Origin of the sequence: Bifidobacterium sp. M0353, assembly GCF_016100645.1 — a bacterium.
GTDB lineage: Bacteria > Actinomycetota > Actinomycetes > Actinomycetales > Bifidobacteriaceae > Bombiscardovia > Bombiscardovia choladohabitans.
On record NZ_JACFSB010000002.1, the window covers coordinates 1 to 56,738 of the forward strand.

General features: G+C 61.1%; 52 protein-coding genes (1 of these 52 running past the window's edge). 22 read left to right on the forward strand and 30 right to left on the reverse strand.

Going from position 1 to position 56,738, the window contains the following annotated elements:
• The 4 genes from H3V04_RS05660 to H3V04_RS05675 form a co-directional block, all read right to left on the reverse strand.
• A partial coding sequence (locus tag H3V04_RS05660) for a hypothetical protein (protein WP_373564689.1) occupies positions 1-2,215 on the reverse strand: 2,215 nt, incomplete at its 3' end.
• 246 nt (positions 2,216-2,461) lie between these two features.
• Entirely contained in the window at positions 2,462-3,148 is a 687-nt protein-coding gene (gene rdgB, locus H3V04_RS05665; protein ID WP_198183725.1) for an RdgB/HAM1 family non-canonical purine NTP pyrophosphatase, read from the reverse strand.
• Positions 3,149-3,183: 35 nt separating this feature from the next.
• A complete protein-coding gene (gene rph / locus H3V04_RS05670) occupies positions 3,184-3,948 on the reverse strand; it encodes a ribonuclease PH (protein WP_045935052.1) in 765 nt (254 codons plus the stop codon).
• A 65-nt stretch (positions 3,949-4,013) separates the two neighbouring features.
• The gene (locus H3V04_RS05675; RefSeq protein ID WP_045935051.1) at positions 4,014-4,652 is read right to left on the reverse strand and encodes a Pr6Pr family membrane protein; all 639 of its coding nucleotides are present in this window, start codon (positions 4,650-4,652) and stop codon (positions 4,014-4,016) included.
• 105 nt (positions 4,653-4,757) lie between these two features.
• Here H3V04_RS05675 and H3V04_RS05680 point away from each other — a divergent pair, with 105 nt between their 5' ends.
• On the forward strand, positions 4,758-6,104 hold the full coding sequence (locus tag H3V04_RS05680; RefSeq protein ID WP_198183723.1) for a nicotinate phosphoribosyltransferase: 1,347 nt from the start codon (positions 4,758-4,760) through the stop codon (positions 6,102-6,104).
• On the forward strand, positions 6,104-7,123 hold the full coding sequence (locus H3V04_RS05685) for an aldo/keto reductase (RefSeq protein WP_198183721.1): 1,020 nt from the start codon (positions 6,104-6,106) through the stop codon (positions 7,121-7,123). The genes H3V04_RS05680 and H3V04_RS05685 overlap by 1 nt, the downstream gene beginning before the upstream one ends.
• A 25-nt stretch (positions 7,124-7,148) precedes the next feature.
• Here the strand turns inward: H3V04_RS05685 and H3V04_RS05690 are convergent, their stop codons facing one another.
• Positions 7,149-7,460, reverse strand: a complete 312-nt coding sequence (locus tag H3V04_RS05690) for a DUF3039 domain-containing protein (protein ID WP_045935048.1) — start codon at positions 7,458-7,460, stop codon at positions 7,149-7,151.
• Positions 7,461-7,522: 62 nt separating this feature from the next.
• Between H3V04_RS05690 and coaD the strand changes: the two genes are divergently transcribed.
• The 8 genes from coaD (at position 7,523) to H3V04_RS05730 (ending at position 15,224) form a co-directional block, all read left to right on the forward strand.
• Positions 7,523-8,035: a pantetheine-phosphate adenylyltransferase gene (gene coaD / locus H3V04_RS05695; protein ID WP_154313169.1), complete on the forward strand. Its 513-nt coding sequence runs from the start codon at positions 7,523-7,525 to the stop codon at positions 8,033-8,035.
• Entirely contained in the window at positions 8,032-8,721 is a 690-nt protein-coding gene (locus tag H3V04_RS05700; protein ID WP_154313170.1) for a cell division protein, read from the forward strand. The genes coaD and H3V04_RS05700 overlap by 4 nt, the downstream gene beginning before the upstream one ends.
• Complete coding sequence (locus tag H3V04_RS05705; protein WP_198183719.1) at positions 8,718-9,341, forward strand: DUF177 domain-containing protein; 624 nt, start codon at positions 8,718-8,720, stop codon at positions 9,339-9,341. The genes H3V04_RS05700 and H3V04_RS05705 overlap by 4 nt, the downstream gene beginning before the upstream one ends.
• A 64-nt stretch (positions 9,342-9,405) precedes the next feature.
• On the forward strand, positions 9,406-9,600 hold the full coding sequence (gene rpmF, locus H3V04_RS05710; RefSeq protein ID WP_015021378.1) for a 50S ribosomal protein L32: 195 nt from the start codon (positions 9,406-9,408) through the stop codon (positions 9,598-9,600).
• A gap of 142 nt (positions 9,601-9,742) precedes the next feature.
• Positions 9,743-10,504: a ribonuclease III gene (gene rnc / locus H3V04_RS05715; RefSeq protein ID WP_045935044.1), complete on the forward strand. Its 762-nt coding sequence runs from the start codon at positions 9,743-9,745 to the stop codon at positions 10,502-10,504.
• A gap of 217 nt (positions 10,505-10,721) precedes the next feature.
• Positions 10,722-12,662, forward strand: coding sequence for an acetolactate synthase large subunit (locus H3V04_RS05720; RefSeq protein ID WP_198187532.1), 1,941 nt, complete (start codon positions 10,722-10,724; stop codon positions 12,660-12,662).
• A gap of 14 nt (positions 12,663-12,676) precedes the next feature.
• Entirely contained in the window at positions 12,677-13,231 is a 555-nt protein-coding gene (gene ilvN, locus H3V04_RS05725) for an acetolactate synthase small subunit (RefSeq protein ID WP_029677724.1), read from the forward strand.
• A gap of 43 nt (positions 13,232-13,274) precedes the next feature.
• Positions 13,275-15,224, forward strand: a complete 1,950-nt coding sequence (locus H3V04_RS05730) for an ABC-F family ATP-binding cassette domain-containing protein (protein ID WP_198187533.1) — start codon at positions 13,275-13,277, stop codon at positions 15,222-15,224.
• Between the two features lie 2 nt (positions 15,225-15,226).
• On the opposite strand, the gene H3V04_RS05735 is transcribed toward H3V04_RS05730, so the two are convergent.
• Positions 15,227-15,952, reverse strand: a complete 726-nt coding sequence (locus tag H3V04_RS05735) for a type 1 glutamine amidotransferase (RefSeq protein WP_198187534.1) — start codon at positions 15,950-15,952, stop codon at positions 15,227-15,229.
• 91 nt (positions 15,953-16,043) lie between these two features.
• Here H3V04_RS05735 and cysS point away from each other — a divergent pair, with 91 nt between their 5' ends.
• Positions 16,044-17,621 (forward strand): cysteine--tRNA ligase, encoded by a 1,578-nt coding sequence (gene cysS / locus H3V04_RS05740; protein WP_198187535.1) that lies wholly within the window; start codon positions 16,044-16,046, stop codon positions 17,619-17,621.
• A 4-nt stretch (positions 17,622-17,625) separates the two neighbouring features.
• Positions 17,626-18,636 (forward strand): LacI family DNA-binding transcriptional regulator, encoded by a 1,011-nt coding sequence (locus H3V04_RS05745; RefSeq protein ID WP_045935039.1) that lies wholly within the window; start codon positions 17,626-17,628, stop codon positions 18,634-18,636.
• Between the two features lie 2 nt (positions 18,637-18,638).
• On the opposite strand, the gene H3V04_RS05750 is transcribed toward H3V04_RS05745, so the two are convergent.
• The 8 genes from H3V04_RS05750 to H3V04_RS05785 form a co-directional block, all read right to left on the reverse strand.
• On the reverse strand, positions 18,639-19,763 hold the full coding sequence (locus H3V04_RS05750; RefSeq protein WP_232339243.1) for a glycoside hydrolase family 172 protein: 1,125 nt from the start codon (positions 19,761-19,763) through the stop codon (positions 18,639-18,641).
• A 99-nt stretch (positions 19,764-19,862) separates the two neighbouring features.
• Complete coding sequence (locus H3V04_RS05755) at positions 19,863-20,744, reverse strand: carbohydrate ABC transporter permease (RefSeq protein WP_198176842.1); 882 nt, start codon at positions 20,742-20,744, stop codon at positions 19,863-19,865.
• A gap of 20 nt (positions 20,745-20,764) precedes the next feature.
• Positions 20,765-21,700, reverse strand: a complete 936-nt coding sequence (locus H3V04_RS05760; protein ID WP_045935036.1) for a carbohydrate ABC transporter permease — start codon at positions 21,698-21,700, stop codon at positions 20,765-20,767.
• A 31-nt stretch (positions 21,701-21,731) separates the two neighbouring features.
• Positions 21,732-23,042 (reverse strand): ABC transporter substrate-binding protein, encoded by a 1,311-nt coding sequence (locus tag H3V04_RS05765; protein ID WP_198187537.1) that lies wholly within the window; start codon positions 23,040-23,042, stop codon positions 21,732-21,734.
• A 289-nt stretch (positions 23,043-23,331) separates the two neighbouring features.
• Positions 23,332-23,787 carry a hypothetical protein gene (locus tag H3V04_RS05770; RefSeq protein ID WP_198187538.1) on the reverse strand — a complete coding sequence of 152 codons (456 nt, stop codon included), beginning with the start codon at positions 23,785-23,787 and terminating at the stop codon, positions 23,332-23,334.
• Between the two features lie 19 nt (positions 23,788-23,806).
• Positions 23,807-24,751, reverse strand: coding sequence for a carbohydrate ABC transporter permease (locus H3V04_RS05775; RefSeq protein ID WP_232339242.1), 945 nt, complete (start codon positions 24,749-24,751; stop codon positions 23,807-23,809).
• 2 nt (positions 24,752-24,753) lie between these two features.
• Entirely contained in the window at positions 24,754-25,680 is a 927-nt protein-coding gene (locus H3V04_RS05780) for a carbohydrate ABC transporter permease (RefSeq protein ID WP_232339241.1), read from the reverse strand.
• Positions 25,677-26,936 (reverse strand): ABC transporter substrate-binding protein, encoded by a 1,260-nt coding sequence (locus H3V04_RS05785; RefSeq protein WP_082069327.1) that lies wholly within the window; start codon positions 26,934-26,936, stop codon positions 25,677-25,679. Before H3V04_RS05785 ends, H3V04_RS05780 begins: the two co-directional genes overlap by 4 nt.
• A 312-nt stretch (positions 26,937-27,248) precedes the next feature.
• On the opposite strand from H3V04_RS05785, the gene ffh reads away from it, so the two are divergent.
• The 5 genes from ffh to rimM all read left to right on the forward strand — a co-directional run bounded on the left by ffh (position 27,249) and on the right by rimM (position 31,359).
• Complete coding sequence (gene ffh / locus H3V04_RS05790; protein WP_198187539.1) at positions 27,249-28,865, forward strand: signal recognition particle protein; 1,617 nt, start codon at positions 27,249-27,251, stop codon at positions 28,863-28,865.
• Positions 28,866-28,894: 29 nt separating this feature from the next.
• On the forward strand, positions 28,895-29,857 hold the full coding sequence (locus tag H3V04_RS05795) for an endonuclease/exonuclease/phosphatase family protein (protein ID WP_198187540.1): 963 nt from the start codon (positions 28,895-28,897) through the stop codon (positions 29,855-29,857).
• A 171-nt stretch (positions 29,858-30,028) separates the two neighbouring features.
• On the forward strand, positions 30,029-30,487 hold the full coding sequence (gene rpsP, locus H3V04_RS05800; RefSeq protein ID WP_198187541.1) for a 30S ribosomal protein S16: 459 nt from the start codon (positions 30,029-30,031) through the stop codon (positions 30,485-30,487).
• A 36-nt stretch (positions 30,488-30,523) separates the two neighbouring features.
• The gene (locus H3V04_RS05805) at positions 30,524-30,757 is read left to right on the forward strand and encodes an RNA-binding protein (protein WP_015021362.1); all 234 of its coding nucleotides are present in this window, start codon (positions 30,524-30,526) and stop codon (positions 30,755-30,757) included.
• Positions 30,754-31,359 carry a ribosome maturation factor RimM gene (gene rimM / locus H3V04_RS05810; protein ID WP_198187542.1) on the forward strand — a complete coding sequence of 202 codons (606 nt, stop codon included), beginning with the start codon at positions 30,754-30,756 and terminating at the stop codon, positions 31,357-31,359. Before H3V04_RS05805 ends, rimM begins: the two co-directional genes overlap by 4 nt.
• 107 nt (positions 31,360-31,466) lie before the next feature.
• Here the strand turns inward: rimM and H3V04_RS05815 are convergent, their stop codons facing one another.
• Genes H3V04_RS05815 through H3V04_RS05825 form a run of 3 tightly spaced genes read right to left on the reverse strand, consistent with a single transcriptional unit; the run spans position 31,467 to position 34,488 of the window.
• Positions 31,467-32,171 (reverse strand): lactate utilization protein C, encoded by a 705-nt coding sequence (locus H3V04_RS05815; protein ID WP_198187543.1) that lies wholly within the window; start codon positions 32,169-32,171, stop codon positions 31,467-31,469.
• A complete protein-coding gene (locus H3V04_RS05820; RefSeq protein ID WP_082069326.1) occupies positions 32,168-33,673 on the reverse strand; it encodes a LutB/LldF family L-lactate oxidation iron-sulfur protein in 1,506 nt (501 codons plus the stop codon). The genes H3V04_RS05815 and H3V04_RS05820 overlap by 4 nt, the downstream gene beginning before the upstream one ends.
• Positions 33,670-34,488, reverse strand: coding sequence for a (Fe-S)-binding protein (locus tag H3V04_RS05825; RefSeq protein WP_198187544.1), 819 nt, complete (start codon positions 34,486-34,488; stop codon positions 33,670-33,672). Before H3V04_RS05825 ends, H3V04_RS05820 begins: the two co-directional genes overlap by 4 nt.
• 359 nt (positions 34,489-34,847) lie before the next feature.
• Between H3V04_RS05825 and H3V04_RS05830 the strand changes: the two genes are divergently transcribed.
• Positions 34,848-35,864 carry a YdcF family protein gene (locus tag H3V04_RS05830; protein WP_045935027.1) on the forward strand — a complete coding sequence of 339 codons (1,017 nt, stop codon included), beginning with the start codon at positions 34,848-34,850 and terminating at the stop codon, positions 35,862-35,864.
• Between the two features lie 29 nt (positions 35,865-35,893).
• Here H3V04_RS05830 and H3V04_RS05835 read toward each other — a convergent pair whose 3' ends face one another.
• Positions 35,894-37,297 carry an MFS transporter gene (locus H3V04_RS05835; RefSeq protein ID WP_198187545.1) on the reverse strand — a complete coding sequence of 468 codons (1,404 nt, stop codon included), beginning with the start codon at positions 37,295-37,297 and terminating at the stop codon, positions 35,894-35,896.
• Between the two features lie 243 nt (positions 37,298-37,540).
• On the opposite strand from H3V04_RS05835, the gene trmD reads away from it, so the two are divergent.
• Entirely contained in the window at positions 37,541-38,533 is a 993-nt protein-coding gene (trmD, locus tag H3V04_RS05840; protein ID WP_198187546.1) for a tRNA (guanosine(37)-N1)-methyltransferase TrmD, read from the forward strand.
• On the opposite strand, the gene rsmD is transcribed toward trmD, so the two are convergent.
• From rsmD to H3V04_RS05860, 4 genes are all read right to left on the reverse strand, one after another.
• Positions 38,515-39,114, reverse strand: a complete 600-nt coding sequence (rsmD, locus tag H3V04_RS05845) for a 16S rRNA (guanine(966)-N(2))-methyltransferase RsmD (RefSeq protein ID WP_198187547.1) — start codon at positions 39,112-39,114, stop codon at positions 38,515-38,517. The two genes, trmD and rsmD, sit on opposite strands and share 19 nt — an antisense overlap.
• A 16-nt stretch (positions 39,115-39,130) precedes the next feature.
• The gene (locus H3V04_RS05850) at positions 39,131-41,608 is read right to left on the reverse strand and encodes an ATP-dependent DNA helicase RecG (RefSeq protein WP_198187548.1); all 2,478 of its coding nucleotides are present in this window, start codon (positions 41,606-41,608) and stop codon (positions 39,131-39,133) included.
• A gap of 101 nt (positions 41,609-41,709) precedes the next feature.
• Positions 41,710-41,904, reverse strand: a complete 195-nt coding sequence (rpmB, locus tag H3V04_RS05855) for a 50S ribosomal protein L28 (RefSeq protein ID WP_015021347.1) — start codon at positions 41,902-41,904, stop codon at positions 41,710-41,712.
• Between the two features lie 124 nt (positions 41,905-42,028).
• The gene (locus tag H3V04_RS05860; protein WP_198187549.1) at positions 42,029-43,057 is read right to left on the reverse strand and encodes a helix-turn-helix transcriptional regulator; all 1,029 of its coding nucleotides are present in this window, start codon (positions 43,055-43,057) and stop codon (positions 42,029-42,031) included.
• 406 nt (positions 43,058-43,463) lie between these two features.
• On the opposite strand from H3V04_RS05860, the gene H3V04_RS05865 reads away from it, so the two are divergent.
• A complete protein-coding gene (locus H3V04_RS05865; RefSeq protein WP_232342593.1) occupies positions 43,464-44,264 on the forward strand; it encodes an ABC transporter ATP-binding protein in 801 nt (266 codons plus the stop codon).
• Here H3V04_RS05865 and H3V04_RS05870 read toward each other — a convergent pair.
• On the reverse strand, positions 44,224-44,895 hold the full coding sequence (locus H3V04_RS05870) for a sugar O-acetyltransferase (protein ID WP_373564710.1): 672 nt from the start codon (positions 44,893-44,895) through the stop codon (positions 44,224-44,226). The genes H3V04_RS05865 and H3V04_RS05870 overlap by 41 nt on opposite strands.
• A gap of 201 nt (positions 44,896-45,096) precedes the next feature.
• On the opposite strand from H3V04_RS05870, the gene H3V04_RS05875 reads away from it, so the two are divergent.
• Complete coding sequence (locus H3V04_RS05875; protein ID WP_198187551.1) at positions 45,097-45,549, forward strand: GNAT family N-acetyltransferase; 453 nt, start codon at positions 45,097-45,099, stop codon at positions 45,547-45,549.
• Positions 45,546-46,430 carry a mechanosensitive ion channel family protein gene (locus H3V04_RS05880; protein ID WP_232342595.1) on the forward strand — a complete coding sequence of 295 codons (885 nt, stop codon included), beginning with the start codon at positions 45,546-45,548 and terminating at the stop codon, positions 46,428-46,430. The genes H3V04_RS05875 and H3V04_RS05880 overlap by 4 nt, the downstream gene beginning before the upstream one ends.
• Before the next feature lie 26 nt (positions 46,431-46,456).
• Here the strand turns inward: H3V04_RS05880 and H3V04_RS05885 are convergent, their stop codons facing one another.
• The 7 genes from H3V04_RS05885 to H3V04_RS05915 form a co-directional block, all read right to left on the reverse strand.
• Complete coding sequence (locus H3V04_RS05885) at positions 46,457-48,985, reverse strand: DUF4268 domain-containing protein (RefSeq protein WP_198187552.1); 2,529 nt, start codon at positions 48,983-48,985, stop codon at positions 46,457-46,459.
• A gap of 69 nt (positions 48,986-49,054) precedes the next feature.
• Positions 49,055-50,203 (reverse strand): D-alanine--D-alanine ligase family protein, encoded by a 1,149-nt coding sequence (locus H3V04_RS05890; RefSeq protein ID WP_198187989.1) that lies wholly within the window; start codon positions 50,201-50,203, stop codon positions 49,055-49,057.
• A 292-nt stretch (positions 50,204-50,495) separates the two neighbouring features.
• Complete coding sequence (locus tag H3V04_RS05895; RefSeq protein ID WP_198187991.1) at positions 50,496-51,494, reverse strand: NAD(P)H-dependent glycerol-3-phosphate dehydrogenase; 999 nt, start codon at positions 51,492-51,494, stop codon at positions 50,496-50,498.
• 116 nt (positions 51,495-51,610) lie between these two features.
• A complete protein-coding gene (locus H3V04_RS05900) occupies positions 51,611-52,504 on the reverse strand; it encodes a 1-acyl-sn-glycerol-3-phosphate acyltransferase (RefSeq protein WP_198187553.1) in 894 nt (297 codons plus the stop codon).
• Between the two features lie 14 nt (positions 52,505-52,518).
• Positions 52,519-53,850 (reverse strand): UDP-N-acetylglucosamine 1-carboxyvinyltransferase, encoded by a 1,332-nt coding sequence (gene murA / locus H3V04_RS05905; RefSeq protein ID WP_029677689.1) that lies wholly within the window; start codon positions 53,848-53,850, stop codon positions 52,519-52,521.
• A 139-nt stretch (positions 53,851-53,989) separates the two neighbouring features.
• Positions 53,990-55,042 carry a CPBP family intramembrane glutamic endopeptidase gene (locus tag H3V04_RS05910; RefSeq protein ID WP_198187554.1) on the reverse strand — a complete coding sequence of 351 codons (1,053 nt, stop codon included), beginning with the start codon at positions 55,040-55,042 and terminating at the stop codon, positions 53,990-53,992.
• 103 nt (positions 55,043-55,145) lie between these two features.
• Positions 55,146-56,738: the 3' portion of a CPBP family intramembrane glutamic endopeptidase gene (locus H3V04_RS05915; protein ID WP_198187555.1), read on the reverse strand. It continues 1,071 nt past the right edge of the window; the window shows 1,593 of its 2,664 coding nt (coding positions 1,072-2,664); the start codon falls outside the window, past its right edge; the stop codon is at positions 55,146-55,148.

The following is a 56,738-nucleotide window of genomic DNA, read 5'->3' on the forward strand; positions in this document are numbered from 1 at the left end:
CATCCCTCTGGAAGGTGTTGGCCGGAGTGGTCAGCAGACTGGTCCAGCCCGAGGCAGCATTCTGCTTCATCGAAACAGCCATCCTCGAATCAGTCATCCCCAACTTCCCCGAGGACCAGGCCGTATACACAGGCGACACCTCACCCTTGAACGTGACCACCGAACCTGTCGGCAGGCTCCCGTTGACCGTATGGGGCACCGTGACCGAGAACTTGCTCGCATCCGGGACGTTCTCGCCCGAGACGAAATAAGCCGTGCCAATATTCGAGAAGTAGGAGGTCAAGCCGAACCCTGACGTGGACTCAACCACCCAGGCATGATAACGCCTGTAGCCGCTGTACTTATTGCCGGGGTCCGGCGACGGATACTGCTTATTGGTGTCCTGTATCCACCAGGACCCTCCCTGCTTGCTGCCAGTGTCGGTCTCGCAAACAACTTCCCCCAGCCTGAACCCCCACGTGTCCGAGCTTTTCACCAAGTCATCGCCATTTGTGCCCTGCCCATCCGCAATCGGATTGGTGGGATCCTCTCCATATAGAACAACCGTATTGGGATGCTTCTCATCCTTGGAAGGCGTGCACTCACCACTGATTATCGGGTCAAGCTTCGACGTATACACGCTCCCAGAAGCATCCAAGCCGGCATCCGCATCATTCTCGATCTTGGTGATTGTCGGATCATCAGGACGGGGCACATCATACTTATAAAAAGCAGTATCAATCGTCCAACCCGCAGAGAGATTCGTATCCTTTTGCGCGGCGGACATACTATCGTCAATCCCCACAAGACCAGCGCTCTTGGGGCTGTACACCTCAGGGCTGACGGCTGTACATTCCGTGCCATCAGAATTTCTGGTGTCAGGCCAGGTCACCAGCTTGAAATAGCCGTCAAGATCCTGCTTCTCCTTGGCCTCCTTGAAATCAATCCCGCCATCAGCCTTCTGAGCAGGCATGGGATTGCCATCCTTATCAGTCGCAAAAAGCACGTTGGTGGTATTCGCATACTTTGGGTCAGTCGGATTGACGTTATAAGCGGCATTGGTATTGACCATGCCCTGCAGTCCGTAGGTGGTAGTCAAAGTGTTGGGACTCGGCTGCTGGCCTGTCACCAGGACCGGCTCAGGAGTCAGCTCCTTAACTGGCACCCACTGGCTGTCCTTAAGAGCCACCCACTGATAGTAATAGGAACTGGTCTCAGAACATATGCCATTGGTTTTGTTGCCTGGACCACGCAAGTTCATCCAATACACGAAGAAAGACCGTGCCGGAGCCGTGCCCGGGGCTGTGGCATTTATTTTTCCAACCTTACCATCGCTATAAGCCGGAAAACCATAATCGGTCACCATACCCCAGTTGGCCTGGTACATGTTATAAAGTTGTGGCCAATAGTCCCATCCAACCCAAGAATATGGGCCACTGCATTTCAGGTCGTCTCCTCCGCTACCCAAGCAGTCACCCATATACACTTTCATCTGTTTATCCTTCGATAAACTCGCGGTGATATTTGAAGATCTATCCTGCAAGTTACTCATGGAGGCTGGATCGAAAGTTGAGCAGGTGGCGGTACCCCATGCCCACGAAGAGCTACCACAGGACAGGGCATCATTCTGTTCACCGACAATAGCAAAGACATTCAAAGGCTCAGGGTGACCACCAGCCACGAACTTTGCAGGATCTGTAGACTTATCCGCAATGTTCATGTCGCCTTCGATGGATACGGCCAAGTAGTCATATAAACCTGAATTGATTATCTTATGAACCGTAAAACGCTCCACATGATTCCCAGCCCATGATACAGCTCCATCATATGTATGCCCGTTTTTGTTATTTTCAAGATAATTATCTGGAGTTATACTATTTATATACCTTATCCGATAGTAATCTGCAGGGTTATCAGAACCTACATACTGATATATAAAAGATAAATTACATTTCGCCTTGCCACCGGTGTCCGACTTGCCGAGGTCGACGCAATCCGGCTTGAACTCGTTATGTTTCACGCGCAGGATGAAGTCCATGCGCAGCTCATCCTGCCAGGAATCAATCTTGTCGTTGAAGGCCAACATCCTATAGAGCAGAGGCTTCCTGCTCGCCGTCTCGTCCTGTCCATCAACGGCATTGGCCTGACTGGCCGACAGAGCGCTCAACCCTAGCGGAACAACCATGGCCAGAGTCGCCAGAAGGGTTATCAGAACAGCGATGATCGAACGGTTCACGTGCAGTGATCCCTTGTTGTTCCGTTCTTGCAATCGCTTCAATACGAAACCCCCAAATCCCGATGGAATCATCTGCTAGAACAGATCGACTTTACTTTTAACTTGTCCCCAATACCGCCGACTGTATCATAGAGATAAAAAAATCGCACCTTCGCGTTTCTTTGCATGATTCAAGTGCGACCGGCACTCAGAGCATGATCGTCGATGTGTCGCGACCGTTCACCTTACGGAATCCATAAGGATTTATCAGCCTCTAATATGGCCGTCCCCCAGCACCCAGCCGATGAGAATCGGCATGATGGCCGCCAAGGCCTTGCCCCTGTGCGAAATGGCGTTCTTTTCATCCGAAGTCATTTCCGCCGAAGTCAGCGGCTGCTGGTCGCTGGCACGCCGAGGCTGATCAAGGGGCACGAAGATCGGGTCGTAGCCGAACCCATTGTCCCCCCGTGCCTGGCGGATGATGCTTCCGGGCATCTCGCCGACTCTGGTCACTTGACGTCCACGGACGGCATACCCTGGCACATCCGGAACGACCAGGGCGGCAGCACAGACAAACCGCCCTCCCCTCTGTTCGTCGGGAATGTCGTTCAGCTGGTTCAGTAAGAGCTCCAAGTTGGCCTGGTCGTCACCGTGGCGGCCGCTCCACCGTGCCGAAAGGATCCCCGGGGCGGCACCCATCACATCAACGACCAGCCCCGAGTCGTCCGCCAGCGCGGGCAGACCTGATTCACGAGCAGCCTGCCCAGCCTTGATAAGGGCGTTCTCCTGAAAGGTGGTGCCGGTCTCTACCGGATCGGACAGCCCCAGTTGCCCCGCCGAAACCAGCTCGATCCTCTGCCCCTCATCGGCCAGGAAACCGTCGAGTATGCGACGAAGCTCACCTAGTTTGCCCTCGTTGTGCGTGGCCACAACCACTTTTCTGGCATACCCCATACCGGTCCTCCTCGCTGAAATGCCTGTTCCGGACGTCAGTCGGATGCCAGAGCCTTGCGCTGAGCGGCCTGAAGCTCCTTGTTCCCCTTGGATGCCAGGTCCAGCAAGAGGCCGAGCTCCTGACGGCTGAAGGGGCGATGCTCCGCCGTCCCCTGTATCTCGATGAAATCGCCGGCTCCGGTCATCGACACGTTCATATCGGTCATGGCCCTGCTGTCCTCCAAATAGGGAAGGTCGAGCATGGGCTTGCCATCGATGATGCCCACCGAGACGGCCGAGACGCAATCCTTGGTCACCTTGTCGGCACTGCGGATGTGATGGTGGTCCTGGGCCCATCGGAGGGCATCGACCATGGCCACATAGGCACCGGTGACCGAAGCTGTACGGGTGCCGCCGTCGGCCTGAAGCACATCGCAGTCAAGCTGGATCTGATTCTCGCCCAGGGCCTTCATATCCACCACACCGCGCAGGCAACGGCCTATCAGCCGGCTGATCTCCTGGGTGCGGCCGCCGACCTTTCCCCGGACAGACTCGCGTGCAGTCCGGTCACTGGTGGCCCTGGGAAGCATGGCATACTCGGCAGTGACCCAACCCAATCCGGAGTCCTTGCGCCAACGGGGCAGCGTCGGCGTGAAGGAGGCCGTGCACATGACCCGGGTCTTGCCGCACTCGATCAGCACCGATCCCTCGGGGGCCTCCGTCCAATGCCTGGTGATGACGACCGGCCGCAACTCATCAGCCGCCCTGCCGTCAGGCCGCAGCACGGCACCCTCCTGGAGCATGTCCTTGATAGCAACCATCAGTGATGATCCTTTCCCGTTCCGCCCAGGCTCCCCTGGTCTGATCCCATTATTCCGTCAGCCGTCTACCGATCAATGGTCAGTGGTGTCTTGGCTGGCAGGATGCGATCTATCAGGAAGATGACCAGCGACAGGGCGAAGAAAACGACCAGGTATTGAGCCAGGTTGACCATCAGCTGGGCCCATCCCAGCTGTCCGAGGTCCAAGAAGGCATAGGGATAGGGGTTACCGTCCTGCTGCGGTCCCGAATGAGGCCAGATGGCGGCCCTGATCAGCACGAAGGCTACATAGAAGGGGAAATAGATCAGCCAGGTCAGCACATTGTGCCAGTGGAAGCGACGATGAGGGTCGAACAAGAGGAAGTCCACCGTTGCCATGATTGGGCTGATGACGTGAATCATCCATGTGGTCCTGATGCCCAGGACCAGCTTGTAGTCCGTGCTGTTCAGCCCCAGAACCAGGATGGCCACCAGCCCGGTGATGACGATGTAGAGCGTCAGGCATCCTTTGAGCCAGGCGGGGGGCTGGATGCCCTTGAGCAGGGTGGCCGCTCCGGCCCATAGCATGACCAGACCCAGGGCGATATTGGTCTGGAAGGTAAAGTAGACCCACTTGTTGCCGATCCCCAGCAGCCAGGCCTCGAAGGTGCCGCCCAGGCAGAAGAAGGCGATCAGCAATCGGTAGATGCCCACGACGAATCTCATGCGGACCAGCTTAGCCCGACCTTGCGAGGACAGGGCGAGCCAGTAGGTCGGCAGAGGATTAGACTGGGGGCCAACCAGGGCTTTTCCACCCACAAAGGGGAAGATATGAACGCCGAAAACAATAGCAAGGACACCGGAACCTCCACGGCTCTGATGACCGACATGTACGAATACACCATGCTGGATGCCGCCCTGCAGGACGGTACGGCCGGGCGACGATCCGTCTTCGAGGTCTACACCCGGCATCTGCCGGCAGGGCGACGTTACGGAGTGGTAGCAGGCACCGGACGGATTCTGGACGCGCTGGCGGATTTCCACCCCAACGAGGATGAACTTCGCTTCCTGTCCGACCGTCACATCGTCAGCCAGACCACCATCGACTGGCTGGAGCACTTCCACTTCACCGGAACCATCCGCGGCTACCGGGAGGGCGAGATATTCTTCCCCGACTCCCCCATTCTGCAGGTCGAAGGCGGCTTCGGCGAGTGCACCCTGCTGGAGACCCTGATCCTGTCCATACTCAACTACGACTCTGCCGTGGCCTCGGCCGCCTCCCGCATGGTCACCGCGGCCAAGGGCCGGCCCTGCATGGACATGGGCGCGCGCCGGGCCAACGAATATGCGGCTGTGGCGGCCGCCAGAGCGGCCATAGTCGGCGGATTCCAGGGGACCTCAAACCTGCTGGCGGCCAAGCGTTACGGCTTTAAGGCCATCGGAACCGCAGCCCACTCATTCACCCTCCTGCATGACAATGAACGCGAGGCCTTCCAGGGTCAGATTCAGGCCCTGGGCAAGGGGACCACCCTGCTGACCGACACCTACTCCATCGAGGAGGCCGTCAGGACAGCCGTCGAGGTGGCCGGACCAGAGCTGGGCGGGGTCCGCATCGACTCCGGAGACCTGGGCTCGCTGGCCCAGCAGGTCCGTGCCCAACTGGACTCCCTGGGAGCCACCAAGGCCACCATCACCGTCACCAATGATCTGGACGAGTACGCCATCGCCTCCCTGCAGGATGCCCCGGTGGACTCCTACGGGGTGGGCACCATGCTGGTCACCGGTTCGGGAGCCCCCACCTGCGCCATGGTCTACAAGCTGACCGAGCGCGAGAACTCCGACGGGATCATGCAGGCCGTCGCCAAGAAGTCGGTGGGCAAGGCCTCGGTGCCGGGACGCAAGCTGGCCTACCGCTCCTATCACAACGGGGTGGCCGATGCCGAGCACGTCATCTCGGGTGCCGAGGGGGCGCTGGCAGCCTATACGCCTGAGCAGGACTGGAGGGATCTGCTGGTCACCTACGTGGACCATGGCCAGAGCATGCCGGAGTTCCAAGGTGGACAGGCGGTCCTGGATGCCCGGGAGCACCGGGCCAAGGCCCTCGAGGAGATGCCCATCAACGCCCTGAGCCTGATGAAGGGTGAGCCGGTCCTGCCCACCCTGGTGAGGAGCATCTGATGAATATGCAAGGCGAAACCTACCAGCCCGACCCGAACCGATATGATTCCACAACCTACCGGCGCTGCGGCGACAGCGGCCTGAAACTGCCGCCAATCTGCCTGGGCTGCTGGCACAATTTCGGCGACACCACGCCACTGGACCGTATGCAGAAACTGTGCACTACGGCCTTCGACCACGGCATCACCCACTTCGACCTGGCCGATAACTACGGCCCCGGACCGGGCGCCGCCGAGCGCAACATGGGGATCATCCTGCGCCGATGCTTCAGCCACCACCGCCAGGAGCTGGTCATCTCCACCAAGGCCGGTTATGAAATGTGGCCCGGCCCTTACGGAAACCTCGGCTCACGCAAGCATCTGCTGTCCGGACTGGACCAGAGCCTGAAACGGCTGGGACTTGACTATGTGGACATCTTCTACCACCACCGCCCCGACCCGGATACGCCTCTTGAAGAGACCATGGGTGCCCTGGCCCAGGCGGTCACCAGCGGCAAGGCCCTCTATCTGGGACTGTCCAACTACGACGGACCCACCATGGCACGGGCTGCGGCCATCCTGACCGAGATGCACGTCCCCTTCGTCATCAACCAGAACCGCTACTCCATCTTCGACAGAACCATCGAGGACAACGGTCTCAAAGATGCGGTGATGAAAGAGAAGAAGGGACTGATCACCTTCAGCCCGCTGGCCCAGGGGCTGTTGACCGACCGCTACCTGCATGGGATTCCCGAAGACAGCCGGATTCGGGCCGACGGCCGCTTCCTCAAGGAGTCCGCCCTGACCCCCCAGCGGCTGAAGCAGATTCAGGATCTGAACGAGCTGGCCCGCCAACGCGGCCAGAGTCTGGCAGAGATGGCCCTGGCCTGGCTGCTCAGGGACCCCGCCGTCACCTCGGTGCTCATCGGCGCCTCCAAGCCCGAGCAGATCCTGGACAATCTCAAGGCCGTCCAGTCGGCCGATTTCAGCCAGGAAGAGCTGGGGATGATCGACCGGATCGCCTTGGGCAAGCAGTCCTGAAACAGCCTGGACCGCTCAGTGACGTTCAGTGGTTGCCGCCGGTCATCTGTTCATAGATACGCTTGCAGTCCGGGCAGACCGGGTACTGGGAGGGGTCGTGCTTAGGCACCCAGACCTTGCCGCAGAGGGCCACGACAGGCCGGCCGGTCAGCTTGGACTCGGCGATGCGCTCACGGGAGACGTAGTGGGCGAACCGGTCGGCATCGCCCTGGTCGTTCAGCCGGGTCTTCTCAGCGGTCTCGGTGTCCGGACGGTCCAGCACGGCCGTGCCAGTGCCCTGGTCGGGGTTTTGCTCCCGCTCCGGATCCTCCATGCGAATGCTCTTGCTTGCAGTCATGACATCCATGGTACGGCGGCGGGCTACACGTTCGCTCCCTATGACGCGCTACGCTGAGAATCATGACTATCGCTGTATGCCCTGGCTCATACGATCCGGTCACCTCCGGCCACATGGATGTGATCGAACGCTGCGCCTGCTTCTTCGAGACGGTCCACGTGGTTGTGGCCGTCAACGCCGCCAAGACCCCCATGTTCAGCGAACAGGAGCGGGTGGCCATGATTCGCCAGGCCCTGGACGAGGACGGGTACCCGAACATAACCGTAGCCTCCACCGATGGCCTGATCACCGACTACTGCCGTAAGGTAGGCGCATCGGTCATCGTCAAGGGACTGAGGCAGAACGGGGACTATGAGGCCGAGCTGGGCATGGCCCTGGTCAATCGCAAGCTGTCCGGGGTGGAGACGCTCTTCCTGCCAGCCGATCCGGTGAGGGAGCACATCTCCAGCACCATCGTCAAGGACGTGGCCAGACATGGCGGGGACATCACCGGCATGGTCCCCGACAGCGTCGTGGACGCACTGATAGGCACATTGCACAGGGACACACCGCACACGGAAAAGAGTCAAAGATGAACGAGCAGACCCAGGAAAGGGACGATGGCGAGCCTATCGACGATTCGACCAGAGCCAGCGCTCCCAAGCCCGCAGTCGACATGAAGGACCTGCCCGACCTGCAGGAGGATCGAAGCGAGAGCGGGAACCCCCGATCGGAATTCACCACCGTCTATGACATCATCGACCGGATCCAGGCCATGCTGGATGAGGCCAAGGCCCCGCTTTTCAGCCCGGGACTGGTCAAGGTGGACAGAGACGAGCTGGCCGACGACCTCAACGAGCTCAAGAAAATGCTGCCGGTGCAACTGGAGCGGGCCTCTGCGCTCATGAGGGAGGCGGAGCGTCGGCTGAACACGGCGCAGACCCAGGCCAACGCCACCGTATCCGACGCCCAGAGCCGGGCTGCAGACATCGTCAAGGAGGCCGGCGAGCAGGCCCGCTTCCTGGCCGGCCAGGAGAATGTGGTGGCCATAGCCCGACAGAAGGCCCAGACCATCATCGACACGGCCCAGGCCCAGGCAGACCGTCTGGTCCAGGGGGCCGATGGGTATGCCGCCCAGGTCATGGGCGAGCTTGACACCCAGCTGGGCAAGATGAGCCAGGATGTGCGTGCCGGCCTGGAGGTTCTCCACCAGCGTGAGCAGGAGGCAGCGCGTAGCATGAACGCGTCAGTCTCGGACCAGGGAAAGGAGACGCAGGGATGAGCAGACCGGAGGATTCCCCCTGGGCAGTGTCAGTGGCCCAGGTGTCGACGCGGGCAGGGCAGAGCACCCGGGTGGACCGCGATTTTCCTGCCCCGGAGGGCATTGGCGACCAGGTAGTGGGCATCCCTGCGGGAACACCCGTGCATGTGAAGGGCGACATTGACTCCCTGGTGGACGGCCTCTTGTTGCAGGCCCACATCAGCGTGCCCCTGAAGACCGAATGCACCCGCTGCCTCAGGCCTGTGGATACCAGCATCCAGGACGATCCGGTGGTCTTCTTCCCCTACAAGGAGCCCGAACCGGAGCCGACCCATGGCAAGGAGGAGATCCTGGCCGAACAGGAGGATGAGGCTGGCGGCCAGACCTATCCTCTGGCCAGCGGGGGCGCCTTCATGGATCTGGAGGCCCTCTTGCGCGACACACTTGTGGAAGCCCTCCCCCTGCAGCCCCTGTGCCGACCCGACTGCCGGGGCCTGTGCCCCCAGTGTGGCATGGATCTGAATGATCATCCCGATCACCACCACGAGATAATGGACGACCGCTGGGCAGCCCTGGAGGGACTCAAGCAGCGTCTGGAGCAGGAGGAGAACCCCGGCAGCGACGGCCGAACTGGCGAATGACCGGAGGTTGCGGTAGACTGCTCTACGCTTAAGCTCGAAGTATTCGATCGAAACAGAGGACAATATGGCACTGCCAAAGTACAAGACCTCGCGCGCCAACACCCATTCCCGGCGCGCCAACTGGAAGACCCAGGCCGCCGCTACGGTGACCTGCCCCAACTGCGGAGCTCCTGCGCTGCCGCACATGGCATGCCCCAGCTGCGGCATGTACCGCGGGCGCGTCTACCGCGACGCCATTCGTTCGCAGTTCAGCAAGTGAGCCGATAAGCGATCGACACGCAATGAGAGAACCCCGGCCATCGACGGGTGGCAGGGGTTTTTCCATATCATCAGGCGGAAGGACCGAGAAAGCGAAAATGGCCATGCAGACAGGGCACTCCAGAAGGAATCAGGAAGACCATATGCAGCAGGAGGAACAGGAGCAGGTAAATCCCGGCAACCAGGCGGCTGAGGAACTTTTCCAGGCCCTGGGCGGCAGAATCAGCCCGGAGCTGCTGGTACACGCCCTGACCCATCGCTCCTTCGCCCATGAGCACCCAGGCATGCCCAACAACGAACGGTTGGAGTTCCTGGGCGATGCGGTTCTGGAACTGGTGGCCACCGAGACCCTATACAAGGTTCATCCGGACATGACCGAGGGCCAGCTGGCCAAGATGCGGGCCAAGGCGGTCTCCGAGGAGGCCCTGTCGGCCATCGCCCGGCAGAAGCTGCATCTGGGGCAGTATATTCTTCTGGGCCGGGGCGAGAGCGAAAACGGCGGGGCCGACAAGGACTCCATACTCTGCGACACCGTCGAGTCACTGATCGGGTCGGTATTCGTGGAGCACGGCATCGAGGGGGCCAGGACCACTGTCCATACCCTTCTTGACGACACCCTGGCCGAGGTGGCCACCGAGGGGCCAGCACTGGATTGGAAGACCTCGATCACCGTCAAGGCCCACAAGCTGGGCTTGGGCGAGCCCCGGTACGCCATGGCGGTCTCCGGGCCGGAATACGCCCAGGTCTTCACCGCCGAACTGCGACTGGAGGACGGCGGGACCGTGATCGGCAAAGGCCGGGCCAGCAGCAAGCGGAAGGCCCAGCTAGCTGCTGCCGCCCAGGGGTGGAAGCGGCTGGACGACCAGGATCTGCTTGCGGCCCTGCGCGCCGAGCAATCAGCCTGAGGTTCCAGCCGGAATTCCGGCATGCGGTACTGCCGCCACGCCCCGACCAGACCCCTGTTTAGACTATGGGCATAACCCGGAGGTACGCCGTCACGAACGGCACAGGTGCCTCCTCCTGATCGGGAATCGTCCGCCCACCCCGCCGACGCTCCGACAGGTTCGTATTTCGACATGCACGGCCGCAGGTCGGCGCGCAGTCTGGAGGTCGAGAGGAAAGATGAGTCTGCCGACACCTCTGCAAGCGTTCAGCTCGGTACCCAGGAACTGGGACCACGACGACAAGGATGTCCCCGTCCAGGGCGAGCCCATGACGGGAGCCCAGGCGCTGATTCGGTCCCTGGAGGATTTGGGGGTCACCCAGGTCTTCGGCGTTCCAGGAGGAGCCATTCTGCCCGCCTACGACGCCATCGACGAGCAGGTGCGTTTCAACTTCACGCTGACCCGCCACGAGCAGGCCGCCGGCCACGCAGCCGAAGGCTACGCCGTCTCCACGGGCAAGGTGGGGGTCTGCCTGGTGACCTCGGGACCTGGGGCCACCAACATGGTCACCCCCATAGCCGATGCCATGATGGACTCGGTTCCCCTGGTGGTGGTGACCGGCCAGGTGGGCGTGGACTCCATCGGCACCGACGCCTTCCAGGAGGCCGACATCGTGGGCATCACCTACCCTGTGGCCAAACACTCCTACCTGGTGACCAAGGCCCAGGACATCCCCCGGGTCATGACCGAGGCCTACCACATCGCCCGCTCGGGAAGGCCGGGCCCGGTAGTGGTGGACCTGAGCAAGACCGCCCAGAATGGCAAAATGCTTTACTCCTGGCCCCAGGAGATGATCCTGCCCGGCTACAACCCGGTGACGCGGGCCCATGGGCACGTCCTGGACGATGCCGCCCGGCTCCTGGTCCAGTCACACAGACCGGTCCTGTATGTGGGCGGCGGCGCAGTCCGGTCAGACGCCCGTCGGCAGGTCCAGGAACTCGTTCGGGCTACCGGTGCCCCCATGGTCACCACCCTGCCTGCGCGAGGCATCGTACCCGACTCCGATCCAGCAGTTCTGGGAATGCCCGGCATGCACGGCACGGTGGCCGCCAACGGGGCCATCCAGCATTCCGACCTGCTGGTGGCCGTGGGCACACGCTTCGACGACCGGGTGACCGGTAGCCTGGAGGACTTCGCACCGGTGGCCCGGGTCATCCACATCGACATCGACCCGGCTGAGATCGGCAAGAACCGGCAGGCGGACGTACCCATCGTCGGGGACGTGGGCCAGGTACTGGACGATCTGATCCCGGCGCTCAAGGCGGCCCAGCGCACCTGGGGCAAGCCCGACCTCAAGCCCTGGTGGCGACTGATCGACGGTTGGCGGCACGACTACCCCACCACCTTTGAGCCCAGCCCGGACGGCACCCTGGCCCCCCAGTGGGTGGTCCAGACCCTGAGCAACAAGGCCGATCCGGATACCATCTGGGTATCCGGCGTGGGTCAGCACCAGATGTGGGCCAGCCAGTTCATCGACTTCGAGCGCACCCGCTCCTGGGTCTCCTCCTGCGGGCTGGGAACCATGGGCTACGGTCTGCCCGCCGCAATAGGTACGGCAATCGGCACCCGGGAAGAGGAAGACCCGCGGCCTGTCTGGCTGATCGACGGGGACGGCTCCTTCCAGATGACCTCCGAGGAGCTGGCCACGGCCGGGCAGGCGGGACTGCCCATCCGCATCGCCATACTCAACAACTCGGTCTACGGCATGGTCCGTCAGTGGCAGACCCTCTTCTACGGCAGCCACTACTCCCAGACCAACCTGGAGGACGGCGGCGCCAAGCCCACAGACGGCAACGGCATCCCCGACTTCGTCAAGCTGGCCGAGGCCTATGGCTGCCTGGGACTGCGGGCCTTTACCCAGGAGCAGGCCCTGGAGGCCATCGATAAGGCCAACGCGGTGACCGACCGACCGGTCCTGATCGACTTCCGCGTCTGGAAGGATGCCATGGTATGGCCCATGGTCCCGGCAGGCGCCTCCAACGACACCATCATCTACAAGCCGGGCGTGCAGCCCCTGGCCGGCATCCGTCCGGAGCAGGAGCAACCCGAGCCGCGCGAGCAGACCGGAGCCGACCGGGCAGCCATGGCCAGCGACGCCGCCGGTCGCATGAACAAGTAGGAAAGGGGCACCACATGGCCAATTATCCAGCATCCAAGCCCGGTTCCGAACGACACACCCTTTCCGTCCTGGTCGAGAACCGCCCCGGCGTCCTGGCCAGGGTGGCCGGCCTGTTCGCCCGGCGCGCCTTCAACATCAACTCCCTGTCCGTTTCGTCCACTGAGCGGGACGACATCTCGCGGATCACGGTCACGGCTGACGTGGAGGCCGTCCCCCTGGAACAGATCATCAAGCAGCTCAACAAACTCCTGCACGTGCTCAAGATCGTCGAGCTCAAGGGCGACGAGGCCGTAGAGCGCGAGTTGGTCATGATCAAGGTCAAGGCCAACGAACGCAACCGCTCCGACGTGCTGGAGATCGTCAAACTCTTCCGCGTGCGCGTGGTCGACGTCCACCCCGAGTCCCTGACCATCGAGGCCACCGGGGCCGAAGGCAAATTGGAGGCCCTGCTGCGGCTGCTGCGGCCCTTCGGCATCATCGAGCTGGTCCGGTCGGGCGCCGTGGCCGTCACCCGGGGTCCACGGGCCCTGAGTGAGAAGGTGCTGGGCTCCCAGATCACCGATCGCTGATCCCCAGGTCTCCCATCCAAGGCTGGCGGTAGATTGGGGAATCATGCCCATCTATGATCTCGGTCTGGAACACGTCGCTCTGTCATTCGCCACCAAAACCATCTTTACGGATGTGACTCAGGGCATCTTCGAGGGTGACCGGATCGGCATCGTGGGCCGGAACGGCGACGGCAAGTCCACTCTGTTGCACCTGCTGAAAGGCACCCAGGAACCCGATCAGGGCCGGGTGACCATGCGCAATGGACTCACTTTCGGCATGCTGGACCAGCGCGATCCCCTGAAGGACGAGGACACGGTCCGCAAGGCAGCCTTGGAGAACCGACAGGACTACGAGTGGGCTGCCGACCCCAGATCCCGCGAAATCGTCGAGTCCCTCCTGGGCGGCATGGAGCTGGAGGCCAAGGTGGGCACCCTGTCGGGCGGTCAGCGCCGCAGGGTGGACCTGGCACGGCTGCTGCTCCGGGACTGGGACATCCTGGCCCTGGATGAGCCTACCAATCACCTGGACCTGCTCACCATCCACTGGCTGGCCGAGCACCTGAAGAACCGCTGGGCCAAGAATTCCGGAGCCCTCCTGCTGGTCACCCACGACCGCTGGTTCCTGGACGAGGTCTGCACCTCCATGTGGGAGGTGCATGATGGAACCATCGACCCCTTCGAGGGCGGCTACAGCGCCTACATGCTCCAGCGGGTGGAGCGCGAGCGCCAGGCGGATCTGGCCGAGACCAAGCGCCGCAACCTGGCCCGCAAGGAACTGGCCTGGCTGACCCGAGGAGCCCGGGCCCGGTCGACCAAGCAGAAGTTCCATGTCAAGGCCGCGCAGGAGCTGATCGCCGACGTGCCGCCCATGCGCAACAGCCTGGAACTCAAGCGGATGGCCACCTCGCGCCTGGGCAAGCAGGTGGTGGACCTGGTCGACGTGACCAAGATCTATCCAGGGGCCGACGACTCCGATGCCGATGGAAACAAGAACGACCGGGTCCCCTCCCCTCATGCCGAGCGCTCTCTGATGGGCTCGGTGACCGTGGCCGCCGATCCCGGCAAGGACCGCCCGGGCACTGCGGCAGCCGACACCCTCACCATCAGCGGACACAAGGTCCTGGACGACGTGACCTGGCTGATCGGCCCCGGCGACCGATTCGGCATCGTAGGCGCCAACGGAGCGGGCAAGTCCACCCTGCTGGGGCTGATTGACGGCAGCGTGGCTCCCACGGCAGGACACGTCAAGGTGGGCAAGACGGTCCGCTTCGCGGTGCTGACCCAGCGTCTGGATGAACTGGAGAAGCTGGGCCGCTATCGGATCAAAGAGGTCCTTAGCCGCTACAAGCCCACCTATCTGGTGGAGGGCAAGGAGGTGTCCCCGAGCCAACTGATGGAGCGCCTGGGCTTTGAAAGCTCCCAGCTGATGACCAGGATCGGCGACCTGTCCGGCGGACAGAAGCGCCGCATGCAGCTCCTGCTCATCCTGCTGGACGAACCCAACGTGCTGATCATGGACGAGCCGGGCAACGACCTGGATACCGACATGCTGGCCGTCATGGAGGACATGCTGGACTCATGGCCGGGCACCCTGATCGTGGTCTCCCACGATCGCTACCTGCTGGAGCGGGTGACCGACCAGCAGTTCGCCCTGATCAACGGCAAGGTGGTTCATCTGCCCGGCGGTGTTCAGGACTACCTGGATATGGTCGATTCGGACGACCGGAAGGCTGCTGATGCACCGGGCCGTACATCAGCCAAGGAGGCCGGGGATCCCGATCAGGCCAAGGCCGAACGAGTTGCCAAACGGAATCTGAACAAGCAGGCCTCCGCCATCGAACGCAAGCTGTCCAAGCTGGCCGATCAGCGCAAGGATCTTGAACGACAGATGGCAGAGCACGATCCCGGCGATTACCAGGGTCTCAACGAGCTCAACAGCAGGCTCAAGGAGCTTACCGGGCAGTCGGACCAGCTGGAGGAGGAGTGGCTGACCATCGGGGAGGAGCTGGAGTAGCCTCAGGCGGCAGCCAGCTGGGCGGCCTGGGTCGAGCACCGGGCTGCAAAAGCAGAGAAGATGGCATCGGCCAGCGGCTGCATCTGCGGCATCCCTTTGATAAATTCGTCGCGCATTTTAGCGATCTTGGACTTCTTCATCGTGCCGACCATGCTCGGCACCTGCATCCACTCCTCGAAGATGGGCGCCGTCACCTCCAGGTGGAATTGCAGGCCCAGGGCCGACCCAAGCCGAAAAGCCTGGACCTTGGTCGCCTGGGAGCGTGCCAGGAGCTTGGCCCCCGGCGGCAGGGTGACCTGGTCGGCATGCCAGTGCAGCACATCCGTGTTCTTGCTCCACATGGCCACGTCGTCGTCCTGCCCCACCCAGCGGATGGGCCCCATGCCGTATTCGGGCTCCTGGTCCCTCATCAGGGTGCCTCCCAGGGCCCGCGCCAGGATCTGATGACCCAGGCAAATACCCAGAATGGGCTTGTTGGCAGCCATCGCCGCCTTGGCCAGCTTGGTCTCCGCCTTGAGTCCGGGGTGCTGGACGTAGTCGTCAGCCGACATGGGCCCGCCCATGATGACCAGCCCAGCCAACTCACGCGAGCGCGGCAGCTTGGGCTTTTTCTCGTCCACGATATTGGTGATCTCGGTGTCCAGCCCGCACTCCTGGAGGTTGTCGAGAATGCGGCCCGGCTTCTCCCAATCCACATGCTGAAGCACCAGCACCCTAGGTTTCGCCATGATTCCATTCTTGCACACATGCCTGCGGACCAGGTCCGCAGGCTCGGCATTTCCCCTGGGACGGTCAGCAAGCCTTGATAGGCTCAGTGATATGGATACGAGTTCGCAACCGCATGATTCCAAGGCTTCAGTCGGCCTGGCCGCAGCTGGTCTGCGTCTGTATGACACGGCTGATCACCAGGTGACCCCCTTCAGACCCATCGAACCGGGCAAGGTCGGCATCTACGTGTGCGGGGCCACGGTGCAGAGCTCACCCCACATTGGCCATATCAGGACCACACTGGCCTTCGACGTGATCCGACGCTGGCTGCTCAGGCTGGGATACCAGGTGACCCTGATCCGGAACGTGACTGACATCGACGACAAGATCCTGACCAAGGCCGCGGCCAACGGCCAGCGCTGGTGGGAGCGGGCCTACATCTACGAGCGCGAATTCACCCATGCCTACGAGACCATGGGGGTTCTGCCGCCAACTTACGAACCCAGGGCCACCGGGCATATCCCCGAGATGATTGACCTGATCCAGCGCATCATCGATCGTGGCCACGCCTATGTGGTGCCCGACGAGCAGGGCCGCCCGTCAGGTAACGTCTACTTCGACGTGGCCTCCTGGCCTGAGTATGGTGCCCTGACCCACCAGCAGACCGGCACGCAGCCGGCCGACGAGCAGGCCGCCGCCAACGACCGGCTGGGACCCAGCATCGACACCGATGGGCAGAATACCGACGCCGATGAGGAGCCCGGCAAGCGTGACCCCCGCGACTTCGCACTTTGGAAGGCGCCTAAGCCCACCGATCCGCCCACGGCTCGCTGGCAAACCCCCTTCGGCACAGGTCGGCCAGGCTGGCATCTGGAATGCTCGGCCATGAGCCACCGCTATCTGGGTGCGGAGTTCGACATCCACGGAGGAGGCCTGGACCTGCGATTCCCCCACCACGAGAACGAGATGGCCCAGTCGCACGCGGCCGGCTGGGGGTTCGCCCACAGATGGATGCACACGGCCTGGGTGACCCAGAAGGGCGAGAAGATGAGCAAGTCCCTGGGCAACGGGTTGTCCGTGGACCAGGTGCTGTCGCAACATCCGGCCTGGGTGGTGCGCTACGCCCTGGTCTCGGTGCAGTACCGGTCCATGCTGGAATGGTCCGACCAGTCCCTGCAGGAGGCCCAGGGCGCCTACGAGCGTATCAGCAACTTCGTGGACCGGGCCGGTCGGATCCTGGGAGCGCAGCCCGAGCGTGACCGCGTGGCTGGACTGGGCGCGGACAATCTGCCAGAGGACTTCGTGCAGGCCATGAATGACGACATCAACGTCTCCGGCGGTCTGGCCGCCCTCTATGCACTGATTCGTCAAGCCAACGCGGCCATGGATGCGGACCCTGGTGCTCTGGATCGGAAGTGGCTGGCCAATGCCCTGCTCCAGGTCAGGGCCATGCTGGATGTCTTCGGACTTGATCCCCTCGATCCCCACTGGGCAGGAGCCTCAGCCGACCATGACGATCGGGCCATGAACACCCTGGATGCCTTGGTGCGCCAGCAGTTGCAGGAACGCAATCAAGCACGGAAAAATCATGACTTTGCCCGTGCCGATGCCATCCGGGACCAGCTGACGGCTGCCGGCGTGGCTGTGGCGGACACACCCGCCGGCAGCACCTGGGACCTGAGCCGCTGAACCCATGTCCGACATACGCGACGTCGCCAGAAGGGCCGGGGTCTCGGTCAGCACAGTCTCCTATGCCTTCTCCGGCAAGCGTCCCGTCTCTCCGGAAACCTACCAGCGGATCATGCAGGCCGCCGACGAACTGGACTACGCCCCGGATGCCGGCGCCCGGATGCTGCGGGCCAAGCGCAATCAGATCGTCGCCCTGAGCGCCCCCCTGCGCCCCGGGCAGAACCGGGCCTCCTATGCGGATTACTTCATCGAGATGGCCAGTTGCGAGCATGCCCGTGGCTACGACTCCCTGCTGCTGACCGCCGAGAACGGTGTCGAAGATATTCGGCGGGTCACCCGTAGCAATCTGGCCGACGGGGTGGTCCTGATGGATCTGGTGGACGATGACATCCGTGCCGCCCAGGCCGCCTCATACGGACGTCCCTGCGTGGCCCTGGGAGTGCCTCGACGGCATACAGCATGCGCCTGTGTGGATTTGGACTTCGAACTGATGGGCCGCATGGCGGTGGAAGCCATGGCCCGAGCGGGACGCAAACGCCTGCTCTTTCTGGAGGATCTGGAAGGCGAATACCGGCGCGGGTCCGGCTTCCGTCTTATCCTGCTGCGCAGTCTCAAGACCTGGGCCCACCGCCTGGGCATGGATCTGCAGCTTCAACCGGGGCCTACCGGCAGCGATCTGGCCTACACCCAGCAGGTGCTGGATCTTATCCACCACGGCCGCATTGATGGCCTGATCGGCCAGATTCGTCCCTCCCTGCTGGACACCGTGGTGGTCCGCATGCGCTCGGACGGCGTGAGCATTCCCGATGACGTGGCCGTTCTGTCCTGCGCCGCAGGCAAGGTCAGCCCCACCCTTGAGCTTCAAGGCATATCCGAGATGCCCCTTACACCACGCTCACTGTGCGCCAAGGCCGCGGATCTGCTGACCCAGGCTGTGGAGGAGGGGGTTTCCCTGGCCGGTCGGGTCCAGCTGGAGCGTCCCAGGCTGATCGACCGCTCCTCCATCAGCCGATAGACTCAACGGGGCCGACGATCCCGCTCCCCTGTCTCCAGCACATCCTGCGGGAAGGGCTGGTGGGGCTCCTGCTGGTACCAGTAGGCCACGCTGGCCAGGTCGTCCTGACGCTCGAAGTAGCCCTGCTCGTCCACACCGATCTGTTGCAGGGTCACCTTGATGTCGCTGCTGAAAATAATGGGGTCGGGGATGTGCCAACGGTAGAACCCCCTGGTCACCGGAGTATCGGCATCCCAGTACTGGGATTCGCGGTTGTCCAACTGCCTGGAATGGAAGGGAAATCCCATATAGGCCCCGCTGTAGGTGACCTCGTGCATGCGGCCATCGGGGTCCTGCCCGGCAAAGCTCCAGGCACCACCGAAGTAGTCCTCGCTGCCCGTGGAGCACCAGGTGGGATAGTCCTTGTCCCCGTCCAGATAGACCTTGACCTCGCCCTCGCCCCACCAGCGGCTCTCCAGGGCTGTCAGAGCCAGATAGGTGCCCACGTAGGAGCCCCGGCCATGCACCCCGTCCAGGATCACGTAGTCATGACCCAGTTCAGTGACCCGCTGACGGCGCCACTGGGCATGGAAGGTCATGACCTCTTCGGGCAACTCGTCCTTCTCCACGTAGTCGATCTGGTAGAAGAAGGCCTCAATGGGCTCGTTGTGCCGGTTGCGCAGGACGATCCGTGCCCCGTCATGGAAGGGCATGGGCCAGTAGCAGTTGAAGCCCCGGCGCGGGTAGACGGCCACAGGCACGGATTCCACCCGGCAGGCCTGGGCGTGGCCACAGCAGAAGAAGTCACCCAGGGGCACACAGACTGAGGGTGTCTGTTCGCCATCCCAGTAGCATTCCAGGATCAGGTTGCGCAGGACGTTGGGCCCGGTGGGCGAGGTGGCATCGGTCACGGTCATCCAGATATGACGGATCTCGCCCGCGCCGGACAGGTCGGCCAGGACCATGTCCTGCCCGGGAGGAATGTTCCTGAGGCAGGGGGTCCCCTTTCTGGATGGACCGAGATTGCTGGCCGTCATGGCTGCACTGCCCTTGCCTCCACGAGGGTTCTCGGCGTTGACGCAGCGGGTGCGGTCTGCGGATGGGCGGGTCAGCGCCTCAAGACCGTTGGTGATGTTCGGCATGGTCATACCCATGGTTGTGATTGCCTTTCATATCCGGGCCGCCCGCTCCCCTCCTCCGCCTTCTCGTAGCGGGCGACCATGTTCAGTGTACTTATGCGGCGGCGATTACTTGACAGCGCCCGCCACTATCCCCTGCGAGAGCTTCCTCTGGAAGAAGATGAAGAAGATGATGGTGGGGATGATGCTGAGCAGCGAAGCGGAGGCCAGGTCGGTGGCAGCCATGGTGTGCTGCCCCTGCATGGTCGCCAGGGCCAGCGGGATGGTCTGCGTCTTCTCGCTCATCAGGAAGGCCATGGGGATCATGTACTCGTTCCAGGTCCAGATGAAGAAGAAGACGAAGAGGACGCTGATGGTCGACCAGGACACCGGCAGTACGATCTTGCGCAGAATCTGCCAGCGCGAGGCCCCGTCGACGGTGGCAGCCTCCAGGATGGCCTGTGGGAAGGTCCCGTAGACCGAGGAGAGCAGGTAGGTACCGTAGGCGCTCTGGATGATGGTGAAGATGATGATGATGGACCACTGGGAGTTATAGAAGCCCATCCACTTGAACATGACATAGAGCGGGTAAAGCAGGGCTTCCTGGGGAACCATGTTGGCCAGCATGATGAACAGGAGGATCAGCGTGTTGCCCTTGACCCTGCCGATGCCCAGGGCGAATGAGTTGAGGACCGACAGCAGGACCCCGACCACGGCAACCACCAGGGAAATCAGCAGGGAGTTGCCCAGCTTGAGCGGGAAATTGCTCTTGTTCCAGAAGGAGATGATGCCGTCCATGCTGAAGTGGGCGGGAACGGACAAGGGGCCCGTGGCGTTGTAGTCCGCCGTGGTCTTGAATGCGTTCAGGACCAGGATCAGCAGGGGGAAGAGCATGATTACGGCTCCGACGATCAGCAGGATCAGACCGACCCAGTTCCCCCAGGTGCGGATTCTATGGGCGTGCCGGGAGGACACCCGGGCGTCGGCTTGCAGTGTGGCTTGATTATTCATGATGTGCTTCCTAGCCTTCCTCAGGCGATGCTCTTTTGCACGCGCTTCTGCACGATGGTGAAGACGATGGAGAAGATGACGATGACCACGGTCAGGGATGTCGAGATGGCGGCGCCGTAGCCCACCTGCTGCACCTGGAAGAACTGGTTGTAGGAGTAGTAGGAGGGAACCATGGTTGAGGTGCCGGGCCCGCCCTTGGTCAGCAGATAGACCGGGGCGAAGGTCTTCAGGGCGCCGATGGTGGAGGTGAGGATGACCACCAGCAGCTCGGGAATGATGGAGGGCAGGGTGATGACGCGGAACTTCTGCCACCAGTTGGCCCCGTCCAGGCTGGCCGCCTCGTAGAGCTCGGGGTCCACCCGCTGCAGTCCGGACATGAAGATGACGATGGGATAGCCCAGCTGGATCCAGATCAGGATGACCATGAGGATGGGCAGGGCCGTGGTGGTCGAACCCAGCCAGTTGTGGGCCAGGCCACCCAGGCCGATCTTGGCCAGCAGGTCGTTGACCGCACCGTCTTCAGGCCGGAAGATCCAGCCCATGATGATGGTGGCCACGGCCACGGGCAGAACCTGGGGCAGGTAGTAGAGGGCCCGCAGGGTCGAGGAGGTGTGGGGGCCGAACTTCTTCTGGATCACGTCGGTCAGGGCCGATGAGATCAGCAGGCCCAGAACCGTGGGAATGATGACGATGGCCACGATGATCCAGAGGGTGTGCCCGAAGGAGACCCAGAAGGTTGAGTCGCCCATGAGCCGTCGCCAGTTGCGCAGACCCACCCATTTGGTCGGCCCCACCCCCCTCCAGCGGGTGAAGCTCAGGTAGATGTTCCAGAAGATGGGCACGATGACGATGGCCACGATGCCTATCAGACCGGGAATCAGATAAGGGACGAACCGAGAGGGCGCACTGCCCGGGATGCGGGACTGCGCCTTCTTCCTGCTATGTGTGTCAGACATGCTTGTACTCTCCTTGGCGGATTGACGCAGCTCAGTCGTCATCCAGATCGAGCTGGGCGACGCCGTCGTCGTAGTTCTTATGCAGGGTGTCCAGAACCTGGTCGGGGCTCTTGGTGCCGTTGACCAGCTCTTGGAAGGCGGCCGGCATGGCGTCGGTCAGGTTGGGCGCAGGGTAGTCGGGATAGTAGCTCATCCGGCTGGCGTCCGAGGCTTTGGTGTATTCGTTGACCAGATCACGGCTCTTGGGGTTGGTGATGGCATCCGTGTCGGCCGCCACTGGCACGCCGCCCTTGTTGCCGATGTAGTTCTGGACCTCCTTGGACAGGACCACGTCGATATAGCGGGCCGCGGCATCCTTGCGCCGGGACTTCTGCGGGATGACCAACAGGTTGCCCGCGCAGCCCTCGACCATCTTGGCCCCTGGGAAGATAGAGGCAGTCCAGTCGAAGGTCTTCACCTGTTCCATGAAGCGGGTCTGGTTCCAGGTGCCGGTCTGGTAGATGGGATAGGTCCCCTTGATGAATGCCGTGGTCGTGTCCTCGGCCTTCATGCCGGTGGCGTTCTTGGAGATGTATCCCTTGTCAATCCAGTCACGGATGGTGTTGGTTGCGAAGGTCAGCGGCTTGCTTCGCCAGTTGACCGGATGCTTGTAGAGCTGCCAGTCGTCGACGAATTTGGCATCGGCCTTGGTCATGGCCAGCTGCCACCAGAGCCAAAGCACCCCGTATTCCTGGGCATCGGCCGCTATGGGCGTGACCCCGTGGCTCTTGAAGGCCTTGAGGGTTGCCACGAATTGGTCAAAGGTTTGCGGGATGGGGATCTTGTACTTGTCAAAGAGGTCCTTGTTGTAGTAGACCCGCTGCATCTCCGCATAGGAGGAAACCCCATACCAGGTATCCCCGTCCATGACGCCGCGCTTGTCGTACTTGCCCACCGCCGCCGCCTGGCCGCGCACCTTCTTGTCCCAGCCGTACTTCTGCACATAGGGCTTCAGGTCGGTCAGCAGCTGCAGGGTGGACAGGACCCCGGCAGAGCCGTTGCCGCGATTGGACTCCATGACGTCCGGGGCGTCGTCCGAGTTGAGGAACTGGCTGCCATTCTGGGCAATCTGAGTGAAAGACTTGACCTCGAAATCCACCTTGATGCCGGTCTGTCGGGTAAAGATATCGGCAGCCTTCAGCCAGCCCCGGGCCTGCCCGCTGCTGGGCTCCTCGTAGTACCAGATTTTGATGCTGGACGGGTGGGCTTCCTGGGGAGCATCGCCCCCCGATCCGCAGGCCGCCAGCGGCAGGATCGACATGGCCAAGGCCAAGGCCGCCCCGATCCCTCTCTTGATCTTCATGATGGCTCCTAACTTCCTTGCATCCTTGCATCCAGTTACTGCGATTCGACTTATCGAAAGGTTTCGACTTCGGGCGGATTGCAGGGCACTGACCATCTACGTCGATGCACCCGAAATATCGAATCGTTTCGACTCAGTATAGAAGCCGGTCATGGGTCATGTCAACATGGCACGCAGAAGAAGACCGCCTCAAAACCAAAAATCCCCTCTACATCGCCCGATGGCTTCGAACAATGTAGAAGGGATTGGAAGCGCAGCGATCAGGGGCGCCGCAGGCCCCAGGAGCTGGTCACCTTCGACTCGACGAGATCCGGCGGATGGTCTTGTTCCTGGCCACATAGGTGACAAAGGCCAGGCCGTAGGCAATCAGCGAAAGCCAATCCGCCGTGGCCAAGGAAAAGACCATGCAGAAGATCATCCAATACTGCACCCCCCGAACAATCGTCGAGGGCCGCATGGCCCGCAGAGCCACAATGAAGGAGACCGCCCCAAGAATGAGCAACAGAAAACCGTAGGACTGGGCCACGGTGGCCGCGCCGTTGACTGTGGCCATGTCGTCGGCCAGACGTCCGGCCCGGCCGAGGATGGCATAGCCCTCGTCCTTGAACCAGGGCGAGTAGATGAACATGGTGACCGAAGCCATGATCACGTTGATGGCTGCCGCCACCAGGAGGATGATCCTCTCTGTCCTTCTGCTCGTTACGTCCTTGCCCGCCGGATGGTCGCTACGGTTTTCCTTTGCCATTGTTGCCGCCTTTCCTGATTCAGCCCTTGAGGCCCGAGGTGATGTTCAGCGACTGCAGGAAGTAGCGCTGGGCGAACACGAAGAGCAGCAGGGTGGGGATGATGGCCAGGCAGGTGGCCGCGCAAAGCGTGCCCATCTGGTTGTACTGCATCATCTGGTTGCCCAGCAGCTGCAGGCCGGCCGTGACCGGGGTCTTCTTGATGTCGTTGAAGACCAGAGTGGGCCAGAGGAAGTCGTTCCAGGCGCCGGTGAAGGCGAACAGGAAGATCACGATCAGGATTGGGCGGATGGAGGGCAGCATGATGCTGCGGAAGATGCGGAAGTCGCCGGCGCCGTCAATCTCGGCGGCCTCGTCGATCTCCTTGGGAATCCCCTTCATGAAGTTGCGCACCAGGAAAATGTTGGCCACGTTCCCCAAGCCGGGGATGATGCAGGACCAGTAGGAGTTGATCCAGCCGAAGGTGGCCACGATGCGGTAGGAGGGAATCATGTTGACCACACCCGGGAACATCGAGATGAGCAGGAGGACGAAGAAGAGCGTGTCCCTGCCCTTGAAGTTGATGCGGGAGTAGCCATACCCTGCCAGAGCCACTACGCAGACCGCCAGGATGCCGTGCGACAGCGAGATGATCAGCGAGTTGCCCAGCCAGTTGAAGACCGGGTAGGAGGCCGAGGCCTGCAGGAGGGTCAGGTAGTTGACGGTGACCCAGTGCGCGGGCAGGAAGTTGTAGGCGTTCTTCAGGAACTCCTGGGGTGACTTGAATGACGTCGTTATGGTGTAGACCACGGGAATGATCCAGACCACAGCCAGGACGATCAGCACCGCATAGATGGCCACCAACGAAGGCTTGAGCACCTTGTGGTGGTTTTCGGGCACGTTCTCGCCGCCGGGAACCGTTGCGCTGGGGCCAGGAGCCTTGAGCCCCTTGCCCAGGGATGGCATATCAAGGGTTGCCGAACTCATTGTCAGTCCTCCTTGTTCATGAAGAATATCTGGACCAGGGAGATCAGCATGAGGATGATCCCCAGCAGCAGGGCCATTGCGGAGGCCATGCCGGCAGCCGAAGGCCCCTGCGGGAAGGCCAGGTTCCTGATGTCCATCAGCAGCACCTGCGAAGTGTAGGCAGGACCGCCGCCGGTCAGCATTTGTGGCTGACCCCAGACGTTGAAGGCGCCGCCCGTGGTCATGATGGTCGTATAGAAGAGCGGCAGCTTGATGGCTGGCAGGGTGATGCTGAAGAACTGCCGGATGGGTCCGGCACCGTCCACCGAGGCGGCCTCATACAGATCCTGGCTTACCCCGGACAGGGCCGAACGGTAGATGATCAGGTTGCCGCCGATGCCTCCCCAGAGGCTGAGGACGAAGATGGCGATCCAGGCCCAGGGCTGCTTGCCCAGCCAGTTGATGTCCCACCGGAAAGTGGTGTTGAGCAGGCCGAACTGGGAGTTGAAGACCAGCCGCCAGACCAGGGCTCCTGCGGCCACGGAGATCAGCCCGGGCACGTAGAAGATGGCCTGGAAGAGCCCCACTCCTTTCAGGTGCTTGGTCTGCAGGGCCCAGGCCAGCAGCAGGGGGACGATGATGGTCAGGGGCACGCTGATCAGCACGAAGATGATCGTGTGCCACATGTCCCTCCAGAAGATGGAGTAGAAGTAGGTGGACTTGTCGAAGATCAGCTTGAAGTTGTCCAGGCCGACCCAGGTCGGGGAACCGACCAGGTTCCACCTGGTGAAGGCCAGGTAGATGCCGAAGAAGATCGGGATGACTCCGAAGATGGCGAAGACCACCATGTGCGGGGCGATGTAGGGGAAGGCATGCCAGAAGGACTTCTGTCCCAGTGGACGACGCTTGCCATGTCCATCCATGACTGCGGTTGTGCCGTGTGCGCTCATGATTGCTCCTGAATCTGGATCTGGCCCTGGGTCATCAGATCAAGCGTCTTCAGACCTTCCTCCAGGGAGATGTTCCGATAGACGATGTCCATGAAGGATCCCCACCCGGCTGTGGCATAGCCGCCATAGATGTAGTTGGATGTCTTGATCCACTGCCTCTCACGCTTGTCGTTGGTGAAGGAGGCCTGGATGAGCTTCTGGTATTCCGGGTTGTTCAGGTCACGGTAGGCCGGCGATATGGATCCCACGTCCGACCACATCATCCAGTGCTTGTAGACGAAGTCCACAAAGTCGGCGGCCGCTTTGACCTTGGCCTCGGGCCGGTTCTTGTCCTTGAGCTGGAGCCAATTCTGCTGGTACAGGAAGTTGGAGGGGTGCTCGGTGCCGTACTGGAGGGTGTTGATCTCGCCAACCTTGTCCTTGCCCAGGGTGGAGGACATGTTGCCCTGCGCCCAGGTGCCCAGCATGCCGAAGACCGCATGCCCGGAGGCGAAGACCTGCTCGCCGTCGCTGTCGATGGGCGAGAGCATGCCCTGGTCGTTGAGGTCGCGCAGTGCCTTGAGAGGCTTGCGCCAGCCTGGACCGGTCATGTCCTTGACACCATCCTCGATGTTGGTGCCGGTGCTGTATAGCAGGGACATCATGGCCCAGGGCAGGTTGCCCAGGCAGAGCCCGTAGACGTCCTTGGGCAGCTTGCCCTTCATGGAGGCGATCTCATCGGTGGTGACCAGCCGGTCGTCCAGGATATAGTCCAGGCCGTACTTGTGGATCAGATCCTTGTTGTAATAGATGGCCATCTGGAACATGTACAGGGGGATGCCGTAGGACTTGCCCTTGACCACGGTGTTCTGCCAGGCCTGCGGCAGGAAGCTCGACTCCTTGAGCTCCGGGTGGTACCTGGTCCACACCGACGAGGGGTTGAGCAGCCCCTGGCTCTGCAGTACCGAAGTGGAGAACGAGTCGTTGATGACCAGATCGGGGATGTTCTTCCCGGTCTGCATGACGCTGTAGATCTTGGTGGTCAGATCCCCGCCGTTCATGGGTTGGAAGACCACCTTGTACTCGGGGCTCTGTGCATTGAAAGCCTTGATGATTTTCTGCATGGCCGGGCCGTCATCGCCGGTCAAACCATTCCAGAAGTAGATTTCCTTGGCGGATTGATCGCCGCCGCCACAGCCTGCGGTCGAGACCACCATGCCACATATGGCCGCCAGGCTCAGCAACAGCCTGAGCCAACGCCGCGCAAACAGGGGCATGTGGGTTCCACCTCCCCCGTGTCTTTCTTCCTTGAAGACACTCACAATCCCTCTTGCTCCTCTCGATGGGACCGGCACACCCGTATGCCGGCAACCCTGCATCGTTTCTTCGGAACCCGTCGACCCCCGGGCATCAAACATCGACGCCCTGCGAGCCGGACCGACCGGTTCATAGTGATTTGCAACGTTGCAAATTCAGGGTAGCATGCATTCTGCAACCGAACAAAATCGTTGTTCCATATCAGAACCATCCAGGTAGGCCTTACGGAATCAACAGCCAATCTCCCGGCTGACAGGTAGACTTGGGGCACTATGGCAGCATTTTCATCTTTGACCGATCGGCTCTCCCAGGCCTTCACCCACCTGCGCTCCAAGGGGAAGCTGACCGAGGCCGACATCGACGGCACAATCCGCGAGATCCGCCGCGCCCTTCTGGATGCCGATGTCTCCCTGGACGTGGTGCGCTCCTTTACCGGACGCATCCGGGAACGCGCCCTGGGCGAGGAGGTCTCCAAGGCTCTGAACCCGGCCCAGCAGGTGGTCTCCATCGTCTACGACGAACTGACCGGCATCCTGGGCGCGGGAGTGGATCGACCACTCAATTTCGCCAAGAACCCGCCCACGGTCATCATGCTTGCCGGCCTGCAGGGTGCAGGCAAGACCACGCTGGCCGGCAAGCTCGGATACTGGCTCAAGGATGCCGGCCACACCCCCCTGCTGGTGGCGGCCGACCTGCAGCGGCCCAACGCGGTCACCCAGCTCCAGGTGGTCGGCGAGCGGGCCGAAGTGCCGGTATACGCACCCGAGCCAGGCGTGCAGACCAGCGGATCCGAGCTGGCGGCCCCCGGACAGGTCACGGGCGATCCCGTCAAGGTGGCGGCCGACTCGATCAGAGTGGCCAAGGACAAGCTCTACGATGTGGTCATCATTGATACGGCCGGTCGACTGGGCGTGGATCAGGAGCTGATGGAGCAGGCCCGCAATATCCGCGACGCCGTCCACCCCGACGAGATCCTCTTCGTCATCGATGCCATGATCGGCCAGGACGCGGTCGCCACAGCCAAGGCCTTCGACCAGGGTGTGGACTTCACCGGCGTGGTCCTGTCCAAGCTGGACGGCGATGCCCGCGGCGGCGCTGCCCTGTCGGTGGCCTCGGTGACCGGCAAGCCCATCCTTTTCGACTCCAACGGCGAGGGACTCAAGGACTTCGAGGTCTTCCACCCTGACCGGATGGCCTCCCGCATTCTGGACATGGGCGACATCCTGACCCTGATCGAGCAGGCCCAACGCCAATTCGACGAGGAGGAGGCCCGCAAGGCCGCCGGGAAGATGTCCGAGGGCAGCTTTGGACTGGACGACTTTCTGGAGCAGCTCCAGCAGGTTCGCAAGTTGGGTTCCTTCAAGAGCATCCTGGGCATGATTCCAGGCATGGCCCAGCACCGCAAGGAGCTTGAGCAGTTCGACGAAAAGGAGGTGGATCGAACCCAGGCCATCATCCAGTCGATGACTCCCCAGGAACGACGAGACCCCAGCATCATCGACGGCTCACGACGGGCCCGGATCGCCTATGGCGCCGGCACCACGGTCTCTGCCGTCAACGGCCTGCTGCAACGGTTCGAGCAGGCTGCCAAGATGATGAAGCGGATGACCAATGGCAGCCGCTCGATCCCGGGCATGGGCGGCATGGGCGCTGCCGGCGGCAAGAAGGGCAAAAAAGGCAAGAAAGGCCGTAAGGGTTCCCGCTCAGGCAATCCCATGAAGCGGGAGGCCGAAGAGAAGGCTTTACGCGAGCGCCTTTCCGGCAAGGGCAAATCCTCGGGCGGCTCGGCCTTCGCCAAGCGCCCCGAAACTCCGCAGATGCCTGAAGGCCTGCCGGACCTGCCACCCAACCTTGGCGGCGGACTGGGCGGTCTCTTCGGCGGCCGCTGACCCCTCCCTCCTGCAGGAGACAATGGCACGTGAACACCCTTCTCTGGATTCTCCTGGGGCTCATCGCCCTATGGATGGCCCTGCGCTTCCTGCCTGCCGGAGCTGACTGGCACCGCCCCCTGGTGGAGCTGATCGCCCTGATCGACCTGCTGACCGTTCCCCTGCTGGCCATACTGATATGGACGGTCGTCGCAGGCGCCTGGCCCCAATGCCTGCTTGCGCTGATCGAACTTACTCTGGTCAGCTGCCAGCGCCTGCGCTACCGGCTACCTCCGGCAGACAGGACCAGTCAATCATCCTCTGACCATGAACTGAGCGTCATGACTCTGAACTGTCGCTTCGGCCGGGCCGATCCTGAAGAGGTCGTGCGTTGCGTACGCACCTATGGAGTAGAAGTGCTGGCCCTGCAAGAGGTAAGGGGGAAGCTGCCGGATTCGCTCCAGGCTGCAGGTCTGAATCAGCTCCTGCCCTACCTGACACAGGGGACCGCAAGCCCTGACGACAACGGCGGCTACAACGCCATCTTCTCGGCCTACCAACCCGTCAAGGCCTCCCCGTCGGCCCTGGACCTTCCGGCGGCTGCAGTACCCCTGGTCGAGCTCAAGACCGGCTCCGGACCGATCCGAGTGGCCAGCGTCCATCCCAAATCACCCCAGCGAGGCGCCAGGCAGTGGGGCAGGGGCATCGCTGCCCTGGCCAGGCTGAGCCATCCGCCCGTACCCACCATCGTCATGGGCGATTGCAACGCCACCCTGCAGCACCCGACCTTCCGGGCCATGCTGGCCGAATCCGGGCTGCATGACGCTTCTGTGCATCTGAAAGCCGGCAGCCACCTGACTTTCCCATCGGCAAGCGCGCTTCCCTCGTTGATCGAAATCGACCATATTCTGACGGACGGCGACCTGGTCCCACAATCCATGCATGCCCTACGGATTCCAGGCAGCGACCACCGGGCTCTGGTGGCCCGTCTGACTCTGCCGCGTCGGCTCTGAGCACCATACAGGTTCACCACCCGCCATATCCCCCGGTTGAGGTATACTTTTGCTGTTATTCATGTCCGGAGGAGCCCTCTCATTCCGACGGTCGTGAGGAACACGCCAGGAGCGCCACCATGCCCCACATGGAGACGCCGCCGGGCACACCAAGTACCAAGGAGAGCCGTTTTGGCAACCAGAATTCGTCTGAAGAGAATGGGCAAGAAGTTCTACCCCTTCTACCGCGTCGTCGTGGTCGATTCCCGCAAGAAGCGCGATGGCAAGGTCATCGAGGAGATCGGCACCTACGATTCCAACACCCAGCCCTCTTCAATCAAGATCGACTCTGAGCGCGCCCAGTACTGGCTGGGTGTGGGCGCTCAGCCCAGCGACCCTGTCTTCAATCTTCTGAAGATCACCGGCGACTGGCAGAAGTTCAAGGATCTGCCCGGCAAGGAAGGCACCCTTAAGGTGCCGCAGGCCGAGGTCGATGCACAGGCCCGCATCGAGCAGGCACAGAACGAAGCCCAGAAGCTCAAGGCCGCCAAGTCCGAGGCTGACGCCAAGGCCAAGGCCCAGGCGGAGAAGGAAGCCCCCAAGGCCGATGAGTCGGCAGATGCCGCCCAGACCGAGCAGGCGGCTGAGTAAGGCACATTCGCTTAAGGATTGGAAGGACCGGCTATCATGCTTGCACAGGCCGTTGAACATCTGATCAGGAATATCGTGGACTTTCCCGATGACGTGTCGGTCAAGTCCCACGAGAACTCTCGCGGAGAGCTGTTGCGGGTGCGGGTCAACCCCGAGGACATCGGCCGCGTGATCGGCAGGGGCGGCAGGACCGCCAACGCCATCCGTACCGTGATCCAGGCGCTGGCCGACCACAAGGTGCGCGTCGACATCATGGATGTGCGCCGGTGAGCCCCAGCCGGTCCACCAATCACGACCCCCAGGGTCCGGACCCTCAGCAGCAAAGGTTGCTGAGGGTCTGCCGTATCGGCCGCGCCCAGGGACTCAAGGGCGAGGTCAACGTGTATGCCTACACCGATGAGCCCGGGCGGCGCTTCGCCCCCGGCACCCGGTTGCAGACCAAGGACGGGCAGGTCTTCACGGTGGTCTCATCCCGACGCTTCAAGCAGCGTTGGATCGTCCTCTTCAAAGGAGTGGAAGACAGGAACGCATCCGAAGCGCTGAACGGCATCGAACTGTACGTCCAGGCTGATCCAGCCGAGGAGCTGGCACAGGAGGACGCCTGGTATCCCGAGGATCTGATCGGGCTCGAGGTCCGCATGGCCCCGGGCAACTCTCTGGGTGAACCGTCCGGACGAGTGGTCGGCCAAGTCAGCGACGTACTGGACGGTGTAGCCCAGCAGCAGCTGCAAATCCGCATGGCCACCGAAGAAGGCGACGAGGAAGCGGAAGGGCTGATACCCTTCGTCGAAGCATTGGTGCCCCGGGTTGATATTGAAAACGGGTACGTGGCCATCGATCCACCTGGAGGGCTCCTGCCTGGCCTGGGCTGAACCAGCCTATTAGCAAAAGCGTAAGTGGGGAGTCGGCGTCCTTCTTCGAGCCGCTGACTCCCCACTTACGGGAAATGCGCCCTGCCTAAGCAGGAAATCTTATTGAGCTACATGTCTTCAACCACCAAGTAGGTCATATCCAGGGGGCCATGCACGCCCACCACGATCACCATCTCGATGTCGCCCGTGTTGGAGGGGCCGGTGATGAAGTTGATGTTGGAGGTCTTGAGCTCGCCTGAGACCAGAGCCGGGTCGTAGTAGTCCATGGCCTGCCGGGTTCGGGGCAGGATCTTGGACTTGCGGATGATGCTCAGGTAGTGCACCGGCAGGAAGTGGAAGGCACGACCCTGACCCGGGGTGGTAGCCACGGTGATGGTGCCGGACTCGGCCAGCAGGAAGTCCGCAAAGGCGATGGCCGTTCCGGACTCGTCGGCGGTCCTGATGTTCTCCTCGCGACTGGCCCCCGGCTTCCAGAAAGTGGCGGGGGGGTTCAGGCCGTCCCTCCACTCCTCCAGACCGAAGTCAGCAAACAGGTCGGAGGTGGGCAGCATCACATGGTCACTGTCGTCCTTGCGCGAATCGATGAACTCGTCCAATGCGGTGGGCAGCCCGGCCTTGGTGCAGGTACGGAAGTCCACATGGACGGCCTCGCTGCTCTTCCGGGCGATTTCCAGCAGCTCGTCCTGGGTGTGGCCAGACAGGGTGGTCTCCGGCAGATCGTTGACCGGCACCAGAGGATGTTCCTTGAGCTGGTGGCGGGGCCGTCCGCTCTTCTTGGCCAGGTAATCCAGGAATACCTCACGATCGGTCATGCCTGCTGCTCCTTCTTGTGATGAGCGAACCAACTGCGGAAGTTCTCCCCGTGCTTGGGCGGATCCGGCAGATCACGTACCTTGGTCCATCCGCCGAAGACGAAGGGCATCCATTCCACATGCCGATCACTGGCGAAGAGGTTCTTGGCCGTCTCCGGCTGCTTCTTGGATATGGGGGTCAGCATGGTGTGATCCACACCCAGGGCAGTGCGGAAGAGCGAGGAGTGACCGGTTCCCAGACCCATGACCCTCATGACCGTGTCGTCGATCAGATTGGCCTGGGACTGGTCATCCATCATGATCCGCCTGTGCTCGATCATGAGCTGATGCAGGGGAATCTTGACCGGGCAGGTGGCCGTGCATGCCGCACACAGGCTACAGGCGTAGGGCAGGTCCCCGAAGTCGTCGTAACCCCCGTCCAACACCGGCGAGAGCACCGAGCCCACAGGGCCCGGATAGATGGATCCATAGCCGTGGCCGCCGATGTGCCGGTAGATGGGGCAGACGTTCAGACAGGAGGCGCAGCGGATGCACTGGAGGATGGGCTCGAAGACCGTTCCCAGCGCGTTTGAACGGCCGTTGTCCAGGATGACCACATAGACATCGTCCGGTCCGTCCGACTCCTGGTCTGTGCGTGGCGCGGTATAGGTCAGGTAGGAGGTCAGCTTCTGGCCGACAGCGGACCGGGCCAGCATGTTGTCCATGGTCTCGGCCTCCTTCATGGTCGGCACCAGGCGCTCCATGCCCATGACCACCACCTGGGTCTTGGGGATGCACATGGCCAGGTCGGCGTTACCCTCGTTGGTCACCAGGTTGATCATGCCCGTGTCGGCCACGGCGAAGTTGCAGCCGGTGATGCCCATGTCCGCCTCAAGGAAGTGCTTGCGCAGAACCTTGCGCGAGAACCGAGCCATGTGCTGGGGGTCGTTGTCACCCTTGTAGCCCAGCTTCTTTTCGAAAACCTGCCGAACCTGCTCGCGGTTCTTGTGCAGGGCCGGGAAGACCAGATGCGTGGGCTGGTCCCAGTCGTCCTCCTCCAGGATGAACTCGGCCAGGTCGGTCTCCAGCACCTCCAGGCCGGGCACAGTCATCAGCGTGGGGTCCAGGTTGATCTCGCTGGTCACCATGGACTTGCTCTTGACGACGTGCTTGGCCTTCTTTTCGATGGCAATCTGCTTGATGTACTGGGCAGCCTCATCGTCGGTCTGGGCGAAGAAGACATGACCGCCGCGCTTCTCCACGTTGTCGGAGAACTCCTCCAGGTAGTCAGGCAGGTAGCGGATGACATGCTGGCGGATCTGCTCGCCCAGGTCGCGCCACTGTTCCCAGTTGCCCAGTTCCTGGCGGGCGGCCTCACGCTTGACCCACTGGGCATCCTGGGCCTTGGCCACGGCCTGCTGGGCGAATTTGTCCTGCTCGGACTCTTTTACCCTGGTCAGGAAGGGAGCCTTGCTGGTCCGCAGATACTGCGCGGCCTTCTTGCCATTGACCATGCTGCTCATACCAGAGCCCCCTCTTCCTTGGCAGCCCTGACGGAACCCACGGCCCCATCGCCAGCAGAGCGGCCTTCCACATACTTGACGCGGCTCATGTCCACGTTGTGATTGAGCACCTCAGCCAGATGCATGATGGTGATCTTCTCGCCGCGCCGGTTGAAGCGACCGCCGATGTTCATCAGGCAGCCCGGATCGCAGGAGATGAGGACGCTGGCCTTGGTGCTGAGCACGTCGTTTACCTTCTCATCCACCATCTGCTTGGAGATCTCAGGCTCCTTCATGGAGAACATGCCGCCGAACCCACAGCAGTTCTCGATATGGGGCAGGGGGACCATGGTCAGGCCCTTGACGTGATCCAACAGAACGAAGGGGCTGGTCCGCTCCCCCAGCAGCCGGGTCATGTGGCAGGAGCGGTGGTAGGTGGCCACGGCGTCGAGTTCGGCGCCGGCATCCAGCACACCCAGCACCCGATAGAGGAACTGCGAGAACTCATAGGTCTTGTCAGCCATGGTCTGGGCCTTGGCCGCATAGACCGGGTCGTTCCTCAGATGGAAGGGCAGTTCCTTGAGCATGTTCACGCAGGAGCCTGCCGGACCCACGATATAGTCGGCATCCACGCTCAGCAGGGCATCGACCTCATTGCGCATGACCTGCATGCTCTCCTTGACATACCCGCTGTTGAAGGTGGGTTGGGCGCAGCAAATCTGCTCCTTGGGAAGATAGGTGTCGCAGCCGAACCGCTCCAGTACCTCCACCATGGCCTTCCCCACGTTCGGAAACATGAGGTCCACCACGCAGGTGGAGAATATCACTACTTTCATTACCGCACCTCTCTACAACCTTGCACGCCAGGTCCGAACCATATCCGGATCGCGGAGAAACCCAACATCACTTGAACCCCTAATCCTTCCAACGCATCGCTGCCTTGCGACCGACCACGTCCATGCGGACACCGATGCGCAATCCTTGAAAGGACCCATCATTATCATGGTCTCGACCTGGAATTCGCACCGTCGGGAATCGCCCACACTCAGCTTCCGAACGTGTGAGATTTACCACATATATGTTACCACGGCGGTCTGGGAATCCTGGGCATGTCAAGGATGGGAGGTGACTGGCCGATTCGCTACAGTGGAGTAAGACCCTACGCGGCCATTCTCGTGAAAGGGGCAATCGGCGCATGTCCAACCACCTGCAACTCCTCCTGCTCTATGCACCCGCCATCATCTTCGGCCTGCTCTTCCTCTGGGACCTGCACAAGGAGCCACGACAGTTCCGCAATGCCATCTGGCTCCTGCTCCTGCTGCTGACCCTGGGGGGAGCGCTTCTTCTGCAGTTCGGGATGCGCTGGCTGATCCTGCCCCTGGTCATCCTGCTCATCCTCTCCCCCCTGCTGGTGATCTGCTTCCTGCTGGCCAACACGGTCATCGTCATCCGGCACGAGGGGGTCTCCCTGACCACTCTGCTGCCCGGACTGCTGGCGCTGGCCGTGGTGGCCTACATGATTCTTTCGCCCCTCCTGGCCGGGTTTGGCGCCCCCTCATGGCTGCAGAAACTGGCCGGGCTGATCGACCTGGAAGCCACCTGGTTCTTCTTCTCCTTCCTGGCCCTGCTACTCTATTCCAACTTTTACAGGATGCTGCCCCGCAAGCGTCGCTACGACTACATCATCATCCATGGAGCCGGTCTGCGCGGCGAAGAGCCCACACCCCTGCTCCGGGGACGGCTGGACAAGGCCGTAGACCTCTGGAAGCGGCAGGGACGAAACGGGCGCTTCGTGGTCTCAGGCGGACAGGGCCCGGACGAGGCCATCAGCGAGGCCAGGGCCATGGCTCAGTATCTGCGCAACTCCTGTGGGGTGCCGTCCGAGGCCATCATCATGGAGGACAGGTCGACCACGACCCTGGAGAACCTACGCTATTCCAAGCAGATTCTGGATGACCGCTACGAGATGGGCACCGGGCCAGAGCATTACCGGGTGGCCCTGGTCACCAGTGACTACCACGTCTTCCGAGCCAGCGAATATGCCAGCAAGGTCGGGCTGAATGCCGACGGAATCGGCTCACACACCAAGGGCTACTATTGGCCGACCGCCTTCATCAGGGAGTTCGTGGCCATCACCCGCATGCACTGGTGGCCCTACCTGGTCCTTGCAATAGGCTGGGCCGTCTGGGCCGGCATCTCATTCCTGAATTGAAACCATTGCCTTTCGGAAGCAATCAGAGGTCATGCAACCTGAACCTCGCCCTTATCCTGACAGGCCAGGCTGCGCTCCAGGAACCAGGCCACCAGGAGGATGCCCAGGACGATCAGAAAGACGAAGACGAAGGCCCAGACTGCTCCGAACTGGAAGGCCTGAGCGCCGGCATGAATTCCACTGGCCTTGGGCATACCCGTGATGATGGCGGCCAGAACGCCGGTCGAGGCGGCACCTGAATACTGCTGAAAGGTGTTGAAGAGGGCATTACCGTCAGGCACCAGTTTGGCTGGGATATGCTGCAGTCCGACCGTGAGCAGGTTGTTGAAGACGCAAGCCTGACCGACCATGTAGCAGGCATAGAGAAGGACCATCAGCGGAACGGATAAGTGCCTGCTGAGGACCAGGAAACCCAAGGCCGAAAGGAAGAAGGCCGTGCTTCCCACCGCGAGCAGTCCACGCAGGCCATGACCATCCAGATAGCCGCCTGTGATGGGCTGGCAGAGGGCCGAGAGCAGGCTTCCCGGCAGCAGAAGCAGGCCGGCCACGGTGGAGGTCTCCCCCAGGACGGACTGGGCCATGTTGGGCAGGACGAATGTCAGGCCAATCTGAACGAACTGGACCAGGAAGTAGAGGATCAGGGCCAGGGTGAAGGTACGGTTCCGAAAGACCGCGATGTCGATCAGCCTGGTGCTCTGGTGGGCAAGAGCACAGACCCCTGCAACAAGGGCCAGGCCCCCGATAAACAAGGACAGCCAGGTTATAGGACCATGCACATCCAAGGTGCTCAGACCCATGGTCAGACCGGTCAGGAAAATGCCCAGAAGAAGGAACTGGAGCCAGGCGAAGGGACCGACGTGGGCGCTCTCCCTGTCAACCGAGATGAGGGCGATGAGCCCGAAGACCAGCTCGATGGGCAGCACGATCAGGAAGATGGCCCGCCAGGAAGAGGCTTGGATAACGGCTCCGCCGAAGGTCGGGCCCAGGGAGGGCGCCAGAGCCACCGCCATGCCGGCGCTGCCCACGTAGCGGCCCTGGATGTGAAGAGGAACCTTTTTCATAATCAGGGAAAAGACCAAGGGGAGGGCGATACCGGTGCTGATGCCCTGCAGGAGGCGCCCCGCCATAAGAACGGGAAAGCATGGGGCGAGAATGCACATCAGATCGCTGCCCAGGAATATTCCCACGCTGGTCAGAATCAATGCGCGGGTAGTGAATGAATGTTCCAGCCAGGCGGCCGCCAGAACCGTCAAGGCCACTACGAGCAGATAGCCGGTGGTCAGCCATTGGACCGTGCCCAGCCCGGTTTTGAAGTACCGGGTCATCTCCGGAAAGGTGACGTTGAGCGAGGTCTCCAAAAGGACCCCGCAGAAGGCGAGCCCGGCTGTGCCGGTAATCAGCAGTTTTGTTTTCTTATCAACATGGTCGACCATGGACCGTCCGCTCCTCACACATCAGACTGTTCGCATAGCCATCACCACGGATCCGTACGGCATGGCATCATCCGATGCCGCTCTCATTGCTGTTTACGCAACGGTTATAGCTCTCTGGCTGCGTTGATGACATCTTCCAAGCCGGATTCATACGCGACTTGAAGACCCAGACAGTGTAACACTCATAGGTGTACCAATCCGCGCCCGATCCCGACCCGAACAAGCTTGGGTAGAGTTGGTCACATGCAAATCGATATCGTTTCCGTCTTCCCCGAATATTTTGACGTAACCGGACTCAGTCTGCTGGGCAAGGCCCAGGAGAAGGGCCTGGTGACCATACGTGCCCACAATCTGCGCGATTGGACCCATGACGTGCACCATTCCGTGGACGATACGCCGGTGGGCGGCGGAGCGGGCATGGTGATGAAACCCGAAGTCTGGGGCCGATGCCTGGACGATTTATTGAACGTTCCAGACGGATCGGCTCTGCAACAACCCACCACCGACCAAACAGCCGACACTGCCGATGCCGAAGAACGAAAAGAAGCAAGGAAGAGTTCCGGCGACGAAAGCTACGGCATAGCATCCGAGGCAGATTCATCTGCAGACAACCACGAGGCCGGCGCGGCCAAACCAGTCCTGATCTTCCCCAACCCATCCGCTCCCCTGTTCACCCAGGCCGACGCGACCGAGCTGTCACGGGCGAAGAGGCTGGTATTCGGCTGCGGCCGCTACGAAGGGTATGACGCACGCATCCCCGTCTACTACCGGAATCAGGGGGTCGACGTCAGAGAGTATTCCATCGGCGACTACGTGCTCAATGGAGGCGAGGTGGCCGTCTCGGTCATGCTGGAGGCCATCACCCGGCTCCTGCCCGGCTTCATGGGCAATCCTGAATCCATCGTGCAGGAGTCCTACACCGGGGATGAGCCGCTGCTGGAATATCGCCAGTACACGCGTCCCACCACCTGGCGTGGCATGGCCGTGCCCGAGATACTGACCAGCGGTGACCACGGAAAGGTGGACCGTTTCCGGCGCGACGAGGCCATCAGGCGAACCAGTCGAATCCGTCCCGATCTGATTGCCCGATTGGACTGCTCCGCCCTTGATAAGCAAGACCGTCGTCTCTTGGAGGACCTGGGCTGGGACATGCAGGAAACCCATCCAAGACCTCTGGATCAACCATCTGGTCGATCAACCCTAAAACGCAGCGATAATCAGCGGGCCGTCAGATAGTAGACTGCTGTTTCCCCATAGGTACGAGCCTGATCAATGGCCCATCCGTCAGGAGCCGTGGGCGGCGGGGTGCGTGTCGATCGCTCCAGAACGATCATGCCTCCATCGTCCACCATTTCTCGACCGGTCAGGCCGGTCATGATGCTTTGGCAGTCCGCAGTCGACAGGTCATAAGGCGGGTCCATGAAGACCAGGTCGAAGCAGACCTCGGACAGACCTGCATCCTCATGACCGGAGGAGAGGGGACGAACAAAGCGCTCGGCACGGTTTCTGCTGACGCGAATGTCCATGGCTGAATCCCAGGCCGGATGGTGACGCAGCCCGGCGGCTGAGCGTGACAGCAGTCCGGCGACACGACCGGAAGACTCCACAGCCACCAGGCTCTGGGCACCGCGGGAAAGAGCCTCGAATCCCAAGGCCCCCGTGCCGGCGAACAGGTCCAGGACCCGAGCACCGGACAGCAGGCCTTCGGACTCCAGATGGGAGAAAATGGCCTCCTTGGTCCGATCGGTGGTGGGCCGGGTGCCCTTGAGGGCTGCGGGAATGGGGAATCCCTTGAAGCGGCCGGCGATGATGTGCATATGGTCCGTTGTCCTTTCAGCTAGAGACCAGGAAACCTTCGTTGCCCCTCATGAAGTCCAGGACGGCGCCAGCCAGCTCGGGCTGCCCGGCCAGGGTGGGATCGGACTCCAGGAGTTGGCCCGCCTGGGTTCGAGCACGGGCGATCATGGGTGCGTCGGTGACCACCCGCAGAAGCTTCAGCGAGGAATGACCGCCGGATTGGGCATCGCCCAGCACGTCGCCGGCTCCCCTGATGCGGATGTCCTCCTCGGCGATTTTGGCCCCGTCAGTGGTGCCGCGGATGACATTAAGCCGCTCTGCAGCCGGGGAATCCGCAGGGGCGCGTGAGATCAGGAAGGCCCAGGAGTCTGTGCCGCCGCGCCCCACCCTGCCGCGCAGCTGATGAAGCTGGGAGAGTCCGAACCGATCGGCATCGAAGATGACAATGCAGGAGGCTTGGGGCACATCCACCCCCACCTCCACCACAGTGGTGGCCACCAGCAAGGGCGTGCGGCCCGAGGCAAAGTCAGCCATGACGGCGTTCTTGGTGGCATCGTCGTCTCGCCCGGTCAGCGTGGCCATGGCGATGCCCTGGAACTGCGGCAGGGCGGCCAGCCGCTGACTCATTTCAGCCACCGAATGCAGTGGCGGACGCTGGCCGTCACCTTGGCCCTCCTCAACCAGCAGTTCAGGCTGGGAGTCAGACCCACCGGATTGACCGGGGCAGTCTGAGGAGGCCGAAGGGTCGTCTTCATCATCAATACGGGCACAGATCACGTAGGCCCTCTCCCCAGCCTCGATCCGTCGACGCAGGTGCAGGAACATGGCGCCCATGGTCGCTCCGTCAGACTCGTCGATGACGTGCGTGCGGACTGGCTTGCGGTTGCTGGGCAGCTCGGTCAGGGCGGAGATGTCAAGATCGCCGAACCAGGTCATGGCGGCTGTACGCGGGATGGGCGTAGCGGTCATGATCAGCAGGTGGGGAACTCGCTCGGATTTGCGACGCAGCTCCTCGCGCTGCTCAACCCCGAAACGATGCTGCTCGTCTATAACGGTCAAGGCCAGGTTGGGAGCCTGGAAGGTCTTGGAGAAGGCCGCGTGGGTGGCGATGACGATGCAGGGACGGCCCGAGGCCGAGACAGCCAGGGCGGAGCGGCGCTGGGCCAGTCTCATACCTCCGGTCAGCAACACCAGAGGCAGGACCAGCTGATCCGTCATACGGATCATGGTGACGTTATCCACAGGCTTATGGCGGCCCGCTACGGCAGTGGCGGTCACATCGGTGCCCATGGCCTTGAGCATGGCGCCGATGGAGGCGTAGTGCTGCTCGGCCAGCACCTGGGTAGGAGCCACCAAGACAGCCTGATGGCCAGCCTGGACCGCCTGAAGCATGGCCGCCAGAGCCACCACGGTCTTGCCGGAGCCGACCTCGCCCTGCAGAAGCCGCTGCATGGGCTGATCCTTGGCCATGTCGACACCGATATCGTTGATGACCTGACGCTGGCCATCGGTCAACTGAAATGGCAGAGAGTCGATGAAACGGGCGGGCAGGGTGTCTGGACGGTCGGCACCCGAATCCGCGCATGGATAAGTGGGCTGTTGCTGGGTCTGTCGGCGGGTCTGCAGAAGGGCTGTCTGCGAGACGAAGGCCTCCTCATAGCGCAGGGTCTTGCGTGCCGCAGCGAAGTCGTCAGGGCTGTCGGGCGCATGCATGCCCAAGAGGGCACGGGCACGATGCATCAGTCCTTGGTCGACACGGACCTGCTCGGGCAACACATCAGGTATGGCCCGGCCCAACGCTTCTGGATTGATGCGGACCTCGGCACTGTTGTGTTCCTCTTCTGCGGCACCGGCTGCAGGGATGGTGCCAGATGCATCATCGGCCTGCGCCAGCAGACGCAGAAAACCCAGAATGACATCATGAATATGGTCTGAGGAGATGCGGGAGCTGGCATGATAAACCGGCCGCGGTCGACGGACCCGCTCCAGGGCCTCGTCAAGACTGGCCGCATCAGGCCGGGAAGCGTCCGCTGAAACCTCCTGATCGGCATCGGCGACAACCAGGGTCTCGGGATGGGTGAACTGGAGCTGATCCATGTAGATGCCGGGCTCACCGGCCACGACCAGATCCGCCCCCACCTGCAGCCGACGGACCATCCAGTCCATATAGGGCTTCTTGTGAGAAAAGAAAACCAGCCTGACCGACAGCGGAGTACCGCCCCGACCGCTGACGAAGGCAGCATCGTCCACCATCACGTCCAGCCGGAAGCCCCGGTGACCGCTCAGAGGCACCAGACGCACCTGATCAACCCGGGCGGCGAAGGCGCAGGGCTCACCCAGCCGAATGCCGGCAATGGTGGTGACCTGCATGGGTTCGGTGATGCGGAAAGGATAGTAGGTCAGCGCATCCCCCACCGTGACCACACCCAGAGCCTTGAGAGCGCTCACCCGACGCCTGTTGGCCACCAGCGAGGCCACGGTGCTGTGCAGACCTACACGAGCCACTGCCGACATACCCGATCACCTCCCGCAAGCGCCGACCATCATCCCTCAGGATGACAAGAACCCCCGGAGCTTATGCCCCCGGGGGTCCAAATACGACCGACAAACCGCACTCAGGCGGCGATGCGCTGCACCTTGCCGGCCTTGAGGCACTTGACGCAGACGCGCAGACGCACGTTCTGACCATCAACGGTGGTGTGCACCGACTGCAGGTTGGGGCGGAAGATGCGCTTGTTCCGGATATGCGAATGAGAAACACTGTAACCGGTCTGCGGGCCCTTGCCGCACACCGCGCAACGAGCTGCCATGATGACTTCCTTTACGTTGTTTTCCAAGTCGTCCCAGGTGTTCCGACCCGCAGCACAAGGCCACGGATGAACACACAACTTTGTTAGACTACTACATTCAGCCAAGTAAGGCAAATCAGCAGCCTCAGGCACGGGGAGGCTTGCGGAAGATGCCGATCAGAGACTGGAGCACCCCGCAGAACACCCCGCCGATGATCCAGATGGCCCAGAATGGGATCCACCAACCGAAGAGGTTGTCATAATTGCCCGAGAAGAGCATGGTCAGGGCCACCAGCGTGCAAAGGCCCATGACGGTTCCGCTGATGGCATTGCTTACCCGGTGCTCGTAACGATAGGTATCCCAGCGACCGTCATCGACGGAATCAACCTGCCTGTTGTAGGCACGGAGGTTCATCATCCTATGGCTTGTTCCAGCGTGGACCAGTAGGAAGACCCCCAGAGCCAGAAGAAGGAAGAAGACAAACCCTCTGACCTGATCGGACCAGCCCCAGATCAGGTATCCGGCAGAGTTGATTCCCACATCCAGGAGCACGACAGCCAGACCGCAGACCAACTCCCAGGTAGTCTGCCGATAAACTCGCGAGCGCTCCTCATCGGTATAGAAATCCGCCACATAGGGATGCCTGCGGCGAAAGTCCTTCCTGGTGGAAATCGCCGGTATGAGACAGGCCAGGCCCAGGACGATGCCAATCATCAGAGCAAGAAAGGCCAGACCATTCTGGGCGTCGGTCGGTTGACTGACTCCGGCGAAAAGACCACTGAAAGCCAGTCCCAGCATGATAAGGGCAATTCCGAAAGCCATCCGAAGACTGTAGACATTGCTGAAGGAGGCGTAGCCGGTCACGTCTTCCATAGCAGATTGGACAGGCGGCATAGTCGCATGGGTTGGCGGAGTCGTCTGGGTGGTTTCCTGATGGTCCGGCTTGGATGCACGCTGCCCGGAACCCGGATGCCGAACATCGCCCAGGACCAGGTCATCAAGGGTGCAGCCGAAGAGGTCACAGATGGCCAGGAGCTTGTCCATCTCAGGATAGGCCTTGTCCGACTCCCACTTGGACACCGCCTGACGGGACACCCCCACCAGCATGGCCAGCTGCTCCTGAGTCATGTTGCGCTGCGAACGCAGATACTGCACGTTGGTTCTGAAACTCATATTGTTCTTTCTCCCGATCGGCAGATTGCCGATTCAACCAGCAACGAGGCCATGATGAAACGTGCGAGGCTCCGACTGCCACCAGCTTTGGGTTGCACCCGGCAAAGACACCGATATTTTCCGTCAACCAACGGTTGCATCCTTACAATTCCAAGGAAATAAGCAATCACCGAATCTCTGTCATCCTGATGACGACCCGCCCATAAATCCCCCTTCTGGCAAGAGATACGACCCCTCTACGTTTACGATACATATCTTTCAGAAGCAAAGGCGAATTCTGTGGATTCCACCCTGAACCGTCCCCGATTCGACCCTGAAAACACCCTGACGGGAGCTCTTGCCATGGTCTTATAGAAGAAGGACCATGCAGGCGACGACCGAAAGGAAGGCAAGGATGCGGCATCGGATGGCCAAGGATCCATACGCACAGACCCCACTCATTCTGAACAAGATCTGCTATGACTATGGAACACGGCAGAAACAGAGCACCAGGGTGTTGGACGAAATCAGTCTGGAATGTCAGGCTGGGACCTGGACGGCCATCATGGGTCCTTCAGGCGCCGGCAAATCGACCCTTCTCTATTGCGCCGCTGGACTGCTCCAAGTCAGGCAGGGCAGTGTGGCCATCGCCGGTGAGGACCTGACGCGAATGAAAGAAAGGGAGCTGACCCGACTTCGGCGCGACCATATCGGCTTCGTCTTCCAGGACTACAACCTGGTGAACGCCTTCACCTGCCTGCAGAACACCATGCTGTCCAGCCTCTTCGGCGGCAGGAAAATCTCCGCCCAAGCGGCCCTGTCTGCCCTGTCCAACGTCGGATTGGAGGGATATGCCAACATCTATCCGGCAGACATGAGTGGCGGACAGCAGCAGCGCGTGGCCATCGCCAGGTCCCTGGCCGCAAGTCCAGAAATCATCATGGCCGACGAGCCCACCGGCGCCCTGGATACCCATAGTTCACGGGAGGTCATGGACCTCTTCGACCTGGCCGTCCGAAGCGGCCAGACCATCCTCATGGTGACCCACGACCCCAACGTCGCCGCCCGGGCCCACCGCGTCATCTTCCTCCAGGACGGACGCATTCAGGCAGCATGCCCGGGCGGAGACCCACAGACCATAGCCCAGCAGCTGGCCAGCATGGATGCTGTCCCAAACGAGGAGGCCTTCAGCCCTCCTCTGGCAGTTCCATCCGATCAGCCTCGGTGATGGTACGAATTACCCGGCAGGGCACACCCACAGCCAGGGAGTCAGGGGCAATGTCATGGGTGACCACGGATCCGGCACCGATGACCGCACCATCGCCGATGGTCACTCCCCCGGCCACAGTCACGTTTGACGCCAGCCAGCAGTTCGATCCGATGGTGATCGGAGCGCCCAACTCGTAGTCGTAGAGGGAGCCATCCTCATGGCGCCTCAGATTCCGCTCCTGCCACCGCAGGGGATGCAGTGGGGTGGCCAGGGTGACATTGGGGCCGATCATCACATCGTCGCCGATCTGCACCGGGCAGGTATCCAGAACAGTGAAGTTGAAATTGGCGAAGATGCGCGAGCCAAGCTTGGTGAAGCACCCATAGTCGAAGTAGATAGGCCCCATAAAGTCGACGTCCTGGCCATGCTCGGGCACCAGATCGTCCAGAAGCCGGCTGCGCAGGTCCCGCTCCTGCTCAGAAGACGCGTTGAAAAGACGGCAAAGTTCGTGGGCCTTGACCCGCAGCTGGCCCAGTTCGGGGTCCGAGGCATCATAGAGCTCGCCGGCAAGCATCCGCTCTCTCTGCGAGCGCCAAGTCCCTTTACCGGCTCCGCCAACAACACCTGTCAGTTTTGAGTCCTTGCCCATGGCCATCCAATCGTTCCCGCGTCACTTCAATGTCGCTGCTGCAAGTTTGCACTGCTTGCAGATTCCCCACCCATATAATCGTCTGGGTCAGACAGCAGACAGCCGCACGTACCGGTCGTCATCCTGTTGCGGATATCCGTTCACGCCAAGGGTCAAACTTGGTAGATTGGAGGCAGCGGAGGACCGTGGCGAGGAGGAAGCATGCGGTATGAGGTGAGCGAAGCCATTCCCGAGGATGCCAAGGCCATCCGTAAGGCCGTATTCGTGGAGGAGCAGGGTTTTCACAACGAGTTTGACCAAACCGACGATGCCAGCCTTCATATCGTGGCCTATGACGGGGATGAACCCGTCGGGGTATGCCGGATCTTTCCCGACCGGGGCAGAGTATGGACCCTTGGCCGGTTGGCTGTTCTAAAGCCCTACCGTGGTCAGCACCTGGGTGCGGATTTGGTAGGCACGGCGGAGGAAACCGCTCGGAACCACGGGGCGGACCGAATCACACTGCACGCGCAGAAACGGGCGGCCGGCTTCTATGAGTCTTTAGGCTATAGGGACATGGGCATTCACGACCAGGACGAGGGATGCCCGCACATGTGGATGGACAAGTCCCTGACAGTCGGCACCGAAAACGAGCCAAAGGACCAGGCCTCATGAATCCGACCGTCAATTTTGCCGGTACAAGCATCGCTACGAACAAGGATCCCATGGGAAGGTCCGAACAGGCCATCTCCAGCTTCAGCGATGCCGTCATCTACTGGTTCCGCCAGAATTTCGGAAAGATCGTCCTTCTGATCGTCGTGGCTGTCTGCGCTGCGTTGATCTCCAAGATCGTAGCGGCGGCCATGCGACGTGCCCTGGAACGGACCAACCTGCCCAGTGCCTCTATCTTCGTCAACATCGTCCGCGCCCTGATCTGGATCTTCGCCGCTGCTACAGTCCTGCAACCCGTCTTCGGAATCAACCCATCCACCGTGGTCGCCGCCCTAGGCGTCAGCGGCCTAGCCCTCTCCTTCGGATTGAAGGATACAATCGCCAACATCGTCGGCGGCTTCGGACTCATGGTCAGCAAGGTGGTCCAGCCCGGCGACATCATCACCATCCAAGGCACCACCGGAACCGTCCGCGACGTGACCTGGCGCCATACCATCGTCATCGACAGGACCGGCAACCAGCTGCTGATCCCCAACTCCATCCTCAACACCACGGCGCTTGAGAAGATCACCGAGGCCGGCGAGGCCGCCACCACAGTTCCCTTCACCCTGCGAGGAGATGCCGAAATAGCCAAGTCCTCCCATTCCATTGCACAGGTGGTGGCCCAGGCGACCAGGAATATGGCCATGCCATCCAACCCGCCCATTGTCCAGTTCCAGGGCTTCACCCCTTACGGCATCAAGGGCCAGGTGGTCATGTTCGCCAAGCAGGGCGTCATCGCCGCCGACATGCAGGATGCCGCCACCCGCGCACTGGCCGGCCAGGACTACCTGGTTCAGGAGGCGGAGCTCCCATCGGGGGAAGGCGTAGACCAAGCCAACTGATTGCTGTAGGTTTTCGTCTTGAATGACTAGCGGACGTACTGGCTGACGCTTTTCATCTTGAGCAAAGCGTCAGCCAGCCAACGATAGATATCATCCCATTGGTCTTGTTTGTAATCAGTATGCCTCGTCAGAGTCAGGTGGCGTGACTTCTTGTCTGCATCCTTATCATCCCATTCCAAATCACCCTCCTGGCCCGACAGGTCGCTCTCGACCTGAGACTTTTGCTCAAGGAAGTCCGCATATTGCACAGGATCATGAAAGAGGAATTCAACGGTGGCGTACCCGTCCCTGATGCCGATGAGGCCTGCCAGATTGCATCCGGACACGGGCGAGCCAAAACTCAGCAGGTACCTCGTATGGTCCGCTCTGGTAAAGGCCGAGCCGAAAGCGGCCATGAAGTCATTCCTGGCCTTACAGAAGTCAACGAACCCTTCCCAGAACATGGCCCTCACCTTCGAGCGGTCCAAAGACTCCATATCACCTTGCGAAACCTGGTAACGAGAACGAAAATCGTCAAGGCTGATGCCCCCATGTCCCCAAAACGTCCAGCCATTGATTGAGCTGCTGCTCGCCCCAGCCAATTTGAGAACATGTGAAGCCGCTGACGAGGGACTCTCAAATTCACGTCCATCCGAGACCCTAATCATCATCTCTCCAGTAATGAGGGCACTGGCCTCATACTTGCGGGAAAGACTCTCCAGTCGATCGCCAGGCTTCAGCAGGCCACTGGCACCCAACATGTGCAAAGAAACCGTCTTTGTCGGAATCTTCGACTGCTTATCAGCTTTGTACTTGTCAATAGTCGCACGATCGATCTTCGGCATAGACCAGACTTCCAAAGCCTTGTCAGCCAGTCGACACGTCCTGGCCTCGATGGACTCAGCGTTCCATGTCTCCGCACCACGCAACTCACGTGAAATAGACAGGTATTCATCCTGATACCCACCGACAATTCGATCCCTCTTCTGCTTAAACAGCCCATCCGAGAGTTCCGAGTTATAAGCGGTCAGAGTTAAATTACCCAGCTTGTTGACATGCTCCGCAAAAACCCGTTCGCAATCAGCACCCAACATTTGCCGCCACTGCTCATGAGCGAGCGCATTCTGGGGCAGAATATGCTCAATGGTGTAATTCCTGGAGGAGAAGTCAATCGGGTTCTTAGGATGGTACGCATTCTCCAGTGTCGTCAACATGTAATTACAACGCGAAAAGGGATAGAAGTCGCGCGAAAGAAGGGTCTGACGAAATTCATTGTCATCAGGCATCCGATGGCTTGTTCCAGCCCCGCCCAGCAAGGCTGCCTCAAAAGCCTGCCGATAGCCGGGTGACCCATCTTCCTTTACCTGTCTGAGACGTGCTATGACCGAAAGCGAGAACCGGTTCAGCCCGTTGTTGGACATCTGGCAGGCAATGCGGCGGAAGAGATAACTCTCCAACAGCTTCAACATGGATACAAAATCACTCCGACTGAAGAGGTCGTCCCCCTCCTGGTAATCATCCAAAAGGGTCATGAGCAAGGGGTTGATGACAGACATATTCAGAGCACAAATGCGATCAAACAATCGATCTATTTCAGGATCATCCCCCGAGCTCGAAGTAATGCGCGAATAATACCCGGCAAACTTGCTCATCTGATCAAGAAGCCCGACTATTTGACCATGGTTATCGTAGCCATTGTTGGTCACGTAGTCTTTAAAGAACCGGTATACGTCTCGTGTAGGCACTGGTCTGGGGGCGTTGATGATGGCAAGCCAATCATAAAGAAAATCATCAAAAACGTCATTATAGACATCCACGCCAAGCTTTATTTCAATTATTCTCCAATGATCTTCATACAACTGTCCCTGCATCTCCAGGGGCTGCCGCATAAGCACATAATTACGAACCAGATCTGCAGTCGAAAGGTCCTTACCGGTTGAGTTCATGGACTCAAAGATGGCCTGTGGATCATCCTGACCCTGCGTCAAGGAGATTGACACTACCTCCAAGCGCCTGAGTCCAGCCCACACACTGTTCGGATCCTTCATCTCCTTCAATTGGTCACTGAACCAGTGAAAGTTATCGATGATCCTATGGGACTCACTTGTAATCGGAGCCTTAGGATCCTCCAAATGGTGAACGACAGACTCGTATTTATTACGATCACCCTGCGAAAGGCACAAACGATAATGCCCTTCGCCTTCACGACAGGAATCAATCAGATATTCATCTGTGAGTTCATCGCAGGAAAACTGCAACTCATCGGCCTGGTTTGGGTGGCTGCCTGCATAGTCAGCAAGTGCCGCTAAGAGAAGATTTACAGTTGTGATTCTCTGCTGACCGTCGATAATGAGAGCCGGTGTCACCCCATCGGCACCCATAGTGCCCTCTTGAATCCATACCACTGAACCCATGAAATGGGCGCTTTTGCGTAAATGCCCAATGTGAAGCACATCGTTCCAAAGCTGCTCGCATTGTTCCTCATCCCAGGAATAGGGACGCTGATACACAGGGACGATAAAACGCTTGCCCTTATCGGCAATCAGACTCAGCAGCTTAACGGGACCAGCATCCATGGGGAACCTTGCCTTATCAGCGGATACAAGAGGGGACGCTTCCATTATAGGAAGCACTCACTGCCGCAGTCAGGCCGATACACCCTCAATCAGATCGGTGATCAGATCGGTGTAGGTGATCCCCGTGGCTTCCCAAGCCTTGGCATACATGGAGATGGGCGTAAAGCCAGGCATGGTGTTGATCTCGTTGACAATGACCCTGCCCTCGGGCGTCACAAAGCAGTCGACACGGCTCAGACCGGCACCATCCACGGTTCTGAAAGCCTTGGCAGCCAGGTCGCGAACCTTCTGAAGAGTCTCCTCCGGCAGATCCGCGGGAACCTCCACGTGGGAGGCGGAGGAGTCTACATACTTGCTGTCGAAGTCATAGAAGGCCTCGTCCTGATCAGCCTTGTCCAGCACCACCTCGCCAGGCCAGGCAGTACGGGGCTTTCTGTCCTTGTTTGAGGCGAGCACGGCGCACTCGATCTCCCGCCCCTCAATGCCCTCCTCCATCAGGACCCGCCAGTCATGCTTCGCGGCCTCGGCGACTGCGGCAGCCAGGGCTTCGGCTTGAGGCTCTTCCACCTTGACCACACCAAAGCTGGATCCTGCACGGGAGGGCTTGACGAAGAGAGGATAATGCAGCTCCGCCTTCTGCACAGCAGCCAACAGGTTGGCCCCGGACCGGTGTTCACGGGAGTCAATGGTGATGCCGGGAGCCACGGGTATGCCGGCTAGGCTGAGCAGGATCTTGGTGTAGTGCTTGTCCATGCATGCAGCAGAGGCGAAAACCCCGCATCCGACGTAGGGCAGGCCCATCATTTCAAGCAGGCCCTGCAGGGTGCCGTCCTCACCGTATGGGCCGTGGAGCACCGGAAAGACCGCATCAACATGTCCCAAAGGCTCCAAAGAACCAACCGTCCTGGAAGGCTCGGCTCCAGAGACCAGGTCGGCATGGTCGCCGATTAGAAACCCATCCCTGCCACGAGCCATGTCGAGGATGACCGGACGGCTGCCTTCGGTTATCTGCACGGTTGGCAGACTGGCATCGCCCAGACCCCACTGCCTGGGATCCTGGCCGCCGATGGTCCAACGACCGTCCTTGGTGATGCCTATGGGAATGGGGTCGTATCGGTGGGTATCGATGGCATTGAGCACGCCGGCCGCCGACACGCAGGATATGGAATGTTCGTCGGCACGCCCGCCATAGAGCACCACAACACGTTTCCTGACCATCATTCCTCGGCTTTCCTCATCCTGGACATGATTTTCAACCTCATGTACCTGCCCGGGCAGATACATCATTCAAGACAGCAGAATATCCCCTTGGAGAGCAGCATGGCCTGGTCAGGGTTGCTCATCCACAAGCTTGGCACGAACGGGCGTACCGGGGCAGAAGCAGGGACCAGATAAGTCAGACACGCGATTGATTTGGAAAACCGTTTATCATCGAGCAGAAGGTTGAGAGCACCGGCTTCACAGCCTTCGCGCCCCTATAGCCATCAGAATTTTCTGACGGCCACCAGATTCACTCTGCAGTAATCTGTCCGCCGAACAGCTCGTCAATCATGCCCCGGCAGCTCAGACCCTGATCCAGCACATGGCTCATGGCCGTAGCCAGCGGGGTCGCCACCTGGTAGCGCTTGCCCAGGGCGACGACAGCATCAGTGGTGGGTACGCCCTCGGCGACACCCTTGCTGACGCGGGTGGCCTCCTCAATGCTTTTGCCCTGACCCAGATTGAAGCCGAAAGTATAGTTCCTGCTCAGGGACGACCCACAGGTGGCCACCAGGTCGCCCACCCCGGCAAGACCCGCGAAGGTCTTGGACTTGGCACCGCAGGCCTCCCCCAAGGCAGTGAGTTCAGCCAGCCCCCTGGCCTGGATCATGGCGGCTGTGTTCTCCCCGAATCCAGCCCCCCGTGACATCCCCACAGCCAGTGCAGTGACGTTCTTCAGCGACCCGCACATTTCCAGGCCGATCACATCGTCAGAGACGAAGGCCTTGAAATAGTCGGTCGTGCAGGCACGGGCTACTCTCATGGCGGTATCGGCATCCGCGCTGGCGACCACGGTGGCGCTCGGTTCGCGGGCGGCCACCTCCTTGCTCAGGTTGGGACCGGATACGGCCGCAAACCTGGTTGGGACCAGATCCAGCGTCTGGCAGACCACCTGATCCATCCGCCTGTCGGTAGCCCGTTCAATCCCCTTCATCAGGGAAACCGCAATGGCATCATGACCCAGCAGACCCTTGAATTGCGTCAAGGCCTCACAGGCGTGCTGAGCGGCTATGGCCACGACCACGATTTCTGCACCCGAGACTGCCTCGGCCCGGTCGCTCTCAGCGATGATGGCGTCTGGCAACCTCTTCACGTTCGGCAGACGGCGAGTATTCGAATGTTGACTGTTGATTTCGCCCACGACATCCGGGTCGATGTCCCACATGACCACCTGATTGCCTGCATCAGCCAATACCTGGGCAAAAGCGGTTCCCCATGCGCCTGCTCCCAATACCGCGATCTTCGTCATCATTCTCCTTTGCATAATGCCGTGCGCACGGGAACGCCGACCAGCAGCCTCATTCTTGTCTCTACCATCCTATGACACCACCGCCAGGCAGCAGGAATTAGGGGCGGGTTCCGGCCTTATTGCTCGCTTCTGGGCCGACGGGTCATGGTCACATAATCGAAATATCCAGCCTTCGGGGGCTCCTCGCCACGGATCTCGGCCATGACCTCTTCCATCCGATTGCGCAGGCGGACGCAGAGGGCATGTACGGATTGCTTGGGAGGTTCCGCACCCCACTGATCCATATCTTCCAGTAGGTCGGAATAGTCAAGGAGCCTGTCATAACACATGACCACGTTCTTGCGAGGCCAGGGCCACTTGTGGTTGATCGAAGCAGCCCCCCAGGTGATGCTGGGATAGAGTGGGACCATACGACCCAGCTGCCGCGACGCCTCCAAGGCGATGAATCCGACCCCGGGCTTGAGCGACATGGGCCACTTCAGCGGGTCACGGGTCACGGTCCCCTCGGGCCAGATGGTCAGCGGCCTGCCCGAGGTGATGATGCTGATCGACTCCTCCTCAATTGACCTGGCCTTGCCGGACTTGCGTTCAACCGGCTGCATGCCCACCATGCGGAACCAGCTGCCGATAAGGGGCCAATGGGCCATCTCGGCCTTGGCCATATAGCGGGGCCGACGACCCAGGTGGAAGAGGGCCATCATGGGAATGAAAACGTCGAACTGGGTCACATGGGTGGCTGCGGTGATAAAGGGCCCGGTCTCCGGAACCCGCTCCAACCCCCAGGCATAGACCCGGCAGGAGTCACGCACCACCTGGGAGACCCCGCGCAATAGGCGGGTGGTCCCCACGGGGTGCTGGCCGTCTATCTCGTCCAGTGCCGGTGTGCGATGTCCAGTGGGATAGTAGCGCGTTGGATCCACCAACCTGTGCCGTTGGGCCAGCAGGGCCACCTGCCGGTCGGACAGGGCGGGCACCGCAGACCGGGGGGAGGGTTTGCCTTTGGAAGCCATCTATGTCCGCCGGATCAGTCGATCTGCGCGTCCAGGGCCAGCAGCTTGTCGCGGAAGTCCTCGTAGCCGCGGTCGATCAGGGATATGCCATGGACGGTGGAGGGGCCGGAGGCCGTCAGTGCGGCGATCAGGTGGCTGAAGCCGCCACGCAGGTCGGGCACATCGATGTCCTGGCCGGTCAGCGGGGTGGGCCCGAAGATGACCGCCGAGTGGTTGAAGTTGCGCTGCTGGAAGCGGCAGGGCAGGGATCCCAGGCACTCCTTGTAGAGCTGGATGGTGGCGCCCATCTGAATAAGCGGCTTGGTGAAGCCGAAGCGATTCTCATAGACGGTCTCGTGAACGATGGAAAGACCCTTGGCCTGGGTGAGGGCCACCACCAGGGGCTGCTGCCAGTCTGTCATGAATCCGGGGTGCACGTCGGTCTCGATGGCCACGGGCCGCAGGTCGCCGCCCGGATGCCAGAAGCGGATGCCGTCGTCGCGCACGTCGAACTGGCCGCCGATCTTGCGGAAGACGTTCAGGTAGGTCATCATGTCGGGCTGGTGGGCGCCCTTGACCATGATGTCGCCATGGGTGGCCAGGGCGGCGGAGGCCCAGGAGGCGGCTTCGATCCGGTCGGGCAGGGAGGTATGGGTGAACCCCTTCAGGGAGGGCACACCCTCGATGCGGATGGTCCTGTCCACGTCCACGGAGATTTGCGCACCCATCTTCTGCAGAACCGCCACCAAGTCCATGATTTCGGGCTCGGTAGCCGCGCCTGACAGCTCGGTACGCCCCTCGGCCAGGACTGCCGCCAACAGGGTCTGCTCCGTTGCGCCCACCGAGGGGTAGGGCAGGTGGATCTTGGCCCCATGCAGGCCGTCCGGCGCTGTGATGTGGATGCCGGCCTCATGCTCCTTGTCGACATTGGCCCCCAGCTTGCGCAGGGTCTCCAGATGGAAGTCGATGGGTCTGCTTCCAATGCGGCAGCCGCCCAGAACGGGGATGAACGCCTCCCCCATCCGGTGCAGGAGCGGCCCGGAGAAGAGGATGGGTATGCGGGAAGAGCCCGACAGGGTGTCCACATCGGCCACATCAGCCAGCTCCACATGGCTGGCATCGATGGTGACCACGCCCTCCTGAGGACGAACGTCCACCTTGACACCGTGAAGCCTCAGCAGATCCGAAACCACCTGGACATCGCGGATTACAGGCACATTCTTGAGTACCGAGACACCCGGAGCCAGAAGGGCGGCCACCATGGCCTTGCTGACGAAGTTCTTGGCCCCACGGACCTGTATGGTGCCATGCAGGGGCCTGCCGCCCACCACATGCAGCACATCATCCTGAGTATTCACCTTGGGCATTTATCGGCTTCTTTCTCGTATCCGCTCAGAGCCGGGCTTTGGCACATCATCGGCCCTTATTGCAAGTCTGCCACAGGGGGTGTGGGGACACCGTGAATTGTCGCCTCAGGCATAGAGCGTCCACCCTGTCAGATACTGGTCAGGCGCCGGCTGAAACGAAGGGGGTCAGCATGGTGAAGCCCATGATCAGCAGCAGCATGATGAAGAATGGGCAGGCCCAGGCGCCATAGACGTTCGTGTAGGTGCGGTTTTCATGCAGAAAAGCGGCAATCCGATGACGGCCCAGGTAAAGCACCAGAACGGCCGCCATCATGCCTGCCAGCATCATGAGCACGTTTATGTAGGAGGACATGTTGTCGCTCATGAACCCGAGAAGGACTTCCAACCCGTCGCTGACGACCAGGTTGTTGAACACGTGCAGGGCCATGGACCAGAAGATGGAGTATTCGCAGGCCAGATAGCCCAGGAGCAGACCCATGATGAAAGCAAAGAACCCCTGGCCAAGGTCGCCATGGAAGAAGCCGAACATAACGGCGGAGGTGACGATGGCGAAGACGTGCCCATAGGGTTTCAACGCGTTCAGGATGGCCCCTCTGAAGACCAGCTCCTCGATGACGGGGGCCAGCAGGCTGACGTATATAAACATGGGAATGGTACCCGAGGCCTGCTGGATCTGCTGGGTCGTAGTCCAGGACTGCTGCACTCCCAACCGCGCCGCAGTCCAGTCCATGCCCGACTGATACCAGTCAGCCAGGGTCTGCCCGGTCAGCGTCAGCGCAAAGCATCCCAGCAGAACCTGCCAGGTCATGGGGTGCAGATCAGTGTGGAAAATGCCCGAGGGACCGGAGTCGCAGATCTGCCGGCGTCGTGTGAAAACCAGGAAGCAGAGGCCTGTGCAGGCGGCGATCAGATTGATGATGCCCCCATACTCCTTGTCGGCATGGCTCATCACATATATAAATCCCGAGTGAGCAGGCACCGGATCGAACACGGCATTCCACTCCATCTGAGCCAGAACACCGAACAGAAGGCCGACGCTGTTGATGATAAGCAGGTAGACCAGCAACAGGGCGGCCTGGCGGTTGAGCATGCCCCTGGCCGCACTCATCCATGCGCGATCCGCCGTGCCTCGTCTGGGCTTCTGAGTCTGCCCAGTCCCTGACGCATCGGCTGCCGTCGCTGTCTGCCCCATGTCACCATGCCCTTTCATGATCCTCTGCAGGTTTGGCCGTTCAGCACCGACCTCCAGCTGGTCCAAGTCTACGCCAACACCGGCGGCACCCATACGTCATGCTCTAGAGCAGGCCGGGCACGAACTTGAAGATTGCCAGCAGCAGGCAGAGCAGCAAATAGAGCAGAAACCAGGGCTGCCTCCAGGACACATAGGTTCCCTTAGGCGCTCGATAGCGCCGCCGGTAATCCAAGAGGCTGGCGCGGTGCAGGAAGAACATGAGCAACCCAGCCAGAACCAAGACCAGAGCCACTGCCAAAACCGACAGACGGGCGGTTCGCGGAGCGTTCATCAGATAGCGGTTGGGCAGGCCGGAGAAGAGCAGATCGCCGACCACACGGGCTCCGATGGCCCAGATCAGACCATACTCCAGGGAGCAGTATCCCAATGCCAGCCCCAGCAGGAAAATCCAAAGCCCAGAGACCGGATCACACTGGAGCAGGGCGCAGAGCAGGGATGCGGTCAGGATGGCAAAAACTCGGCCAAACCGACGCAGTCCGTTGAGGATGATGCCACGGAACACCAGCTCCTCAGCCAGGGGAACCGCCAGGAGGGCGTACAGGGCCATCATCGGCGAGGAAGCGCCTGTGACCAGCAGGCTGCGCGAGGCCAGGGAGGGGATGTGCAGAAGCAGGCAGAAGTGGTTGAGGAATTTGTTCAGTTCATGGACCATCCCCTGGCCGAGCAGGAGCACCGCTACAAGGGCCATCAGAGCCGCCAGCGTCATTCTTCTGTCTGTGCGCCAATGAACGGCGTCCTGTCCTCGCTGATCCTCACCTCGAATAACGCTCCACTCTGAAATGCAGGCATAAGTCAGCGCCAGCAGGACCGAAAGGAGGGTAATCCCATCGGATAGGAAGGCGATGGATCTGGGGTCCTTGACCTGCTCCATGATGACAGGCAGGATCATCCCCGAACCGACCATGAGCACCAGAACGGATATGGCCAGGTAGACGAAAGCGAAGGCAGCCTGGCCGTTGACGGCGTGGAGAACCCCCGAACTGGCCGTGTAGGCGATGGACTTTTTGACAACGGGCTTGGCCGTCTGCGGTTCCGCCTGAGCCTGCGGCTGGGCCGCAACTGCAGCGGCTGGCGTGGCAGTATCAAGTTCACTTGGAACGACAATCGGCTGCGAACTGACGGGTGCCGGTCGGCTTGCTCCCGGGACGGATTCTGCCGAAACATTGGAAACGACCCTGGGGGCTGCCGACTCGACTGAAGGACGGGTGCGGTTACGAGCAGATCGCCGCTTGGACGACCGACGTGCTCCCCCACTCCTTTTACGACCTCTGGTGGAAAGGCCCAGATGAGGACCATGCGAAGAGCCAGACGGCTTGGTTGCATCCGTCGCGGTATCCTCGGTTCCGGCGGACTCGGCCTTGGCAGCCACAGCAGCTGCAGCAGCCTCGGCAGCCTTGGCGGCGAGAGCCACCGAAGCACCTGGAGAGGATACGGATGTCGGCGAAGACGCAAACTGAACGACCGACTGCATCCCTGGAGCTGCATTCCCAGACACGGAAGATTCAGAGGGGGCAGGCTGAACGGCAATGCCTCCTTGGCCGATCTGCGCGGGCTGACCGACATAATCCCTTTGCGCGCGCGCCGCCCCCTGTCCGTCGACAGCCTTTGACGAAACGACCCGACCGCCGGTGGCGTC

What these genes read in the sequence shown, in the direction of transcription:
- murA (WP_029677689.1), bottom strand. Translation starts at nt 53,850, where the DNA reads ATGCCCAAGGTGAATACTCAGGATGATGTGCTGCATGTGGTGGGCGGC.
- H3V04_RS05775 (WP_232339242.1), bottom strand. Translation starts at nt 24,751, where the DNA reads ATGAGTTCGGCAACCCTTGATATGCCATCCCTGGGCAAGGGGCTCAAG.
- H3V04_RS05770 (WP_198187538.1), bottom strand. Translation starts at nt 23,787, where the DNA reads ATGGCAAAGGAAAACCGTAGCGACCATCCGGCGGGCAAGGACGTAACG.
- H3V04_RS05680 (WP_198183723.1), top strand. Translation starts at nt 4,758, where the DNA reads ATGAACGCCGAAAACAATAGCAAGGACACCGGAACCTCCACGGCTCTG.
- H3V04_RS05895 (WP_198187991.1), bottom strand. Translation starts at nt 51,494, where the DNA reads ATGACGAAGATCGCGGTATTGGGAGCAGGCGCATGGGGAACCGCTTTT.
- rpmB (WP_015021347.1), bottom strand. Translation starts at nt 41,904, where the DNA reads ATGGCAGCTCGTTGCGCGGTGTGCGGCAAGGGCCCGCAGACCGGTTAC.
- H3V04_RS05870 (WP_373564710.1), bottom strand. Translation starts at nt 44,895, where the DNA reads ATGGGCAAGGACTCAAAACTGACAGGTGTTGTTGGCGGAGCCGGTAAA.
- H3V04_RS05705 (WP_198183719.1), top strand. Translation starts at nt 8,718, where the DNA reads ATGAGCAGACCGGAGGATTCCCCCTGGGCAGTGTCAGTGGCCCAGGTG.
- H3V04_RS05765 (WP_198187537.1), bottom strand. Translation starts at nt 23,042, where the DNA reads ATGAAGATCAAGAGAGGGATCGGGGCGGCCTTGGCCTTGGCCATGTCG.
- H3V04_RS05815 (WP_198187543.1), bottom strand. Translation starts at nt 32,171, where the DNA reads ATGACCGATCGTGAGGTATTCCTGGATTACCTGGCCAAGAAGAGCGGA.
- H3V04_RS05785 (WP_082069327.1), bottom strand. Translation starts at nt 26,936, where the DNA reads ATGCCCCTGTTTGCGCGGCGTTGGCTCAGGCTGTTGCTGAGCCTGGCG.
- coaD (WP_154313169.1), top strand. Translation starts at nt 7,523, where the DNA reads ATGACTATCGCTGTATGCCCTGGCTCATACGATCCGGTCACCTCCGGC.
- H3V04_RS05865 (WP_232342593.1), top strand. Translation starts at nt 43,464, where the DNA reads ATGGCCAAGGATCCATACGCACAGACCCCACTCATTCTGAACAAGATC.
- H3V04_RS05690 (WP_045935048.1), bottom strand. Translation starts at nt 7,460, where the DNA reads ATGACTGCAAGCAAGAGCATTCGCATGGAGGATCCGGAGCGGGAGCAA.
- H3V04_RS05685 (WP_198183721.1), top strand. Translation starts at nt 6,104, where the DNA reads ATGAATATGCAAGGCGAAACCTACCAGCCCGACCCGAACCGATATGAT.
- H3V04_RS05910 (WP_198187554.1), bottom strand. Translation starts at nt 55,042, where the DNA reads ATGGGGCAGACAGCGACGGCAGCCGATGCGTCAGGGACTGGGCAGACT.
- H3V04_RS05745 (WP_045935039.1), top strand. Translation starts at nt 17,626, where the DNA reads ATGTCCGACATACGCGACGTCGCCAGAAGGGCCGGGGTCTCGGTCAGC.
- H3V04_RS05700 (WP_154313170.1), top strand. Translation starts at nt 8,032, where the DNA reads ATGAACGAGCAGACCCAGGAAAGGGACGATGGCGAGCCTATCGACGAT.
- ffh (WP_198187539.1), top strand. Translation starts at nt 27,249, where the DNA reads ATGGCAGCATTTTCATCTTTGACCGATCGGCTCTCCCAGGCCTTCACC.
- H3V04_RS05880 (WP_232342595.1), top strand. Translation starts at nt 45,546, where the DNA reads ATGAATCCGACCGTCAATTTTGCCGGTACAAGCATCGCTACGAACAAG.
- cysS (WP_198187535.1), top strand. Translation starts at nt 16,044, where the DNA reads ATGGATACGAGTTCGCAACCGCATGATTCCAAGGCTTCAGTCGGCCTG.
- rpmF (WP_015021378.1), top strand. Translation starts at nt 9,406, where the DNA reads ATGGCACTGCCAAAGTACAAGACCTCGCGCGCCAACACCCATTCCCGG.
- H3V04_RS05875 (WP_198187551.1), top strand. Translation starts at nt 45,097, where the DNA reads ATGCGGTATGAGGTGAGCGAAGCCATTCCCGAGGATGCCAAGGCCATC.
- H3V04_RS05890 (WP_198187989.1), bottom strand. Translation starts at nt 50,203, where the DNA reads ATGGTCAGGAAACGTGTTGTGGTGCTCTATGGCGGGCGTGCCGACGAA.
- H3V04_RS05830 (WP_045935027.1), top strand. Translation starts at nt 34,848, where the DNA reads ATGTCCAACCACCTGCAACTCCTCCTGCTCTATGCACCCGCCATCATC.
- H3V04_RS05820 (WP_082069326.1), bottom strand. Translation starts at nt 33,673, where the DNA reads ATGAGCAGCATGGTCAATGGCAAGAAGGCCGCGCAGTATCTGCGGACC.
- H3V04_RS05675 (WP_045935051.1), bottom strand. Translation starts at nt 4,652, where the DNA reads ATGAGATTCGTCGTGGGCATCTACCGATTGCTGATCGCCTTCTTCTGC.
- ilvN (WP_029677724.1), top strand. Translation starts at nt 12,677, where the DNA reads ATGGCCAATTATCCAGCATCCAAGCCCGGTTCCGAACGACACACCCTT.
- H3V04_RS05885 (WP_198187552.1), bottom strand. Translation starts at nt 48,985, where the DNA reads ATGGATGCTGGTCCCGTTAAGCTGCTGAGTCTGATTGCCGATAAGGGC.
- H3V04_RS05860 (WP_198187549.1), bottom strand. Translation starts at nt 43,057, where the DNA reads ATGAGTTTCAGAACCAACGTGCAGTATCTGCGTTCGCAGCGCAACATG.
- H3V04_RS05760 (WP_045935036.1), bottom strand. Translation starts at nt 21,700, where the DNA reads ATGTCTGACACACATAGCAGGAAGAAGGCGCAGTCCCGCATCCCGGGC.
- H3V04_RS05750 (WP_232339243.1), bottom strand. Translation starts at nt 19,763, where the DNA reads ATGACCATGCCGAACATCACCAACGGTCTTGAGGCGCTGACCCGCCCA.
- rsmD (WP_198187547.1), bottom strand. Translation starts at nt 39,114, where the DNA reads ATGCACATCATCGCCGGCCGCTTCAAGGGATTCCCCATTCCCGCAGCC.
- H3V04_RS05730 (WP_198187533.1), top strand. Translation starts at nt 13,275, where the DNA reads ATGCCCATCTATGATCTCGGTCTGGAACACGTCGCTCTGTCATTCGCC.
- H3V04_RS05780 (WP_232339241.1), bottom strand. Translation starts at nt 25,680, where the DNA reads ATGAGCGCACACGGCACAACCGCAGTCATGGATGGACATGGCAAGCGT.
- H3V04_RS05805 (WP_015021362.1), top strand. Translation starts at nt 30,524, where the DNA reads ATGCTTGCACAGGCCGTTGAACATCTGATCAGGAATATCGTGGACTTT.
- H3V04_RS05755 (WP_198176842.1), bottom strand. Translation starts at nt 20,744, where the DNA reads ATGAATAATCAAGCCACACTGCAAGCCGACGCCCGGGTGTCCTCCCGG.
- rdgB (WP_198183725.1), bottom strand. Translation starts at nt 3,148, where the DNA reads ATGGGGTATGCCAGAAAAGTGGTTGTGGCCACGCACAACGAGGGCAAA.
- rnc (WP_045935044.1), top strand. Translation starts at nt 9,743, where the DNA reads ATGCAGCAGGAGGAACAGGAGCAGGTAAATCCCGGCAACCAGGCGGCT.
- H3V04_RS05825 (WP_198187544.1), bottom strand. Translation starts at nt 34,488, where the DNA reads ATGAAAGTAGTGATATTCTCCACCTGCGTGGTGGACCTCATGTTTCCG.
- H3V04_RS05720 (WP_198187532.1), top strand. Translation starts at nt 10,722, where the DNA reads ATGAGTCTGCCGACACCTCTGCAAGCGTTCAGCTCGGTACCCAGGAAC.
- H3V04_RS05735 (WP_198187534.1), bottom strand. Translation starts at nt 15,952, where the DNA reads ATGGCGAAACCTAGGGTGCTGGTGCTTCAGCATGTGGATTGGGAGAAG.
- rph (WP_045935052.1), bottom strand. Translation starts at nt 3,948, where the DNA reads ATGGTTGCTATCAAGGACATGCTCCAGGAGGGTGCCGTGCTGCGGCCT.
- H3V04_RS05900 (WP_198187553.1), bottom strand. Translation starts at nt 52,504, where the DNA reads ATGGCTTCCAAAGGCAAACCCTCCCCCCGGTCTGCGGTGCCCGCCCTG.
- trmD (WP_198187546.1), top strand. Translation starts at nt 37,541, where the DNA reads ATGCAAATCGATATCGTTTCCGTCTTCCCCGAATATTTTGACGTAACC.
- H3V04_RS05850 (WP_198187548.1), bottom strand. Translation starts at nt 41,608, where the DNA reads ATGTCGGCAGTGGCTCGTGTAGGTCTGCACAGCACCGTGGCCTCGCTG.
- H3V04_RS05835 (WP_198187545.1), bottom strand. Translation starts at nt 37,297, where the DNA reads ATGGTCGACCATGTTGATAAGAAAACAAAACTGCTGATTACCGGCACA.